This is a genomic window from Sphingomonas cavernae, from assembly GCF_003590775.1.
Lineage (GTDB): Bacteria > Pseudomonadota > Alphaproteobacteria > Sphingomonadales > Sphingomonadaceae > Sphingobium_A > Sphingobium_A cavernae.
This window is the reverse complement of record NZ_QYUM01000002.1, coordinates 1,193,492-1,250,318: the sequence shown is the minus strand read 5'-3', so window position 1 is coordinate 1,250,318 and position 56,827 is coordinate 1,193,492. Positions and strand designations below refer to the sequence as shown.

Annotated in this window: 52 protein-coding genes and 1 tRNA gene (2 of these 53 cut by a window edge); 25 read left to right on the top strand and 28 right to left on the bottom strand. The window is 64.8% G+C overall.

Features of this window, described 5'->3' with window-relative positions; genetic code table 11:
• A protein-coding gene (gene ppc / locus D3876_RS06130; RefSeq protein WP_119760360.1) for a phosphoenolpyruvate carboxylase crosses the window boundary here: on the top strand, window positions 1-2,504 show its 3' portion. 172 nt of this gene lie to the left of the window's left edge; the window shows 2,504 of its 2,676 coding nt (coding positions 173-2,676); its start codon lies off the left edge, out of view; it ends in the stop codon at window positions 2,502-2,504.
• 10 nt (window positions 2,505-2,514) lie between these two features.
• Here ppc and D3876_RS06125 read toward each other — a convergent pair whose 3' ends face one another.
• From D3876_RS06125 to D3876_RS06100, 6 genes are all read right to left on the bottom strand, one after another.
• Window positions 2,515-3,216, bottom strand: a complete 702-nt coding sequence (locus D3876_RS06125) for a GIN domain-containing protein (RefSeq protein WP_182911887.1) — start codon at window positions 3,214-3,216, stop codon at window positions 2,515-2,517.
• A gap of 63 nt (window positions 3,217-3,279) precedes the next feature.
• Window positions 3,280-4,029, bottom strand: a complete 750-nt coding sequence (locus tag D3876_RS06120; protein WP_119760357.1) for a head GIN domain-containing protein — start codon at window positions 4,027-4,029, stop codon at window positions 3,280-3,282.
• 128 nt (window positions 4,030-4,157) lie between these two features.
• Complete coding sequence (locus D3876_RS06115) at window positions 4,158-4,688, bottom strand: CarD family transcriptional regulator (protein ID WP_119760356.1); 531 nt, start codon at window positions 4,686-4,688, stop codon at window positions 4,158-4,160.
• 307 nt (window positions 4,689-4,995) lie between these two features.
• A complete protein-coding gene (gene fdxA / locus D3876_RS06110) occupies window positions 4,996-5,334 on the bottom strand; it encodes a ferredoxin FdxA (RefSeq protein WP_119760354.1) in 339 nt (112 codons plus the stop codon).
• Between the two features lie 50 nt (window positions 5,335-5,384).
• On the bottom strand, window positions 5,385-5,687 hold the full coding sequence (locus tag D3876_RS06105) for an RNA-binding S4 domain-containing protein (protein ID WP_119760353.1): 303 nt from the start codon (window positions 5,685-5,687) through the stop codon (window positions 5,385-5,387).
• Window positions 5,677-8,166, bottom strand: coding sequence for a helicase-related protein (locus tag D3876_RS06100; RefSeq protein ID WP_119760351.1), 2,490 nt, complete (start codon window positions 8,164-8,166; stop codon window positions 5,677-5,679). The genes D3876_RS06105 and D3876_RS06100 overlap by 11 nt, the downstream gene beginning before the upstream one ends.
• A 211-nt stretch (window positions 8,167-8,377) precedes the next feature.
• Between D3876_RS06100 and D3876_RS06095 the strand changes: the two genes are divergently transcribed.
• Window positions 8,378-9,922, top strand: a complete 1,545-nt coding sequence (locus tag D3876_RS06095; protein WP_119760350.1) for a M23 family metallopeptidase — start codon at window positions 8,378-8,380, stop codon at window positions 9,920-9,922.
• A gap of 46 nt (window positions 9,923-9,968) precedes the next feature.
• Window positions 9,969-10,784: a pyrroline-5-carboxylate reductase gene (proC, locus tag D3876_RS06090; RefSeq protein ID WP_119760348.1), complete on the top strand. Its 816-nt coding sequence runs from the start codon at window positions 9,969-9,971 to the stop codon at window positions 10,782-10,784.
• Here the strand turns inward: proC and D3876_RS06085 are convergent.
• Complete coding sequence (locus tag D3876_RS06085; protein WP_119760346.1) at window positions 10,781-11,278, bottom strand: MarR family winged helix-turn-helix transcriptional regulator; 498 nt, start codon at window positions 11,276-11,278, stop codon at window positions 10,781-10,783. The genes proC and D3876_RS06085 overlap by 4 nt on opposite strands.
• A 94-nt stretch (window positions 11,279-11,372) precedes the next feature.
• Between D3876_RS06085 and D3876_RS06080 the strand changes: the two genes are divergently transcribed.
• Window positions 11,373-12,470, top strand: a complete 1,098-nt coding sequence (locus D3876_RS06080) for a branched-chain amino acid aminotransferase (protein WP_119760345.1) — start codon at window positions 11,373-11,375, stop codon at window positions 12,468-12,470.
• Between the two features lie 80 nt (window positions 12,471-12,550).
• A tRNA-Gln gene (locus tag D3876_RS06075) sits at window positions 12,551-12,625 on the top strand.
• Window positions 12,626-12,767: 142 nt separating this feature from the next.
• Here D3876_RS06075 and D3876_RS06070 read toward each other — a convergent pair.
• From D3876_RS06070 to D3876_RS06060, 3 genes are read right to left on the bottom strand one after another with little or no spacing between them, the layout of a single operon-like run.
• Window positions 12,768-13,814, bottom strand: coding sequence for a DUF2955 domain-containing protein (locus D3876_RS06070; RefSeq protein WP_119760343.1), 1,047 nt, complete (start codon window positions 13,812-13,814; stop codon window positions 12,768-12,770).
• Window positions 13,815-13,816: 2 nt separating this feature from the next.
• Window positions 13,817-15,064: an HlyD family secretion protein gene (locus D3876_RS06065; protein WP_119760342.1), complete on the bottom strand. Its 1,248-nt coding sequence runs from the start codon at window positions 15,062-15,064 to the stop codon at window positions 13,817-13,819.
• Window positions 15,061-16,542: an efflux transporter outer membrane subunit gene (locus D3876_RS06060; protein WP_119760340.1), complete on the bottom strand. Its 1,482-nt coding sequence runs from the start codon at window positions 16,540-16,542 to the stop codon at window positions 15,061-15,063. The genes D3876_RS06065 and D3876_RS06060 overlap by 4 nt, the downstream gene beginning before the upstream one ends.
• 323 nt (window positions 16,543-16,865) lie before the next feature.
• Here D3876_RS06060 and sthA point away from each other — a divergent pair, with 323 nt between their 5' ends.
• On the top strand, window positions 16,866-18,263 hold the full coding sequence (gene sthA / locus D3876_RS06055; RefSeq protein ID WP_119760338.1) for a Si-specific NAD(P)(+) transhydrogenase: 1,398 nt from the start codon (window positions 16,866-16,868) through the stop codon (window positions 18,261-18,263).
• Between the two features lie 19 nt (window positions 18,264-18,282).
• On the opposite strand, the gene D3876_RS06050 is transcribed toward sthA, so the two are convergent.
• The gene (locus D3876_RS06050; RefSeq protein WP_147417594.1) at window positions 18,283-19,155 is read right to left on the bottom strand and encodes a bestrophin-like domain; all 873 of its coding nucleotides are present in this window, start codon (window positions 19,153-19,155) and stop codon (window positions 18,283-18,285) included.
• Window positions 19,156-19,432: 277 nt separating this feature from the next.
• On the opposite strand from D3876_RS06050, the gene D3876_RS06045 reads away from it, so the two are divergent.
• Window positions 19,433-20,647 (top strand): patatin-like phospholipase family protein, encoded by a 1,215-nt coding sequence (locus D3876_RS06045; protein ID WP_220475418.1) that lies wholly within the window; start codon window positions 19,433-19,435, stop codon window positions 20,645-20,647.
• On the opposite strand, the gene D3876_RS06040 is transcribed toward D3876_RS06045, so the two are convergent.
• Window positions 20,635-21,102: an ion channel gene (locus D3876_RS06040; RefSeq protein WP_119761098.1), complete on the bottom strand. Its 468-nt coding sequence runs from the start codon at window positions 21,100-21,102 to the stop codon at window positions 20,635-20,637. The two genes, D3876_RS06045 and D3876_RS06040, sit on opposite strands and share 13 nt — an antisense overlap.
• Before the next feature lie 350 nt (window positions 21,103-21,452).
• Between D3876_RS06040 and D3876_RS06035 the strand changes: the two genes are divergently transcribed.
• Window positions 21,453-22,556, top strand: coding sequence for an AI-2E family transporter (locus D3876_RS06035; protein ID WP_119760334.1), 1,104 nt, complete (start codon window positions 21,453-21,455; stop codon window positions 22,554-22,556).
• 41 nt (window positions 22,557-22,597) lie between these two features.
• On the opposite strand, the gene D3876_RS06030 is transcribed toward D3876_RS06035, so the two are convergent.
• The 7 genes from D3876_RS06030 to D3876_RS06000 form a co-directional block, all read right to left on the bottom strand.
• A complete protein-coding gene (locus D3876_RS06030; protein ID WP_119760332.1) occupies window positions 22,598-23,059 on the bottom strand; it encodes a hypothetical protein in 462 nt (153 codons plus the stop codon).
• 216 nt (window positions 23,060-23,275) lie between these two features.
• Window positions 23,276-24,418: a CaiB/BaiF CoA transferase family protein gene (locus D3876_RS06025; protein WP_119760330.1), complete on the bottom strand. Its 1,143-nt coding sequence runs from the start codon at window positions 24,416-24,418 to the stop codon at window positions 23,276-23,278.
• On the bottom strand, window positions 24,415-25,344 hold the full coding sequence (locus D3876_RS06020) for a hydroxymethylglutaryl-CoA lyase (protein ID WP_119760328.1): 930 nt from the start codon (window positions 25,342-25,344) through the stop codon (window positions 24,415-24,417). Before D3876_RS06020 ends, D3876_RS06025 begins: the two co-directional genes overlap by 4 nt.
• Window positions 25,341-25,961, bottom strand: coding sequence for a 3-isopropylmalate dehydratase small subunit (gene leuD / locus D3876_RS06015; RefSeq protein WP_119760327.1), 621 nt, complete (start codon window positions 25,959-25,961; stop codon window positions 25,341-25,343). Before leuD ends, D3876_RS06020 begins: the two co-directional genes overlap by 4 nt.
• A gap of 1 nt (window position 25,962) precedes the next feature.
• Window positions 25,963-27,516 (bottom strand): 3-isopropylmalate dehydratase large subunit, encoded by a 1,554-nt coding sequence (locus D3876_RS06010; RefSeq protein WP_119760325.1) that lies wholly within the window; start codon window positions 27,514-27,516, stop codon window positions 25,963-25,965.
• A complete protein-coding gene (locus tag D3876_RS06005) occupies window positions 27,422-27,922 on the bottom strand; it encodes a DUF3598 domain-containing protein (RefSeq protein ID WP_119760323.1) in 501 nt (166 codons plus the stop codon). The genes D3876_RS06010 and D3876_RS06005 overlap by 95 nt, the downstream gene beginning before the upstream one ends.
• 16 nt (window positions 27,923-27,938) lie before the next feature.
• Window positions 27,939-29,489, bottom strand: a complete 1,551-nt coding sequence (locus D3876_RS06000) for an alpha/beta hydrolase (RefSeq protein WP_119760322.1) — start codon at window positions 29,487-29,489, stop codon at window positions 27,939-27,941.
• Window positions 29,490-29,575: 86 nt separating this feature from the next.
• On the opposite strand from D3876_RS06000, the gene D3876_RS05995 reads away from it, so the two are divergent.
• Genes D3876_RS05995 through D3876_RS05980 form a run of 4 tightly spaced genes read left to right on the top strand, consistent with a single transcriptional unit; the run spans window position 29,576 to window position 33,492 of the window.
• Window positions 29,576-30,256 (top strand): isochorismatase family protein, encoded by a 681-nt coding sequence (locus D3876_RS05995; RefSeq protein ID WP_119760320.1) that lies wholly within the window; start codon window positions 29,576-29,578, stop codon window positions 30,254-30,256.
• Window positions 30,256-31,158 (top strand): polysaccharide deacetylase family protein, encoded by a 903-nt coding sequence (locus D3876_RS05990; protein ID WP_119760318.1) that lies wholly within the window; start codon window positions 30,256-30,258, stop codon window positions 31,156-31,158. The genes D3876_RS05995 and D3876_RS05990 overlap by 1 nt, the downstream gene beginning before the upstream one ends.
• Window positions 31,148-32,062 carry a polysaccharide deacetylase family protein gene (locus D3876_RS05985; RefSeq protein ID WP_119760317.1) on the top strand — a complete coding sequence of 305 codons (915 nt, stop codon included), beginning with the start codon at window positions 31,148-31,150 and terminating at the stop codon, window positions 32,060-32,062. The genes D3876_RS05990 and D3876_RS05985 overlap by 11 nt, the downstream gene beginning before the upstream one ends.
• Window positions 32,059-33,492, top strand: coding sequence for an aldehyde dehydrogenase family protein (locus D3876_RS05980; RefSeq protein ID WP_119760315.1), 1,434 nt, complete (start codon window positions 32,059-32,061; stop codon window positions 33,490-33,492). Before D3876_RS05985 ends, D3876_RS05980 begins: the two co-directional genes overlap by 4 nt.
• A 113-nt stretch (window positions 33,493-33,605) precedes the next feature.
• On the opposite strand, the gene D3876_RS05975 is transcribed toward D3876_RS05980, so the two are convergent.
• The 8 genes from D3876_RS05975 to D3876_RS05940 all read right to left on the bottom strand — a co-directional run bounded on the left by D3876_RS05975 (window position 33,606) and on the right by D3876_RS05940 (window position 43,408).
• Window positions 33,606-34,328: a DMP19 family protein gene (locus D3876_RS05975; protein WP_147417593.1), complete on the bottom strand. Its 723-nt coding sequence runs from the start codon at window positions 34,326-34,328 to the stop codon at window positions 33,606-33,608.
• Between the two features lie 316 nt (window positions 34,329-34,644).
• Entirely contained in the window at window positions 34,645-35,376 is a 732-nt protein-coding gene (locus D3876_RS05970; protein WP_119760312.1) for a DUF3108 domain-containing protein, read from the bottom strand.
• Window positions 35,376-35,741 (bottom strand): hypothetical protein, encoded by a 366-nt coding sequence (locus D3876_RS05965; protein ID WP_238475264.1) that lies wholly within the window; start codon window positions 35,739-35,741, stop codon window positions 35,376-35,378. Before D3876_RS05965 ends, D3876_RS05970 begins: the two co-directional genes overlap by 1 nt.
• Entirely contained in the window at window positions 35,738-36,937 is a 1,200-nt protein-coding gene (locus D3876_RS05960; RefSeq protein WP_119760309.1) for a class I SAM-dependent methyltransferase, read from the bottom strand. The genes D3876_RS05965 and D3876_RS05960 overlap by 4 nt, the downstream gene beginning before the upstream one ends.
• Window positions 36,934-37,989 carry a nitrilase-related carbon-nitrogen hydrolase gene (locus D3876_RS05955; protein WP_119760307.1) on the bottom strand — a complete coding sequence of 352 codons (1,056 nt, stop codon included), beginning with the start codon at window positions 37,987-37,989 and terminating at the stop codon, window positions 36,934-36,936. The genes D3876_RS05960 and D3876_RS05955 overlap by 4 nt, the downstream gene beginning before the upstream one ends.
• A 4-nt stretch (window positions 37,990-37,993) precedes the next feature.
• On the bottom strand, window positions 37,994-39,553 hold the full coding sequence (locus D3876_RS05950; RefSeq protein WP_119760305.1) for an FAD-binding oxidoreductase: 1,560 nt from the start codon (window positions 39,551-39,553) through the stop codon (window positions 37,994-37,996).
• Window position 39,554: 1 nt separating this feature from the next.
• Window positions 39,555-40,802, bottom strand: coding sequence for an MFS transporter (locus D3876_RS05945; protein WP_220475417.1), 1,248 nt, complete (start codon window positions 40,800-40,802; stop codon window positions 39,555-39,557).
• Window positions 40,803-40,906: 104 nt separating this feature from the next.
• Complete coding sequence (locus D3876_RS05940; RefSeq protein WP_119760304.1) at window positions 40,907-43,408, bottom strand: TonB-dependent receptor; 2,502 nt, start codon at window positions 43,406-43,408, stop codon at window positions 40,907-40,909.
• A gap of 127 nt (window positions 43,409-43,535) precedes the next feature.
• On the opposite strand from D3876_RS05940, the gene D3876_RS05935 reads away from it, so the two are divergent.
• The 6 genes from D3876_RS05935 (at window position 43,536) to D3876_RS05910 (ending at window position 49,101) form a co-directional block, all read left to right on the top strand.
• On the top strand, window positions 43,536-44,216 hold the full coding sequence (locus D3876_RS05935) for a hypothetical protein (protein ID WP_119760302.1): 681 nt from the start codon (window positions 43,536-43,538) through the stop codon (window positions 44,214-44,216).
• Between the two features lie 85 nt (window positions 44,217-44,301).
• Window positions 44,302-45,132, top strand: a complete 831-nt coding sequence (locus D3876_RS05930; RefSeq protein WP_238475263.1) for an HpcH/HpaI aldolase/citrate lyase family protein — start codon at window positions 44,302-44,304, stop codon at window positions 45,130-45,132.
• Window positions 45,125-45,634, top strand: coding sequence for a MaoC family dehydratase (locus D3876_RS05925; protein ID WP_119760300.1), 510 nt, complete (start codon window positions 45,125-45,127; stop codon window positions 45,632-45,634). The genes D3876_RS05930 and D3876_RS05925 overlap by 8 nt, the downstream gene beginning before the upstream one ends.
• 14 nt (window positions 45,635-45,648) lie before the next feature.
• A complete protein-coding gene (locus D3876_RS05920; RefSeq protein WP_119760298.1) occupies window positions 45,649-46,818 on the top strand; it encodes an acyl-CoA dehydrogenase family protein in 1,170 nt (389 codons plus the stop codon).
• A complete protein-coding gene (locus D3876_RS05915; protein ID WP_119760297.1) occupies window positions 46,815-48,008 on the top strand; it encodes a CaiB/BaiF CoA transferase family protein in 1,194 nt (397 codons plus the stop codon). Before D3876_RS05920 ends, D3876_RS05915 begins: the two co-directional genes overlap by 4 nt.
• 4 nt (window positions 48,009-48,012) lie before the next feature.
• Window positions 48,013-49,101 carry a CaiB/BaiF CoA transferase family protein gene (locus tag D3876_RS05910; protein WP_119760295.1) on the top strand — a complete coding sequence of 363 codons (1,089 nt, stop codon included), beginning with the start codon at window positions 48,013-48,015 and terminating at the stop codon, window positions 49,099-49,101.
• A 4-nt stretch (window positions 49,102-49,105) separates the two neighbouring features.
• Here the strand turns inward: D3876_RS05910 and D3876_RS05905 are convergent, their stop codons facing one another.
• A complete protein-coding gene (locus tag D3876_RS05905; RefSeq protein WP_119760294.1) occupies window positions 49,106-49,867 on the bottom strand; it encodes a GntR family transcriptional regulator in 762 nt (253 codons plus the stop codon).
• Window positions 49,868-50,070: 203 nt separating this feature from the next.
• Here D3876_RS05905 and D3876_RS05900 point away from each other — a divergent pair, with 203 nt between their 5' ends.
• The 7 genes from D3876_RS05900 to D3876_RS05870 all read left to right on the top strand — a co-directional run.
• Window positions 50,071-51,153, top strand: a complete 1,083-nt coding sequence (locus D3876_RS05900; RefSeq protein WP_182911886.1) for an MmgE/PrpD family protein — start codon at window positions 50,071-50,073, stop codon at window positions 51,151-51,153.
• The gene (locus D3876_RS05895) at window positions 51,150-52,457 is read left to right on the top strand and encodes an MmgE/PrpD family protein (RefSeq protein ID WP_119760291.1); all 1,308 of its coding nucleotides are present in this window, start codon (window positions 51,150-51,152) and stop codon (window positions 52,455-52,457) included. The genes D3876_RS05900 and D3876_RS05895 overlap by 4 nt, the downstream gene beginning before the upstream one ends.
• On the top strand, window positions 52,454-53,824 hold the full coding sequence (locus tag D3876_RS05890) for a phenylacetate--CoA ligase family protein (RefSeq protein ID WP_119760289.1): 1,371 nt from the start codon (window positions 52,454-52,456) through the stop codon (window positions 53,822-53,824). The genes D3876_RS05895 and D3876_RS05890 overlap by 4 nt, the downstream gene beginning before the upstream one ends.
• Window positions 53,821-55,137, top strand: coding sequence for an amidase (locus D3876_RS05885; RefSeq protein WP_119760287.1), 1,317 nt, complete (start codon window positions 53,821-53,823; stop codon window positions 55,135-55,137). The genes D3876_RS05890 and D3876_RS05885 overlap by 4 nt, the downstream gene beginning before the upstream one ends.
• A 20-nt stretch (window positions 55,138-55,157) precedes the next feature.
• Entirely contained in the window at window positions 55,158-55,463 is a 306-nt protein-coding gene (locus D3876_RS05880; RefSeq protein WP_119760285.1) for an REDY-like protein HapK, read from the top strand.
• Entirely contained in the window at window positions 55,463-56,296 is an 834-nt protein-coding gene (locus D3876_RS05875) for an SDR family NAD(P)-dependent oxidoreductase (protein WP_119760283.1), read from the top strand. Before D3876_RS05880 ends, D3876_RS05875 begins: the two co-directional genes overlap by 1 nt.
• Window positions 56,297-56,396: 100 nt before the next feature.
• Window positions 56,397-56,827, top strand: the start of a protein-coding gene (locus tag D3876_RS05870) for a polysaccharide deacetylase family protein (RefSeq protein WP_238475262.1). The gene runs 454 nt beyond the window's last position; the window shows 431 of its 885 coding nt (coding positions 1-431); it begins with the start codon at window positions 56,397-56,399; its stop codon lies off the right edge, out of view.

Below are 56,827 nucleotides of genomic sequence, written 5' to 3'. Positions count from 1 at the left end.
CGGGGCTGGGCGCGCTCAGCCTCGACGAGACGCTCCAGTTCGTTCGCGGATTCATGCTCTTTTCGATGCTCGCCAATCTCGCCGAGGATCGCCAGGGCGTCGCGACCGACCCCGGGGCCGACGTTGCGCACGCGCTCGACCGGCTGAAGGCTGAGGGGATCGACAGCGACAAAATTCTCGATCTGCTGGCGCACGCGCTCGTCGCGCCTGTACTGACCGCACATCCGACCGAAGTCCGCCGCAAGTCGATGATCGACCATCGCAACCGCATCGCTGAGCTGATGCAGTTCAAGGATGCAGGCGCGGCGGAGACCCCCGAGGGTGATCTGGTCGACGAAGCGATCTATCGCCAGATCGCGCTGCTCTGGCAGACGCGGACGCTACGCCGCGAACGCCTCTATGTCGCCGACGAGGTCGAGACCGCGCTCGCCTATCTGCGCGACACCTTCCTGCCCGTGCTCCCTGCGCTTTACGCGCGCTGGGAACGCGCGCTTGGCCAGCGGCCCAAGAGCTTCCTGCGCCCGGGGAGCTGGATCGGCGGCGACCGCGACGGCAATCCGTTTGTCACCGCGGACTCGCTCCGCCTCGCAATTGTGCGGTCATCGCAGACGGTGATCGCCTGGTATCTCGATTCGCTGCACACGCTGGGCGCCGAGCTTTCGATCTCGACCGAGCTTGCGGATGCCACGCCCGAAGTGACAGCGCTGGCAGACGCAAGTGGCGACGCTGCGCCCAGCCGCCAGGATGAACCCTATCGCCGCGCGATCACGGGCATTTATGCACGGCTTTCCGCGACATATGTCGCGCTGACGGACACGCAGCCGCCGCGCCCGGCCGCGCTCGCGGCCGAACCCTATGGCGGCCCCGACGCGCTGTGCGCCGATCTGAAGGACCTGGCGCACGGCCTTGCCGCCGGCGGGCGTGGCGCGCTGTCCTCGGGCGGTGCGCTTGGCCGGCTGATCCGCGCGGTGGGCACCTTCGGCTTTCATCTCGCCACGCTCGACATGCGCCAGAACAGCGCGGTGCATGAGCGCGTCGTCGCCGAACTGTTGCGGGTGGCCGGAGTCGAGGCGGACTATGCCGCGCTGGGCGAGGAGGCGCGGGTCGCACTGCTCCGCGGCGAACTGGCGACGCCGCGTCCGCTGTCGAGCCCGCACTTCACCTATACGGAGGAGACCGCGGGGGAACTTGCGATCGTGCGTGCCGCCGCCGAGGCACATCGCCGCTTCGGGCGCGACTGCATCCAGAACTATATCGTCTCGATGACGCAGGACGTGTCGGACCTGCTCGAGGTCCATATCCTGCTCAAGGAAGCGGGGCTGTACCGGCCGGGCGACGAGCCTGAAGCCGATATCATGGCGGTGCCGCTGTTCGAGACGATCGGCGACCTTGAGAACGCCCCCGGAGTCATGGCCAGGTGGTTCGCTGATCCCGATGCCGCCGCGATCGCGCGGACGCGCGGGCATCAGGAGGTGATGATCGGCTATTCCGATTCGAACAAGGACGGAGGCTATCTGACCTCGACCTGGAGCCTCGACCGCGCCAGCCGCGCGCTCGCGCCGGTCTTTGGGCAAGCGGGGGTCGCAATGCAGCTCTTCCACGGACGCGGCGGCGCGGTCGGGCGCGGCGGCGGTTCGTCCTTCGCCGCGATCCTCGCGCAGCCGCGCGGCACGGTGCGCGGACGTATCCGCATCACCGAGCAGGGCGAAGTGATCGCCGCCAAATATGGCACGCGCGAAAGCGCCGCTGCCAATCTGGAGGCTATGGCCTCGGCGACGCTGATCGCCTCGCTCGAGCCCGAGGCGATCGCGGAGAAGGACCGGCAGCGCTTCAGCGCGGCGATGGACGCGCTGTCGGCGGACGCGTTTCGCGCCTATCGCTCGCTCGTCTACGACACCGAGGGCTTCCGCGCCTTTTTCCGTCAGATGACGCCCATAGCGGAGATCGCGACACTGAAGATCGGCTCGCGCCCGTCGAGCCGCAAGAAGACCGACGCGATCGAGGATCTGCGCGCGATCCCCTGGGTCTTTTCCTGGGCACAGGCGCGCGTCATGCTGCCGGGCTGGTACGGCGTCGGCCAGGCGCTGACGAACTTTCCCGATCAGGGACTGCTCAGGGAAATGACGCAATGCTGGCCCTTCCTGCACGCGACGCTCGCCAATATGGAAATGGTGCTCGCCAAGTCGGATATGGGGATCGCCGCGCAATATGCGGGCCTGGTGGAGGACCGCGATGCAGCCGATGCGATTTTCGGGCGCATCCGCGAGGGCTGGCAGCTCGCGCATGACGGGCTGCTCGCCGCGACGGATCAGGCGCGACTGCTCGAGAAAAGCCCCGCGCTCGACCAGTCGATCCGGTTGCGACTGCCATATATAGAGCCGCTGAACATGCTCCAGATCGAGCTGCTCAAACGGCACCGCGCGGGCGAGGACGATCCGCGTGTCGCCGAGGGCATCCAGCTTTCGATCAACGCGATCGCAACAGCGCTCAGGAACAGCGGGTAGAAGTTGCCGTTTACCGCCCGCACTGAACGAGGCCCGCACCTGTCGCGGTCACGGTGCAGGCGGCCTTGCCGGTGATGCTGGTATTGCCCGCGCCCGTCGACTGGACCTTGGCGCTCGTCTTCGCGGCGAGGGTGACGTTGCTGGCGCTCTCGGTATTGAGGATGATGTCATTGGCAGTGAGCGCGGTGCCGTCGACCGACGCTGATCCGCGCACCACGGCGTTCAGTGCCTTGACGCTGCCCGCGAGCTTCGCTGCGCCCGATCCCGTCATGCCGAGGTCGAGCCGGTCGGTTTCCACACGACCCACCTCGACCCGGCCCGAGCCCTGAACGATGAGCTCGAGCCTCGGGCCACTTGCGCGGTCGATCTGCAGGCTGCCGCTGCCATAGAGCATCACGGTGCGAAGCTCGCGTGTCGATATGCTGATTGTGACGGGGCTCGTCGCGGCGGCGCCATTGGCCCCCCAGACGCTGCGATCGGGCCGGATCGTGAGCGTGCGTCCCTGGACCTGGAGCGAGACGCGTTCGATCGCTTCGCGCGCGCCGCTCGCCTTGGCCGTGGTACCCCGCCCCGTGGTGATCTGGACGGCATAGGGACCGTCGATACGGATGCGATCGAAATCGGTGATGGTGAAGCCGCGATCGGCTGCCTGCGCCGCGGGCGTCGCGGCCACCAGCACCCCCGCCATCACCCAATGCTGAAGCCCCGCCATGACCATCCTCCCCTCAGACCGGGTTATAGTGGCATCGCGGGTCGCCGGCGGCAATGCCGCGTGCTACTCCTTGGTCGTCGACGGCGCTGCGGGCGTGCAGCGTACGTTGCCCGATCCGACCTTCGAGACGCTGCATTTGGCGTTGCCGAAAAGCTCGACGTCGCCCGAGCCGATGATCGAGATGTCGGCAGCATCGGACACCGCCGCCTTCACGCCACCCGAACCCGCCACCGAGATGTCGGCAGTCCGTGCGGCGAGTGCGGGCGCGTCGAGATTGCCCGAACCCGCGATCGACACATCGAGCGAATCCGCCTTACCCGCGGCAATGTGCGCGTCACCCGAGCCTGCGATCGAGAAATCGACCGCGCTTGCAGCGAGCGATGCAATGCTGAGCGAGCCCGAGCCCGCGATCGAGCCGTCGAACCCGGGGCTATTGACCTTGTCGACCGACATGTCCCCCGAACCCGCGATATTTGCGCCCTTGAGCGCAGGCAGGGTGACGGTGACCGTTGCCGACCCCTTGTCGCCGCCCCAGTGGATGCCCGCCTGTTTCTTGCGGCCGACGCGCAGCGTGCCGTCGACTACCTCGATCTCGAGACGGTCGAGGATCGCCTGGTCCCCTGCGGCGCTCACCGACTCGGCACCACCGACCTTGACGACGACGTTGTCGGGGCCGCGCAACGATACCGTGTCGAAGCCCGAAGCGGCAAAGGCGCGGTCGCCCTTGACCCCGCTCAGCGGGGCTTCGTCATCGGCAGAGGCTGAGCAGGCGGTGACCAGCAGCAACGACGGAAGAAGGTAAAGCATGCGCATGACAAGGCTCCGTACTGTGTTGCCGCACTAATACACCAGTGTCCGGCCGCAGTCCAGCCCCCATGCAAAAAGGGCGGCCCCAAGCGGGACCGCCCTTTTCGGCGTTTGCAGTAGTCAGCGAATGCCGCTTACTCGGACTTGTCCCTCGCGTGGAGCGGGGCCGCCTTGTTGAGGATCTCAAGGATCTTCACCTGTGCGCCTGCCTCATCTGTTTCTTCCATCGCCGCGAGCTCGCGCGCGAGGCGGCTGGTGGCCGCTTCGAAGATCTGGCGTTCGGAATAGCTCTGCTCGGGCTGGTCGTCGGCGCGGAACAGGTCGCGCACCACCTCGGCAATCGAGACGAGATCGCCCGAATTGATCTTGGCTTCATATTCCTGGGCACGGCGCGACCACATGGTGCGCTTGACCTTGGGCTTGCCCTTGAGCGTGTCCATGGCCTCCTTGAGCGTCTTGTCCGAAGACAGCTTGCGCATGCCAACGCTCTCGGCCTTGTTAGTCGGAACGCGAAGCGTCATCCGCTCCTTTTCAAAACGCAGAACGTAAAGCTCTAGCTGCATGCCCGCGATATCGGTGCTCTGCAGCTCGATGACGCGACCCACGCCATGCTTGGGGTAAACGACATAATCGCCGACGTCGAAGGACAAAGCCTTGGATGCCATGTTGATACGGCCCTTTCCATGGGGAGATCACCGGATATGGGAATGCGACCCTGACCAACCAAGTCAGCACAGTCCCCCATAGCGGCGATCAGCGGGTGTGATTCTCCTATAGCAGCGTGCGGCGCACGCGCTTGCGACGAACGCTGTTTAACAGATTCGCAACAAAAATGCCAGCCCGCAGTCTTTTCTTGCGAGCAAGCGACGCTATGCCGCGCAACTGTTGGAATCCGGGGAAAAATACGTAGTCAGCGCGCCGCGGAGTCGAGGGAGCGCGACAGTCTTTTACATCAGGTCCGCGGGTTGAGCATCAGTCGCCCTGGCCGGGTTCGGGCGAAAAGAATTTCTCGTACTTGCCTTCCTCGCCCTTGTGCGCGTCGGCGTCGGCGGGGGCTTCGCGCTTGCGCGTGATATTGGGCCACTGCGCGGAGAAGGTGTTGTTGAGTTCGAGCCATTTCTCCAGCCCGCTCTCGGTATCGGGCAGGATCGCCTCCGCGGGGCATTCGGGTTCGCACACGCCGCAGTCGATGCACTCGCTCGGATTGATCACCAGCATGTTGTCGCCCTCGTAGAAACAGTCGACGGGGCACACCTCGACGCAATCCATGTACTTGCAACGGATGCAGGCATCGGTGACGACATAGGTCATTGGGATCAATCCTCCTGTAACGGCCCTGCTATTCCCGCGCCCCGCCGCCGTCAATCATCCGTTTCGGCCGGTGTCGCGAGAGTGAGCTCGCGGTACAGAGTCACCGCCTCGCTCGCCGGGCCGCGGCGTGCCGGCAGGGCTTCGATCCGCAGCGCGCGGACGCGGCCATGCGCCATCAGACTCAGCACATTGCCGGGCCGCACCAGCGTGTGTGCGCGTTCGATCCGCCGTCCGTCGAGGCGGATATGGCCCTGTTCGCACAGCGCCTGCGCGATGCTGCGCGACTTTGCCAGACGCGCGAACCACAGGAAGCGGTCGATCCGCTGGCCGCATATAGGGGCGTCACCGGCCATTCGCCGTCACGAGATCGGCAAGGCCGGCAAAATGGCCGTCGGCGCGCGCGGGCGGCCCCTCGCGCTGCCGCACGCGTCCGCGCCACGCCCAGGCATCGGCCTTTGGTTCAAAACCCAGCAGCCGCATCAGCCGCGCCAGCGCATCGGCGCTCAGCCCGAGCGAAACCGCAAGCGAGGGATCGGGAGTGAACGGACGGCGGCCGTCGCGTGCCTCATGTGCGGCGCGCGCGATCCGCTCGACCAGATCGATGCGCAGCGATTGCCGCCCGAGCGTGCGAAAATCGGGGAGCACAGATGCGTGCCCGAGTATCGCCGCGCCCGGTACGGGCAGCGCGGGCATCGTCTTGCCGTCGCGCACCGCGATCAGTGCGGCGCGCCAGCGCATCGCCTCGGGCTTGAGCAGTTGCGGATGGAAGATGTCGAGCGTGCCGATCACCATCCCGAGCCGCCGCGCCTGATAGCGCGCGGCCTTGTCGAGCGCGGCGAGCGGCGCATCGACCGCAGTCCGCGCCAGCGCGCCGCCGCCCTCGGCGAGCGGCACGAGCAACGCGCGCAACAGCGGCGGCGTATCGGGGCTGGAGGACGCCTCGGTGATCCGCGCGAGCGGCCTCAATAGCTGTGTGATCCGCACGTCGAGCCACGCCTGGACGCGCGCAGCGATCGCCCTGCGCGCAGCATCATCGAGCGCGTCGAGCCCGCGATCGGGCAGGAAGCGGGGCTGAAGCAGCGTCCGCCCGCCTGCGAGCACGCCCAGCGCCGCGCCCTGCCAGCACAGCCGCACCGGAGCGCCCGGCTCGGTCACGAGCATGAACGCCTTGTCGTCGGCCGCAAGCAGCGCGTCGGCGCGCCTTCCGAGCTCCTTGCCCAGCCGCCGTCCGGCGACTGCAAGCAGCTTCTTGCGATCGGCATGACGCGCATCGGCGGCGACCTCGAAGCGGAAGCCGTCGAGCCGGCCGATCGGCTCGTCATCAACCAGCACCGCACCGTCCTCGGCGATCGTCACGGGCATAGCGCCCGGATCCGCGCCGATCTCGCGCATCAGCACCGTCGTGCGCCGGTCGACGAAGCGCTGGGTGAGCGCGGCGTGAAGCGCGTCGGACAGCTTTTCCTCGATCGCGCGCGTGCGCTCGGCCCAATGCAACGGGTCGGCGAGCCAGTCGGCGCGGTGTGCGATATATGCCCAGGTCCGGATCGAGGCGATGCGCCCCGAAAGCGTCTCGACATCGCCCTGGACCGTGTCGAGCCGGGCGATCTCGTCGGCGAACCAGTGCACCGGAATGTGGCCGTCGCGTTCGCTAAGATACCGGAAGATGCGGCCGACCAGCCGCGCGTGGTGCTCGGCGCCCGTCTTGCGGAAATCGGGCAATCCGCACGCCGCCCAGAGGCGCGAAACCATCGCCGGGCGGATCGTGCGCTCGCGCACCCAGCCTTCCTCGGCGAGTCGCTTGAGCACCGCCAGATCGACCGCCTGCGGCGCGGCGCGGAGCACGGGCGACTGCGGGCGCGCCTCGAGCGCGGCGACGAGTCCGTCGAGGCTCGACAGATCGGGTGTGCCGTCGCGCCAGAAGAGATGGTCGAGCGGGGGGAAGTGATGATTCTCGATGCGCTCGATCTCCTCGGGCGTGAAGCTGATCCCGCCCTCCTCCGCGCCCAGCGTCCCGAAGGTGCCGTCGCGTTGGTGGCGGCCAGCGCGCCCTGCGATCTGCGCCATTTCGGCAAGCGTGAGCCGACGGCTGCGCCTTCCGTCGAACTTCCTGAGCCCTGCGAACGCGACGTGCGCGACGTCCATGTTCAGCCCCATGCCGATCGCGTCGGTCGCAACGAGATAATCGACCTCGCCCGCCTGGAACATCGCGACCTGCGCGTTGCGCGTGCGTGGGGACAACGCGCCCATCACCACCGCCGCACCGCCGCGCAACCGGCGCAGCATCTCGGCCACCGCATAAACCTCCTCCGCCGAAAAGGCGACGATCGCGGATCGCTTGGGAAGGCGCGAGAGCTTCTTCGCACCCGCATAGCTCAGCGTCGAAAAGCGCGGCCGCCCGATGATCTCGGCGTCAGGCACCAGCGCGCGCACCATCGGCTTCAGGCTTTCCGAGCCGAGGATCATCGTCTCCTCGCGCCCCCGCGCGCGCAGCAGCCGGTCGGTGAAGACATGGCCGCGCTCGGGCGTCGCGCCAAGCTGCGACTCGTCGATTGCGACGAAGGAAACCTCGCGATCGGTGGGCATGCTCTCTGCGGTGCAGAGGAACCAGCGCGCCTTGTCGGGCAGGATTTTCTCCTCGCCCGTGATCAGTGCGACCTCCTCCGGGCCTTTTATCGCGACGACGCGGTCATAGACCTCACGCGCGAGCAGACGCAGCGGAAAGCCGATCATCCCGCTCGAATGCGCGCACATCCGCTCGACGGCGAGATAGGTCTTGCCGGTGTTGGTGGGTCCCAGAATGGCGGTGACCGGCGAACGCGCGAAACGGCTCATGCCCCCTAGATCGGAAATGCAATGCGAGAACGCAAGCGGGCTTCGCACCGGGGAAGATGCGGAAGTGACCCGCGGAACCGCACGTTTCGCCGCAGAATGCGTGCTTTGTTAACCACCTTAATTTGACTTTAACCCTGTTGGTCCACAGACAGGCGCTCGGGTCGGTTCTAACGGGACCGCGGGGTAAACACGGCTTCGGGGGCACGCAGCCTTGTATCAGCGCAGCGATCATGGATTCGGCAATGGCAGCGGCACCGCCGCGCTGTCGCTTGATCAGGCGCTGCCCGCCGGCTTCGGCCGCAGGATCGTGCGTCCCAGCGCCTGGCAGCGGATCGAGGCGCGGCTTGCCGATGTCGAGCTGGTCCCCGACCTCGGCGCGCGCATCGGATCGCGCGAATGGTTTCGCGGGCTCGCGACCTGCGCGGTGCTCATTTCCGCGGCATGGGCGCTCGCGCCGGGTTTCGACCCGATCATCGCCGCCAGCCCACCCGCAATGGGTGAAGAGGCGCGGAGCGAGGCGCGCGTGCTCTCGATCGCGCCGCTCGCGCTCGGTGCCGATACGGGCCGCCGCATGGCCGCGACCGATGCGGTCGCGCCGCTCGCCGACACGCCCGAGCGCCCCTCGATCGATCTGGTGGCGACACTTGGCCGCGGCGATGGCTTTGCGCGGGTGCTGACGCGCGCGGGCGTCGCCGATAGCGAGGCCGCAAAGGTCGCGAGCCTTGTTGCGGGTGCGGTTTCGCTCGGCGACATCGCGCCCGGCACGCGCATGGACGTGACGCTTGGCCGCCGCCCCAATCGTAATGTAGCCCGCCCGCTCGATTTTCTTGCTTTTCGCGCGCGCTTCGACCTCCGTCTCCAGCTCGAGCGCGCGAACGGCGCACTCGTGCTCAAGCGGATTCCGATTGCGGTCGATGATACGCCGCTCCGCATACAGGGCCGGCGCGGCGCGAGCTTCGTCACCTCAGCGCGCGCCGCGGGCGTCCCTGCACATGCCATCGAGGCATATCTGAAAGCGATCGGCGGCAAGATCTCGATCAACGATCTCGGCCCCGACGATCGCTTCGACATCATCATCGAACATGCGCGCGCCGAGACCGGCGAAACCAAAACGGGTAAGCTGCTCTATGCCGGGCTCGATCAGGGGCGCCGCCAGGTGCGCCTGATCGAATGGACGATCGACGGTCGCACCGAATGGTTCGATGCCGCGGGCGTCGGCAAGAAACGCGGGGTTATGACCCAGCCCGTCAGCGGCCGGCTCACATCGGGCTTCGGAATGCGGCGTCACCCGCTGCTCGGCTATTCACGGCTTCACAAGGGGCTGGATTTCGGCGCGCCGCATGGCGCGCCCATCTACGCGGCCACCGACGGCGTCGTCGCCTTTGCCGGACGCAACCGTGGCTATGGCAATTATGTGCGGCTGAACCATGCCGGCGGCATCGGCACGGGCTACGCGCATATGAGCCGTATCGCGGTTCCGGGCGGCGCGCGTGTGCGTCAGGGCCAGGTGATCGGCTATGTCGGCTCGACCGGCCTGTCGACGGGGCCGCACCTCCATTACGAGGTCTATCGGAACGGCGTCGCGATCAACCCGAAGTCGATCTCCTTCGTCCAGACCTCGCAGCTCGCGGGTGCGGATCTCGGACGCTTCCGCGCCAAGCTTGCGCAGTTGCTGAACGTGAAGCTCGGCGCCAAGGCAGCGCCTCCGCCCGCCGCACAACCAATGGGCGGCGCGCTGGCCAAGGCCGTGCGCTGACCGACCGCCTTTTGCGCGGCCGCTCATTTTGGCCTAAGCGCCGGGCATGACCTATTCTTTCGACGTTTCACGACCGCTCTGGCTGATCGGCTGCGGCAATATGGCGGGCGCGATGCTGTCGCGCTGGCTTGAAACCGGGCTCGATCCCGCCGCGGTCACGATCGTCGATCCCAACCGCGCCGAAGCGCCCGGGGGCGTTCGCCTGCTTGCTGCCGCGCCGGAAGATGAAGCTCCCCCCGCAATGCTGCTGCTCGGCGTCAAGCCGCAGACCTTTCCCGCGATCGCGCAGCAGCTCGCGGCCGCGGTTGGCGCGAATACGACCGTTGTTTCGATCATGGCTGGCGTGGATGTCAAAACGCTCACGGGCGCCTTTGCGGGGGCGAAGGCAGTCGTGCGGCTGATGCCCAATCTTCCCGTCGCTCTCGGAAAGGGCGTGGCATTGCTGTGCGGCCCCGAATCCGCACGTCTGCAAGTCGAAGCGCTCGCTGCGCCGCTTGGGCTTGCGCTTTGGGTCAACGATGAAGCGCTGATCGACGCAGGAACCGCGGTTTCGGGTTCGGGACCCGCATTTGTCTACCGCTTCATCGATGCGATGGCTACGGGGGCCGAGAAGCTTGGCTTCGCCTCCGAAGACGCCGAGCGGCTGGCGCTGGCGACGGTCGAGGGCGCGGCGGCGCTCGCCGCGCGTGCGGACGAAAGCCCCGCGGTGCTTGCCGACCGCGTCGCGAGCCCGGGCGGCACCACGCGCGCGGGGCTCAACGTGCTCGACGCCGATGCCGCGATCTTCGACCTCGTCCATCGCACCTTGCAGGCTGCGGCGGACCGGGCCGCCGAGCTCGCCGCCGAGGCGCGAAAGGCCTAACCCTCGCGGTGGAGCGAGGCGACGCGTTCGCGCTCACGCGGGGGGATCAGTCCTTCGAGCACCTGCCAGAACCCCGCGACCGCGCCCTGCCCTGCTTGCGCATAGGCGGCGGACAGTTTCTCGCGCAGCGCCTCGAACAGCCTGGCTTCGAGCGCCGCGCCCTCTTCGGTCAGCCGCAGCAGCCGCTGGCGCCGGTCATTGACCCCCGGGCGTTGTTCGACCAGCCCGCGCGCGGTCAGTTCGTTGAGCACACGGCCCAGCGACTGTTTGGTGATCGCGAGAAAGCGGAGCAGTTCGCTGACGCTCAGGTCGGGCTGGCGCGCGATGAAATACAGTGCGCGGTGATGCGCGCGGCCGAGTCCCTGTTGCGCCAGCCGTTCATCGATCGAGCGCGTCAGGTGACTATAGCCGAAATAGAGCAGCTCGACGCCGCGGCGGATTTCGGGGCCACGCAGGAAAAGCGGCGAGGCGGCGCTTGCAGGTTGGACAGCCATATTGACGTATCTAGCCGCAGCCCCTAGTCCGACGCAAGCCGCTCCGCACCCCCTGACCGGCGGATCTACGCGGCGCTTTGACGAGAGGAAGCAGATGTCATCCGGTGCCACCCCGACTTTCGCATTTGAACCAAGCACCGCGATGGTCGCGGCGAACGAGCGGGCGCAACGCCTTGTAAACCCCGGTTTCGGCCGCGTGTTCACCGATCACATGGCGCTGATCCGTTACAGCGAGGACAAGGGCTGGCACGACGCGAAGATCACCGCGCGCCAGGCGGTCTCGATGGATCCAGCATCGTCGGTGCTCCACTATGCGCAGGAGATTTTCGAGGGACTGAAGGCCTATCACCGCCCGAACGGCGGCGCGGCGCTGTTCCGCCCCGAGGCCAATGCGCGCCGCTTCAACGATTCGGCGCGGCGCATGGCGATGCCCGCGCTCCCCGAGGAACTCTTCCTCGAATCGATCCGCGCGCTCGTCCGCACCGAAAAGGACTGGATTCCCGATAGCGAGGATGGCGCGCTCTATCTGCGCCCCTTCATGTTCGCGAGCGAGGTCTTCCTCGGCGTGAAGCCTTCGGCCGAATATCTCTACATGGTCATCGCGTCGTCGGTCGGCGCCTATTTCAAGGGCGGCGCGCCGAGCGTCTCGCTTTGGGTGACACGCGAATATACGCGCGCAGCACCCGGCGGCACCGGTGCCGCCAAGTGCGGTGGCAACTACGCCACCAGCCTGATCGCGCAGGCCGAAGCCACGCGCAACGGCTGCGATCAGGTCGTGTTTCTCGACGCCGTCGAGCGCCGCTGGGTCGAGGAGCTGGGCGGCATGAACATCTTCTTCGTGTTCGACGATGGCACGCTGGTGACGCCGCCGCTCACTGGCACGATCCTGCCCGGCATCACGCGCGATTCGCTGCTGACGCTGGCCCGCGATCAGGGCCTCACGGTGCGCGAGGAGCCCTATTCGATCGAGCAGTGGCGGGCCGACGCAGAGAGCGGTCGCCTGACGGAGGCTTTCGCCTGCGGCACCGCGGCCGTGGTGACCCCGATCGGCAGCGTTAAGAGCGCCGAGGGCAGCTTTAGCATCGGTGGCCAGTCGGCGGGTCCGCTGACTCAACGCTTGCGTGCTAACCTTGTCGACATCCAGCGCGGACAGGCGCCGGATCCGCACGGCTGGGTCGAAAAAATCCAGTGATTGCGCGGGGGCGGCGACAAATCACCGTCCCCCCTTTCCACGAGCGTTCGCGTCGCTATAAGGCGCGGCTCGCATCCTGCTGGGGCGTCGCCAAGTGGTAAGGCACCGGTTTTTGGTACCGGCATTCGCAGGTTCGAATCCTGCCGCCCCAGCCAGTATAGAACGAAGTATCTTATAAAGTGCTCGACCGTCTCGAGCACAGTATGCATCACGACTATCCGTTCGGGGGCGGCAATGCGCGTGAGCAGGCCGATGGGCCGAAGCTGATCCCAAGCTGCGCTACACCAGGGGGCCTGCTCAGGCCGGAGACTGGAGATCGCGCGCCCGTGCGCTGTTTCGCCAGAGGAGGCCCATCATGCCGATCGCAAAGGTGCAGGCGAGCGCGAACTGCGAAAGGCGCGCGATCCAGATTCCGGAGTTCGACGGACCGGACAGGATCGCAGAGCTGAGGATGATCAGGCACGAATTGCAGGTGATCAGGCCGACCGCCGCCTTCGGCCCGCCTTTTTCTATACGTGCGCCAAAGGCCATGGCGACGATGAAGGTGATGAGCGCGAGCGTAATCAGGGAGGGTGCGATCTGAAGCAGCGCATAGGCGAATACGCCAACCAGACCGCCGATCAGGTTGCCGAGCATCATCGCCAGCCCGTGCATCGCGCCGCGCTGCGGGTCCAGATTGGCGACCAGCAAAACGGTGGTGACCAGCACGGGTAATGCGTCGGTCAGGCCGAACATCAGATAAACCAGCATCAGCGGCATCACGATCGCCGTACCCATAAGCGCCGTCGCTACCGGGGATGCGATCGGCGCCGGGACGGGGGCCGCGGCGCGGGGCGCAACGTGGGGCCACAAAGCATAAGCGCCCCAGACGACGAGCACCGCGACGGCCGCGGCGCGGACTAGGGCAACCGGAAGGAACCCCGCCAACTGCGGCTGGACCATGGCGATGACCGGAACCGTCGCGACGCACATCAGCAGCAACAGCGCCGGCAATCGGGCGCGTCCCTGCGCCATGGCGGCAAAGGCGAGAAAAACGATGAGGGCAATCGCGCCGAACAGGATCTGCGGCGCCCCGCGCAGCAGAGATGGCAACAGGAAGGCCACCAACGCCGCCGCCGCCATCACCAAGACCAGCGAGAGTCCCGCTTTGAAGGGCGGTGAGCCGGGAAGGTTGGCGAGCAAAGTCGCCACCAGCACTGGCGCCAGAAACGTCGGATACCATCCCATGGCTTCGGAGAGGACAAAAGCCACCGCAATGCCCGCGCCGAAGCGAAGCACCCAGTGCAGCCGCCCCGGTGCGATCGGATCGCTTGTCGTGTGATGCGGCGCGTGGGCGTGGGCCATGACTATTGCAGATAGCTCATCAGCGCGACCAGCCGGATCCACAATCTGCCGATCGGATTGAGGACCGAACCGGAATCGGTGAACACGATGACATTGGCCTGAGCGCCACTGCGGCCAAAGGCGAGCGCGGCCTTGCCGTCATCCGTTGGCGTCAGCATGATCCGCACCGGAAAGCGCTGCGGCTCGCGCAACCAGCCCTTCGCGGGCTGAACATCGGGCAACTGTCCGGTCGGGGCCTCCCCGCCCTGCGCGATGCCCCAGCCGATGCTCTCCACGCGCCCCGGGAACACCCGCCCCGGATTGTCGTCGAGCGCGACGAGAACCTCGTTGCCCGGCGCCAGATTGCCAAGCTGGTTCTCGCGCATCGCCGCGGAGATCCACCGCGGCCCATATTGAATGAAGCTGAGCAAGGGCTGTCCGCGATTGACGAACTGCCCCGCCGACAATCTGAGGTTGGTGACCACACCGTCCGCAGGCGCGGTGACGGTCGTGTTGCTCAGATCGAGTTGCGCCTGTTGAAGCGCGGCCATCGCCTGCTGTACCTTCGGATTGCCGTTGCCCACCACGCCCAGATTTCGCCGCGCACGTTCGACTTCCGCCTCGGCGCGCACCACCTCGGCTTGCGTCTTCGCGATGTCGGCGCGCGCACGGATCGCGTTGGTCTGCGCCAGCGCGCGCTTGTCGACGAGATCGGTGACGATCTTACCGAGCTGCCGGCTTGCCGCCAGATCGACGCGTTGCTTGTGAAGCTGGGCCTGTGCGACGCCGATCTCGACCGAGGAGACATCGGCCGCCTGCAGGACAGCGGCGAGGTTGGCTTCTGCCGAGCGCAGCGCGATCTCGAACGGCCGCGGATCGACCCGGAACAGCACTTGACCCTTTTTGACTGCGCCGTTGTCGGTGACGCCGACATCCATCACCTGCCCGGCGACCTGCGGGGCGATCTGGACGAGCAATGTGTCGACCGTCGCCTGTGACGTGTATGGCGTGATCCTGTCGGAGACCACGTGATAGACGAACATCACCAGCAGCGTGGCCAGCGCGATCAACATGATTTTGCGTACGGGGTTGGCCGGTTTCTCTGCCGGGACATCGTCGTCCGGCGCAGAGGAGGCGGCACTGTCCTCGGGGGTTATGGGGGTGGGGCTTTTGCCGATTCCGCGCGCGCCTGACGATGGCAGCGAAGGCGCGGCCGGGTCATCCGTCGCGGCGGGCGACTCCTCTCGCGGCACGTCCTGAGACGCCGTCATGGATGTTGCTCCGCGACGCCTTCGGAGCTGCGCGCCGACGTCGCCTGGTCGATCCAGTCGCCGCCCAGCACGCGGTACAGGTTCACCAGTGCGCGGTAACTGTCGCCGCGCGCGGCGGCGAGCGAGAGCTCCGCGGAAAAGAGACTCCGTTCGGTGTCGAGCACGTCCAGATAGTCGGAATAACCGTTGTCGTAGCGCTCATGGGCCAGTGCAACGCCCCGCCTCAGCGTCTCGACGCGGCGCGCGATCGATGCCTCTGTCTTGCGCGAAGACCGCACTGCAGTCAGCGAGTCCTCGACCTCGCGAAACGCATTCTGGACGGTGAGTTCATAGGCTGCCAGCGCCTGCTCGCGCCGGGCCTCGGCCTGATGCGTCACCGCTGTGACACCGCCGCCCGTAAACAAGGGGCCCGCAACATCGCCCGCAAAGGACCAGGTGCGCGCGGGGCCAGCAAACAGACTCTCCAGCGCCGCGCTGGCGAAGCCTCCGAGGCCGGTGAGTGAAATTCGGGGGAAATACAGCGCTCGCGCAGCACCGATAAGCGCGTTGCTCGCCACAAGCTGCTGCTCGGCCTGAAGGATGTCGGGCCTCCGCGTCAGCAGCTCTGCGGGGAGCCCCACGGGGACCACTGGTGCCTGCAGTGCCCGCAGATCCTGCCCACGCGCGATCGGGCCCGGATTGCGTCCCAGCAGGGTCGATAAGGCATGCTCCTGTTGCGCGATCGACTTCTCGAGTTCGGGGATTGCCGCCACCGCAGATTCGTACTCGGCAAGTACCTGCGACATCTCGAAGTCCGATACCCAACCGCCTTCGAGCCGCATCTGGAAGATCGACACCGATTGTTTTCGGCCGGCAACGGTCGCCTCAGCGATCTGCAGGCGGCTGTCGAGATCGAGCAGCGTGACATAGCCCGCGACCACTGACGCCACCAACGTCAGTACGACGCCGCGTCTGGCCTCCTCGGTGGACAGCAGGTTGGCACGCGCCGCTTCGGTTTCGCGCCGGATGCGCCCCCAGAGATCGATTTCCCAACTGGCAGACAGCACCGTGCTGTAGCTCGAACTGACCGGATCAACGCCGGTCGGGAAGGACACCGAGCCTCGCTCGCTGGCGCGCTGGCGGCTGGCGCTGACGCCATATCCGACCTGCGGAAAGCCTTGCGATCGCGTGCCGGCGAGTATCGCTGTGAATTCATCCACGCGCGCGGTGGCGATGCGCAGATCTCGGTTGTTGGCGATGCATTCGCGCACGAGACTGTCGAGGACCTCGTCGCCAAAGGCGTGCCACCAGGTCGACGTGTCGGACGCCGACGAAGAAGGGATCGTATCGTCGGACCGGTAAGCGGCTGGCACTGCCACGGTTGGTCGCTGATAATCGGGACCCTGCGTACAGCCCGCGACGGCACATATGCAGAAAGCTGCGACGGCAGTATGTGCCGTCGACCTTTGGTGATCGGACCTCCTGCCCAAATCTCGCATTCTGACCGCCTTTGGAGCCCCAGAGCCCATGACGCCGCCATTCCGCCTCGCGCGTGTGCGACGACGTATCACGGCTTTGGTATTCGCCCCCGGTTGGCCGTTGTCAATTATGCTTAAGTACGAGCTAGTTGTAAGCACATGTAGACTTGCAAGATTCTGCGGCGGCCGAGGCTCTTGCGTAGTATTACGCATATAGAGCCAGGTGCATCGTCTATACCATCGACGTATGACCTATTGCTTTCATGCTTCGAAGGTGCGTTACATCCCTTCGCCTGAAAAAGAAGCCGCTCCGTTTAAGTACGTCCCCTACCACCTGAAAATCTATGGCTGATGCATTCGACCTCATCGTTCTCGGAGGAGGTCCGGCGGGTGCAAGTGGCGCGGCGGCGGCGGGCGCTCTCGGCAAGCGCGTTGCGCTGGTCGAGAAGGCCGGGATGCTGGGAGGCGCAGGCATCAACACGGGCACCATCCCGAGCAAGACTCTGAGGGAGACGTCACTGGTACTTTCGGGCTGGCGTTCGCGGGAGCTGTTCGGCGTGGATCTCTCGCTTCGACGCGAGGCAACGATCAGCGATTTCATGCGGCACGAGAAGAATGTGACGGCGGCGGTACGTGAACGCATGCGGAGGAACCTCGATGCGCGCGGTGTGACACGGTTTCGCGGCGTTGGCCGCTTCATCGACCCGCACACCGTGGAAATCCTTGAAAATGAAAAGAAGATTGTGTTGCGCGGCGAGAAAATCCTGATCGCCACCGGATCCGCTCCGTTTCGCCCCACCGAATTCCCCTTCGACGATAATCGCGTGCATGATTCCGACGAAGTCCTCGAGATCACCACCATGCCGAAGAAGCTCGTCGTCATTGGCGGCGGGGTAATCGGGAGCGAATATGCCGGCACCTTCGCCGCGCTTGGCGTCGAGGTGCATCTGGTCGATGGCCGGGATTCGCTGATGCCCTTTCTCGACGCAGAAATCTCGCATGGCCTGGCGAAGGCAATGGCATCCAACGGCGTGCAGTTCCACTGGAAAGAACGCGTCACTGCCTGCGATGCATCGCAGGCCGAGGATGTCGTCCTCTCGCTTTCATCGGGTGCAAAGCTGACCTGCGACGGCGTGCTCGTCTGTGCCGGACGGCAGAGCAACACTGCCGATCTCGATCTTGATGCGGCGGGCATTATCCCTGGCAAGCGCGGCCTCGTCCCGGTGAACGAGCATTATCAAAGCGCGGCGCCACACATATATGCCGCTGGCGACGTCATCGGCGCACCGGCTCTTGCTGCCACGGGCATCGAGCAGGCACGTGTCGCTGTCCATCATGCGTTCGAATCCACGCGCAAGAGCGATCTCGCCACGATCCTCCCGACAGGGATCTACACGATTCCCGAGGCGAGTATGGCCGGGGAAACAGAAGCGGCACTGCGCGAAAAAGGCGTGGAGGTCATCGTCGGTCGCGCGCGCTATGCCGACGTCGCGCGCGGCGACATTATCGGCGACGAGGCAGGCTTCCTGAAACTGATCTTCCGGCGCGAGGACCTGAGGTTGCTCGGCGTCCACGTCATGGGCGAGCAGGCGACGGAGCTGGTTCATATCGGCCTTATCGCGCTGCTCGCCGAAGGCGATGCGGATCTCTTCAACCGCGCCTGCTTCAATTACCCGACGCTGGGCGATCTGTACAAATACGCCACCTATGACGCGATCATGCAGCGCGAGGCCGGTGCGTGAGCCCTGACATCCGGTCGTGCTATGGCGCAGTTCCGGGCTCTTGCCGTGATGGCGCGGGCGAACCGAAGCGATCGAACGAGCCCGGCGGCTGCGCCCTTATAAAGGCCTGAAGCTGCCGCATCGGTTCCTGGGATTCAGTGATGCCCCCCGATGTCGGTCGGTCGATGTCGATGATGAGCAGCAGCGATATTCCGAAGAGCAGGAACAGGAACAAGGCCGTCTGCCGGCTCCCCCTTCCAACCAGAACATAGCTGATCACCCCGGCGGTGATGAACTGATAGAGGAAGAGAACAAGGAAGACCTCCGCGGGGACATGGGACTGGCGCGCCGCCTTGCGCGCGGCGTCCATGTCGATGAGATTGTTCATCGTTTCGAGAAATGAACTCGAAAAATCATAGGGGCGTATCGTGGGGAACGCGGCGACGGTCGCGCTCCACATATCGACGACCAGCCGATCGCTGGTTTCGAGCAGTGGCTTTTGCGCTGGCCCCGGGCGCGTGGTGGCCAGTTCGAACCGCGTGTCTGTATAGTCGGACAGAAATTTGCTGATGCGCGCACGATGGGGTTCCTGCAGCAACTGTGCGCGCAGATAGGTCGTACCGATCGCATTGGCTTCGTTGAGCACATTGCTCCGGCGCGTGTCAAAGCGCTCAATCGCAAGCGAGAAGGTGAAGCCGACAAGCAACGCGAGCAATCCCATCACGGCGGACACCATGAAGCCTTGCTGGCTACTCTCCTTGTCCTCGGCAACGACCTCGGCCACCATTCCGCGGTCATGCCGCCATCGCAACGCCCAGCCAATCACAGATGCAGCCAGCATGCCGCCGAATATCGCGAGGCCAACCACCCATAACGGTGCTTGCACGAGCCAGTTACCGAACGCTGCCAGCATCGCCTATCTCCCCTTTTTCACCGGTCTGGTCGTTGTGATAGCGGTGGTAAAGACTCCTGCATTTCCGCACCGTGCACCGCGAAAATTCGGCCCAGTTCCGGGCCATAGTGAACAGGTCGCAGAAATTTCGCCAGCCCTCTGATAGCAGGGGCATTGCGCGCGTTGCGACATCCCGCCTGGTCACGGCTCCCAGAATATCCCGCGCCCGACACAGGGTATTTCCTGATATACTGCATCCGTCGCCCTCGGTAGCAAGGACGTTCGAGGGAGACCGCGCTTGAGCCCGACCCTGCTGCCCGCCCGCGTTGCGCCTTGGCTGCAAGCGCTGATCGCGATCATCCTGCTGCAAGTGATGGTAACCGGGTGCGCGACACCCGAGCGCCTTCCGGCAGTACCGACAGCGGCGACGGTCCAGGCCGAAACGGGGCTTGGGCCAGTTCGCTTTTTCGTTCGGCGCGACGTTTCCGGCTTCGAGACCGAAGCGAAGGCGTCGCTCGCCAGGGAACTGGCCTATCGCGCCAGCGTCGGCCAGCACGGCCCGCTGCCGCCCGCGTATTTCCTCGCGATTTCGGGCGGAGGCGACAACGGCGCCTTCGGGGCCGGCCTGCTCAATGGCTGGACAGCGTCGGGCACGCGGCCCGAATTCAAGGCTGTGACGGGGATCAGCACGGGCGCGCTGATCGCACCCTTCGCCTTTCTGGGCCCCAAATACGACCATGTCCTCGAGGAGGTCTACACCCGGACGTCGCAGCGCGACATCTTCAGGCTTCGCGGCATGATCAGGGGCTTTTTCAGCGATGCGATGGCCGACACCACGCCGCTCTATGAACTGGTCACGCGCTATGCCGATCAGGCGCTGCTCGACGCCATCGCGGCGGAATATGCAAAAGGGCGACTGCTGCTCGTCGGCACCACCGCACTCGACTCGCTTGAACCGGTCATCTGGAACATGACAGCGATCGCCGCGAGCAAGGATCCGCGCGCGCCCGAACTGTTCCGGCGAATCCTCGTCGCCTCCGCCTCGATCCCGGGCGTCTTTCCCCCGGTGATGCTGGATGTCACCGTTGGCGGCCAGCGATATCAGGAAATGCACGTCGACGGCGGCACGATCGCGCAGGTCTTCCTTTATCCGCCGTCGCTTCACATGGATCAATCGGGGCCAGCCGCGGGCCGCAAGCGCTTGCTCTATATCATCCGCAACGCACGGCTCGATCCGGATTGGGCAAGCGTCGATCGACGCACTCTGCCCGTCGCGGCGCGCGCGATCTCGTCGCTCACCCAGACGCAGGGAATTGGCGATCTCTACCGCATCTTCACAACAACCCGGCGCGACGGCATCGACTATAATCTCGCCTTCATTCCACCGACCTTCAACGTGCCCCATCGCGAAGAATTCGATACCAACTACATGCAGCACCTCTTCGCCACTGGCCGGCAGATGGCCGTCGCTGGCTATCGCTGGCAAAAATTTCCGCCGGGCTATTCGGAATAGCCGCCCGCGGGTGGCTCGCTCCCCTTCAGTCGGGCGTTGCTGTATTTTACCACGTCCATCACGCCGGCCGTCATCACCGCGGTGGACAGGCCGAACATCATGATGCCGTTGGCGGCTTCCAGCGGTCCGAACAGACGCCATCGTTCGGACATGACGATGTCGCCATATCCCAGACCGGCATAGTTGACCCCCGAATGATAGAGCGCGGTAGTAAATTCATCGAACTCGCCAAGGAGCATGAACAGGCCCGCCCAGATGGCAATCTGAACGAAGTTGCCAAGCAGCATCAGCAACATCACCATCGACAGCAGCATGAAATCCAGCCGTCGCGATCCCGGGCTTGGGTACGCGATCCTGAAACGTGCGTATCGACGGAGACACACGGTGACGAAAACGGCCTGCAATGACAGACAAAGCACCAACATCACGAGCCCGATCAGGAGATGAAGCAGCATGGTCGACCTCTTTCGCGGCACCCGCCGCCAGTGACGGAACCAGGCCAAGATACCGGCAAGAGCGAGCGCAGCTTCGATGACTGCGAACAGCTCCGTTCCTGGCGCTGGCCTCACGCTAACGACAGATTTCCTCTTACCATATGACGCGCTGGCGGAAACGGGAATGCCAACGACAACCTATGAATCCCGGCGACTTACCTCCGACGAGCGTGATGGAGATTGACGCGCGGATAGTGTACGACCGAGGGTGGCCTCGGCGGTCTTTGGGGAGCGATGCAACCGGGGCCGTTTGTGTAAGGTGGTGGCGGGCCGATTTCATACCCTGGCAGTGAACTGCAAGGAGATAGTGGATGGCACCTACGCCCACGCCCGCTTCGGAAAAGCCACTGTCGCAGGGGCTGCTCGATGTCCTGATCCGTGCCGGTCTGATCGCCATTCTGCTGCTCATCTGCTACCGGGTCCTCCACCCCTTCATCAACCTAATGCTTTGGTCGCTGACCCTGGCGGTGACACTTTACCCCCTGCAAGGCAGGCTGAAGCGCCGCCTGGGCGACAAGGAAGGCCGCTCTGCAACGCTGATCGTGCTGATCGCCATCGCCATTCTCCTGGTACCGATCTATCTTCTGGGCGCCTCGATGGTAGCCTCGGTGGAGGATGCCGTGACCCTGGTCAGAAGCGGTAGTTTCCATATTCCGCCGCCAGCCGATTCGGTCGCCGGCTGGCCGCTGGTGGGCAAGCCGCTGCACGGTTTCTGGCAACAAGCCGCCGTAGACCTGACCCCCGTGACGCAGAAGTTCGCACCGCAGCTCAAGGTTATCGGTCTCACCGTGCTCGGTACGCTCGCGGGTCTTGGCGCGGGCCTTTTGATGTTTGTCCTCGCCCTGATCCTGGCCGGCATTTTCATGGCCTATGGCGAGAGTGGCAGCCGCAGCGCGGTGCAGATCGCATCGCGCATCTTCGGCCCCGGCAAGGGGCCGCAAATCACCGCACTGTGTACCGCCACCATTCGCGCAGTGGCTCAGGGCGTGGTCGGTATCGCCTTCATCCAGATGCTGCTGATCGGCGTCGGCTTTGCGTTGATGGGAGTTCCGGGCGCTGGCTTGCTCGCGCTGGCGGTGCTTTTCCTGGGCATCATTCAGCTACCGGCCACGCTAATCACGATCCCGGTGATCGTCTTTGTTTTCGTCACCGAGGGCGCCAGCGTAGCGACCATCATCTTCGCCATCTACGTCTTCATCGCCGGTCTGGTCGACAACGTGCTCAAACCGCTGCTGCTGGGGCGCGGTGTTGACGTGCCGATGCCCGTGGTGCTGCTCGGGGCGCTGGGTGGCATGGCAACCAGCGGAATCATCGGCCTGTTCATCGGTCCGGTGATCCTTGCGGTGGGATATGAGCTATTCTGGCAATGGGTCAGAAACCCGCCACAGGCGCTCGAACCCGGCGACCGGAAATGACCCGATGTGGACCAGTGTCCCGCACGCGTCGGCCGTAAGGCCTAGGCGAGCTTTCGAAACAGCCGCACCACTGCCTCTTCGGCGATAAGCATCGTTATGATTACGATGATCAGCGCCACAAGTCCGTGGAAGGCGCCTTCGAAGCGCACCTTATCCTGGAACGCCAGTGATAATGCCTCGAGGATCACAAATTTTGACCCGAACAGCACGAGCCATGCGCAGAAGAACCGCAAAAAGGTCATCAAACCACCGGACTTGTTCTTGAAGAACTCGCCGACCTGATGTTCGACTGCAATGGTTAGCTTGAGGAGGGCCTGTAACAGCACGGCTGCGAATAGAGACAGCGTGAATGAATCTATCGAAACTCTATCCGAATATTCATCAAAGAGGTTCAACACAACCAGGTCTATCAACACTCCCACAAAGTATCGCGCGAATAATCGTTGCCTTGTGGAGGGCAATTCCGCTGAAGCTGGCAGGAAACCGTGAATTTTTTCTGCCATTGGTTTGTCCTGATCAGGATGTTGATCCGCGTGGGCGAATTCGAGGTTTCACGGCGCTGAGGCAGCGTGAGCCGTTAGCGTGCGATTGGAAATCAGGGTTCACCCTGACTCCTGGCGGAGGATTGTCCCGATGGGCTGCGCCGTCGCGATGTTTTGCGGATGTAGGGCACGGCTTTCTTATGGGGCAAGGCGATTTTCGTCCTGCCGGGAAAGGCTCTAGCCCCCCATGCCGTGCCTCAGACCTGCCAGAATCGCATCGGTGTCGGCCCCGGGCTGCGGCAGCACCGATGCCGCGGCCGCCAACTGCCCATCGAACGCGATCGGGAGCGCGGGGAGGCGCGTTTCGCGGCCGTCGGGGAGCGTGACGGGTTCGAGCGCACCGGAGGCGTTAAGGTGCGGATCGTCGAACATGTCCTCGGGTTTACCGATCGGCGCGAAAGGCAGGCCGGTACCTTCGAGGCGGTCGATCACCTCGGCGCGCGTGAAATTGGCGATCAGCGCGCGGATCTGCGGCAGGATGCGGTCGCGCTGGAGGACGCGTTCGTTGTTCTTGCGCAGGCCCTCGTCGGCCCAGAGATCGTCGAGACTGAAGAGCTTGCAGAACTTCTCCCATAGCGCATCGGTGACGACGCCGATGAAGACGGGATCGTCCCTGGTCTCGAACACGTCGTAGATCGCCCAGGCCGAGATGCGAGCGGGCATGGGGCTGGCGGGCTTTCCGGTCACCGCGAGCTGCGCCATGTGCTGGCCGACGAGATAGACCGTGGTTTCGAACAACGACGCCTGGACGAGCTTGCCCTTGCCCGTGCGGTGACGCTCCTCGAGCGCGGCGAGTACGCCGATCACGCCGAACATGCCGCCCGTCACGTCGATCACGCTCGATCCCGCCCGCAAGGGGCGACCCGGAGGACCGGTCATATAGGCAAGCCCGCCCATCATCTGTGCGACCTCATCGAGCGCGGTGCGCTTCTCATAGGGGCCGGGGAGGAAGCCCTTAGCCGAGCAATAGATCAGCCGCGGGTTCGATTCGGACAGCGCGGCATAGCCGAGTCCGAGCGTGTCGAGCGCGCCGGGGCGGAAATTCTCGATCAGGATATCGGCGTCCGTCGCGAGCGCCTTGGCGGTCGCAAGGCCGTCGTCCGATTTGAGGTCGAGGCTGACGCTCTTCTTGTGGCGGTTGTACATCGGGAAATAGCCCGCACCCGATCCGAGCAACGTGCGGGTCTTGTCACCCTCTACAGGCTCGACGCGGACGACTTCGGCGCCCAGCGCGGCGAGGATCGCGCCCGCAGCGGGGCCCATCACCATATGCGTGAACTCGACGACCTTGAGGCCGGCGAGCGGCTGCGGCGCGCTCATGCCGCCACCTGCGCGAAACCGAGCGGCAGGCCCGCATCGGGTGTAAAGCCATAGAGCGGCTCGCCTGGCAGCGCCTCGGCGATGATGCTGCGGACCTTCAGCAGCTTTTCGAGGTCGATCCCCGTTTCATACCCCATGGCTTCGAGCATGAAGACCAGATCCTCCGTGACGATATTGCCCGATGCGCCCGGCGCGAAGGGGCAGCCACCAAGGCCGCCCAGCGAGGAGTCGAGCGTGGTGATACCTTCCTCAAGCCCCGCAAGCGCATTCGCGAGGCCGACCCCGCGCGTGTTGTGGAGGTGGAGCGTGTTGAGCTTGTCCGCGCCGATCTCCGCCTTCACGCGGCGGACGAGACGCTTGACCTGCGCGGGATTGGCATAGCCCGTGGTGTCGGACAGGCCGACCTCGACCGCGCCCGCCTCGATCGCGGCGGCGGCAAGGCGGACGACATTGTCCTCGTTCACCGGTCCCTCGATAGTACAGCCGAATGCGGTCGCGAGGCCGACTTCGAAATGCGGGCGCGTTTCGGCGGGCTGCGCCGCGACCAGCTCGGCGATTGCGCGGATTTCCGCCACCATCGCTGCATGATCCTTGCGGACATTCTTCAGGCTGTGCGTTTCGGACATCGAAAAGGGGATCGACATTTTTTCGGCGCCCGCCGCGATCGCGCGCTCGGCGCCCTTCAGATTGGGGATGAGCACGGCAACCGAAAGCCCCTCGATCCCTTTCGCAAAGGCAATCAGCTCGGCGGTGTCGGCCATCTGGGGGAGGAGCGAGGGAGGCACGAAGCTGCCCACCTCGATCTCGGGCACGCCCGCTGCGGCTTCGGCTGCGATCCACGCCTTCTTGGCTTCGAGCGGCATCACCCGGTCGATGCTCTGCAACCCGTCGCGCGGGCCGACCTCGCTGATATGGATACGCGTCATGCGGTCAATTCTCCGAGATAGATCCACGGCCGCGCCTTGCGGTCGGCGGCCTGAAAGGCGGTGATTTCCGCCCTGTGCTTGAAGGTGAGGTCGATCGCGTCGAGCCCTTCGAGGAGCATCGCGCGCGCTTCGGCGCCGATCTCGAACGACCAGCGGCGTCCGTCGGCGAGGCTCACGCGCTGCTGCTCGAGGTCGACCGTCACGGGTCGGCTATCCGCCGCAATCTCGGCAATGACATCGGCGGGCAGGACGACGGGGACGATGCCGTTGCGCGTGCAATTGCCCGCGAAGATCGGCGCGAAGATCGGCGCGATCACCGCGCGGATGCCATATTCGGCAAGCGCCCAAACCGCATGCTCGCGGCTCGATCCGCATCCGAAATTGCTGCCGCCGAGGATCATCTGTGCGTTCGCATAGGCTGGCTGGTTGAGCACGAATGCTGGGTCTGGATCGCGCGCACCCGGCTTCAGATAGCGCCATGGCGCGAACAACCCGTCGGCAAGCCCGGTCTTGCCCGTGCTCTTCATCTCGCGCGAGGGGATGATCGCGTCAGTGTCGATATTGTCACGGATCAGCGGCGCCGCGATCGCGGTGAGCGTGGTGAAGGGATGGGCCATCTCAGGCCTCCCCGTTTGTGTCGAGCGAAGTCGAGACACGTTCGGCGCTGGTGCCAGCGTCCCTCGACTGCGCTCGGGACGGACGGACTTCGTTGATCTCCCTCGGATCGGCGATGCATCCCGCGATGGCGCTGGCGACCACCGTCTCGGGGCTCGCGATATGCGTGCGGATCCCCGGCCCCTGCCGCCCCTCGAAATTGCGATTGGTGGACGAAATGACGCGCGAGCCCGCGGGAAAACTCTCGCCGCCCGCATAGAAGCACATCGAGCAGCCGCTCATCCGCCATTCGAAGCCCGCCTCGACAAAGATCCTGTCGAGCCCCTCGGCCTCCGCGGCGCGGCGCACCGCCATCGAGCCTGGGACGACCAGCGCCTTTACGCCTTCGGCGACATGATGCCCCTTGAGCAACGCGGCGGCTCGGCGCAGGTCGGAAAGGCGACCATTAGTGCAGCTTCCGATAAAGGCAGCGTCGATTGGTATGCCGGCAAGCCTTTGGCCCGGTTCGACGCCCATATAGGCGACGGGGCGCTCGGGCGGATCGACGGGAACCTGTCCCGAAATGCCCGTGCTGTGCTCGGGCGAGGTGCCCCAGCTCACCATCGGTTCGATCGAGGAAGCGTCGATCGTGATTTCGACGTCGAATTGGGCGCCCTCGTCAGAGGCGAGTGTCTGCCATTCGGCGATGGCACGCTCAAGCGTCTCACCCATGGGGGCATAACGACGCCCGCGGATCCAGTCGAAAGTTTTCGGGTCTGGCGCGATCATTCCCGTCATCGCGGCGAATTCGGTCGCCATGTTGCAGAGCGTCATCCGCCCTTCCATGTCGAGCGCGGTGACCGCCTCGCCCGTGAATTCGACCGCATATCCCTTGCCGCCGCCTGCGCCGTGGCGCGCGATCAGCGTCAGGATCATGTCCTTGGGGGTCACGCCCTTCGCCAGCATGCCCGTGAAGGTGACGCGCATCGTCTTCGGACGGGTGAGGCGCAGCGTGCCCGTCGCCATCGCATGTTCTGCCTCGGACGAACCGATGCCCCAGGCGAACGCACCGAACGCGCCCTGCGTGCAGGTATGGCTGTCGGGCGCGATCAGCGTGCAGCCGGGCAGCACGATGCCGAGTTCGGGGGAGACGACATGGACGATGCCCTGATCGGGATCGGTCACGTCGAACAGCGTGATGCCGGCCTCGGTCGCGGCGGCGCGCGTTTCGGTGATGAAGGCCTGCCCGCCGGGCATCAATGTCTGGTCGCCACGCCCGGGGCGCGTGTCGACGATATGGTCCATCACGCAGAATACGCGCGAGGGATCGGCGACCGCGCGGTCCGCTGCCTTCAGGCTGTTGAGGGCAGCGGCGCCCGTACGCTCGTGCAGGAAGATCCGGTCGATGGCGATCAGCTCTGCGCCGCCGCCAAGACCGGCAACGACGTGCCGGTCCCAGATCTTTCCGAACAGGGTCTGCGGATCAGACAGCCTGCGCCTCCATTTCCTTCTCGATCGCCGCCCAGTCGCGGCTGACCAGCTTTTCCTGGATCGCGGTACGCGTTTCCAGATTGCCATTGCGGATCCAGTGCCAGGTGCGGCAGCGCGACTGGCCGTCGTCCGAAAGCTGGATCATCTCGTAGAGATAGAGGCTCGGATCGCCTTGGCGCTGCCAATAGAGCATGACGGTGCGATTATACTCGTCGAGGCCCACTTCGGCAGCCCAGCCTTTGATCAGCTCATTGTCCCACCAGACGCGCTTGTCGGCATAGGTTGCCGGGAACTCTCGGATGTCAGTGCGGCCGTCATCCCAGGTGTAATGGTTGGTCTGGTGATAGGGATGCTCGCTGCCTTCCTTGAAGCGGCAGAACAGGCGCGATTTGTGCTCGTCGATCTTTTCACCCGCGGCGTTGTAATAGGTGTAGACGCCGTCCCACACGCCTTCATGGCGCGCCAGCAGCGGCATGTCCTCGCGAATACCCATTTTGACTCTCTCCTTCTCAGAAACCTTGTGGTGACCAGATATCGACGCGCGCCTTGGCCCAGTCCGCTGTTTCCCATGTGAGCACGGCGGGGGCGGCGGCGACCAGCGCATTGCGATCGGCGGCAGCGAGCGCACCGAGAAGAGCGCGACCTGCGCGCGCGCGGATCAGGCTGCGATGTTCCGTGGCGAGCGCTTCGGGCACGATGTCGGCGGCATTGAAGGGAATGGCGTTGGCCGCCCTTGCCTCGAACCATGGCCAGAAGAAATGGCCCGCGCGCACCGCGCTCCATGCCGCGTTGAGATAGGCACCGTGGCGGTCGGGCGTCTGATCGGGAACGGCGCGCTCGGTCCAGTCTTCGGCGTGCTCCGCGACGGGGATATGCGCATCGACCGCGCCCCAGCCGCGTGCGCCGATCTGCCGCGCCACCGCTGCGGCGAGCAGCGCCGAAAAGCCTTCGCCGATGATGACGGGAGTCTTCGCCTTGCTGACGCCCGCGATCGCCGCGGCCGCGATCGCGCTCCAGCCGTCGAGATCGGGGGTGTAGCCTTGCTGCCAGTTGTCCGACAGGCCATGACCCGGCAGGTCGATAGCAAGCGCGTCGCTGGTGTCGAACAGTCCTGCGGCGCGGCCGGGGGCGTGGATCAGCACGGTCTCGGCCTCGGGATTGCCCTGCCAGTGGATCAGCCCGTCAAAGCCGGCGCCGGCAACGCGGATGAAGCCGCCATCCTTGCTCTCGGCGATCTGAGGGCAGGAGCGCGCGGGCGCGGCGCGCAGATGCGCAAGGCACGCGTCCTCGAGATCGGCGGGTGTGGCGACGGCCTCGGCACGCCAGCTCGGCGGCATATCGCCAAGCCGTGCGATATGCGCCTGCAGCGGATCGCCATTATAGGCCGCGATCAGCACGGGGACGGTCTCGGCATCGGTCGCCGGAATGTCACGCGGCGCGCGGAGCACTGCGCCATAGCCCGCGCGATAGGCGTCGCCGCTATCGAGCATGTCGCGGATGACGGCGTCGGTTTTGACCGGATCGTCATGCGCCACGCTGATCCGCGCACCATCGCGCACGTCGAACCAGGGGAAGAACCAGGTCTGCTCGATGATGCGGTTCCACAGCCAGGTCAGGTGCTCGCCATAGGCGCTGGGCTGGAAGGGCGGCAGGTAATCCTTGTCGAAGATCGCCATTTCTTCAGGCGTCCAGACGGCATAGCCGCCCGTCGCGAGCGCGGTGAAGCGCTCGGGGTGGCGCTTGACCGCGCCCACGAGGATGATGCCGCCCGAATGAAAACCGTAAGCAGCGGTCTTGGCGATGCCGAGCGCGTCGAGCAGTTCGACCAGCGCGCTCGAGAAATCGCCGATGTCGGGATTGCCGCACAGGGCATCGGACTGGCCGAATCCGGGGGTGTCGGGCGCGATGCAGGTGAAGTGCTGCGCCCATTTTTCCATGAGCGGTTCATATTCGGCGGAGCTGCGCGGGCTCTGGTGGACCATGAGCAGCGTCGGGCCCGAGCCAGCCTTGCGATAATGGACGCGGCGGCTGCCGACTTGGATGAAATGGCGGGTGATCATGGTGCCTAATTTGTCCGGACAAATTCCTCTCGACAAGTCCTTTTCGCAAACTACTGTACGAATCACGATTTTGCAGGAGTTTTGTGATGACGTTGATCGGTACGCGGATGGTCTGCGATGGGCGGACTGCGCGCCAGATTTTCGAAGAAATCATCGCGAATCCGGCGCGTAACAAGTTCGGATTCGGCGAAAAGCTGGCGATCGTGAACGTCGATTTCCAGCAGGCCTATACGCGCACCGACATGTTCAAAACCGCTTACGAGACCGATCCGCTGCAGATCGAACATGCCAACACCATTTCGCGGCTGGCGCGGGAAAAAGGCATGCCGGTGATCTGGAGTCGGGTGGGGTATAAGGACGATGCGGGCGACGCGGGCGTCTGGGGCACGCGCACCGACACCCCCGATTCGCTGCAGAACATCAAATATGGCAGCGAGCGTCACGAATTCGACCCGCGCTGCGAGATCGACGCGAACGACCTGCAATACACCAAACGCATGCCCTCAGCCTTTTTCGAGACGCCGCTTGCGAGCTATCTGCGCTGGCACAAGGTCGACACGGTGGTGGTGACGGGCGGCAGCACCTCGGGCTGCGTTCGCGCGACCGCGGTGGATTCGCTGTCCTATGGCTTTCGCACGATCGTCCCCATCGAGACCTGCGCGGACAAGCATGAGAGCTATCACTTCGCCAACCTCACCGACCTGCAGCTCAAATATGCCGATGTCGAGCCGGTTCAGGCGGTGATCGACTGGCTGGAGGCCCGCTGATGCGCGAAGGTGAAGCCGATCCCGGGCTATACGATTTCGTGCCCTGGCGCGGTCGGCCGAAGATCACGTGGCCAGGCGGCAAGAAGGTCGCGGTGTGGGTCGCGCCCAATCTCGAATATTACGAGATCGATCCGCCCGCGAACCCCAATCGCAAAAGCTGGACGAAACCGCATCCCGATGTCGTGGGCTTCGCGCATCGCGATCACAGCAACCGCGTGTCGCACTGGCGCATGGCCGAGGCGATGTCGAAATACGGCTTTCCGGGCTCGGTTTCGCTCTCGGTCGCGCTGTGCCAGCATCACCCGGAAATAGTGAAGGACGCCAATGAGCGCGGCTGGGAGTTCTTCAGCCACGGCATCTACAACACGCGCTACACCTACGGCATGGACGAGGCCCAGGAACGCGCGATCATCGAGGATTCGATCCGCACGGTGCGCGAGGCGACGGGGCAGACGATCCGCGGCTGGCTGGCGCCCGCGCTGACGCACACGCCGCGCACGCTCGATCTGATCGCCGAATATGGGCTGGATTACACCTGCGACCTCTATCACGACGACCAGCCCCAGCCAGTGAAGGTGAAGCAGGGGCGCCTAGTCTCGATCCCCTACAGCCTCGAAGTCAACGACCATTACGGCTTCTTCGTCTACAACATGTCCCCGCGCGATTATGCCGACACGCTAATCCGCCAATATGAGCGCCTTGCCGAGGAAGGCGAGGAATCGGGCACCGTGATGTGCATCCCCTTGCACGCCTATCTGATCGGCCAGCCGCACCGCATCGGCCCCTTTGCCGAGGTACTGCGCCACATCGCCGAGGATGGCCGCGCCTGGATCGCGTGCGCGGGCGAGATCGCCGACCATTATTACGAACATCATTATGCGGAGGCCGCCCATGGCGCTTGATCCCGCCTATCTCGAATATCCGAAGCGCCGCGAAGGCTATGACCACGACCTCTATCCATGGTCGTCGATCTTCGATCGCAAACCCGTGCCGTGGCCCGCGGGCAAATTGGTCGCGGTCTGGGTGTGCGTCAGTCTCGAATGGTTTCCGATGACGCCTTCCGACACGCCCTTCCGCGCGCCGGGGCACATGCAGACGAGCTATCCCGATTATCGCCACTATACCGCGCGCGAATATGGTACGCGGATCGGCTTCTACCGCCTGCTCGACGCATTCAAAAAGGCGGGGGTAAAGGCCTCGGTCGCGACCAATGGCGCGATCGCTGACCGCTATCCGCAGATCATCGCGGACATCGTCGCCGACGGGCATGAGATTATCGCGCATTCGACCGATATGAACGGCACGATCGCGAGCACCTTGCCCGAGGACGACGAACGCGCGCTGATCGCACAGTCAATCGCGTCGCTCGAGGCAGCGTCGGGCAAGCGCCCCACGGGCTGGCTGTCGATCGCGCGCTCGGAAAGCTGGCGCACGCCCGATCTGCTCAAGGAAGCGGGGCTGAAATACACATGCGACTGGGTGAATGATGAACTGCCCTGGCGCTTCACCAACGGGCTGATCAACCTGCCGCTCAACCATGAACTGTCCGACCGCCAGATCGTCACGGTGCAGCAGCAATCGGCCGACAGCTATGCGCAGCAGATGGAAGATGCGTTCGACTGGCTGGCGAGCGAGGCGAAAACCCATGGCGGCCGCGTGCTGCCGCTCCACATCACGCCTTACATAATGGCGCTGCCCTATCGCATCGCGGCCTTTGAAGCATTGCTCCGGAAGCTTGCCGAACGTCCCGAAGCATGGTTCGCAACGGGCGAGGAGATCGTTTCAAGCTGGGAGTCGCAGCAATGAGCCTTGCCGTCATCAATCCGCGTACGGGCGAGGCGGATTACAGCATAGAGCCGGTCGACGGCGCTGCAATCGCGGCGCTGACCGCGAACTTGCGGAAGGCGCAACCCGGCTGGGCGGCGCGGACGCCCGCGGCGCGAGGCGCCGCGCTGCGCAAGCTTGCCGAAGCGATGGGCCGGCACCGCGACGCGCTGATCGCCGCGCTGACCGCCGATACCGGGCGCGCGGCGATCTCGGTGATCGAGGTCGATGCGATGACCAAAACCTTCATCCGCTGGGCGGAGAGTGCGCCCACGATCATCGCGGCGGCCGAGGTGCGGGACCGGCAGACGGGCATTCCCACGATTACCACCACGACGCGGCTGGTGCCCTATCAACTCATCGGCGTGATCAGCCCGTGGAACTTCCCGCTGACGCTGGCGCTGATCGATGCGATCCCTGCGCTTGCGGCTGGCTGCGCGGTCATCATCAAGCCCTCCGAAATCACCCCCCGCTTCATCCGCCCGCTGATGGCGGCGATCGCCGAGGTGCCTGAGGTCGCGTCGGTACTGACCCTGATCGAGGGCGACGGCGCGACGGGCGCAGCGCTGGTCGAACATGTCGATTTCATCGCCTTTACAGGCTCGGTCGCGACCGGCCGCAAGGTAGGCGAGGCGGCGGCACGCGCCTTCATCCCCGCAAGCCTCGAGCTTGGCGGCAAGGATCCGATGCTGGTGCTCGCCAGCGCCGATCCGGTGAAGGCTGCGGAAACCGCGCTGCGCGCCTCGGTGCTCAACACGGGGCAGGCGTGCCAGTCGATCGAGCGCGTCTATGTCGCGCGCGACATCGCCGGGCCCTTCCTCGCGGCGCTCGTTGAAAAGGCGCAGGCGACGCGACTCAATTATCCCGACGTCCATCAGGGCGACATCGGCCCCTTCATCTTCGCGCGGCAGGCGGAGATCGTGCAGTCCCAGATCGACGACGCCGTGGCGAAAGGGGCGCGGGTGCTTGCGGGCGGCCAGGTCGAGACGCTCGGCGGCGGGAAATATCTGCGCCCGACGGTTGTGGTCGACGTGACCCCAGACATGGCGATCATGGAGGAGGAGACCTTCGGCCCCGTCATTCCCGTGACGGTGTTCGATACGGTCGACGAGGCGGTGGCGCATGCCAATAGCGGCATCTTCGGGCTTTCTGCGGCGGTGCTCGCGGGCAGCACCGAAGAGGCCGAGGCGGTCGCGGTGCGCCTCAACGCGGGCGGCGTCTCGATCAACGACGGATCGCTGACCGGGCTCGTCTGGGAGGCCGAGAAATCGAGCTTCGGCAAGAGCGGGCTCGGCCCGTCGCGCATGGGTGAGAGCGGCCTGCTGCGCTTCTTCCGCCGGCAGGCGATCATCCGGCAATCGGGGATCGCGCTGCCGCTCGCGGCCTATTCGGAGGAAACGATGAGGGTCTGATGGCGCCTGTCGAAAATCGAATGTCTGGCAGATTCGTAGAGAGCGGCCAAGAAGCTATCCACTTAGATAATCGGATTGGCATCCATCAGTTCGCGCGCACAGACCCTTTCTTGTCAAATCGGTTGGTAAAGCTGGTCGCGATGCCGCATGATAAAGTTTTGGACATAATGCGCGGATGCCGCCTTGGTTTCAGAGGTGTAAAACCAGTCGTCGAACGCATTCGCTTCGTCGCTAGGCGGCTCGACAAAATCGAACAGGCGCTCGCCACCCGACGAGAGTTCACCGGACAGGACGGCCGTTTGATAATGTAGTTCCAACTGCCACTCCTCATGCCGCGCCTCGACATAGGCGAGGTCGCGGGCGGTGGTCGGCTGCCACCAACGTTTACCGCGGCGGGCAAGGTGCCGGATCAGTCGCTTGCGGCTCGCGACCCATTTCTCGGGATCGTCGGTTAGGGGGACCGGCTGCAGCCGTCGAGGCTCAGCCGCATCGCTGGCCTGTTCTGTCATTGCCCGCTTGAAACGCTCGCTCAGTTCGGGCCATCCCAGTGCGTCGACCGCGGCGATGCTCAAGGCAAGGTCGCTAGCATAGTTGTCGCAGAACTGCGTGAAGCCGCCATTGCTCACCTGCCCAACGATATCGGACCACATCATCAGCATGCGTTGCGCCGGCGTCAGCAGCATGTGGCCGGAATGACCGTAGCGGTTCCAGCCTTCGATGTTCATCACTGACGGGATGTGGATCAGGCCTTCGCCCGTCATCCACCATCCATTATCCACATAGGCTGCCGATTGCTCGAATTCGGCATCGGTCATAGCGGGGCGGGTGTCGGTCACATTTGCTCCCATACGGCGGGATCGCTCAACTAGCAGATAAACAGACGTTATTGGAATTCGCAACTTTAGGCGAGGAGGTCCAAGTTGTCGTCGTTTTCTACAGTTCAGTTCCTCCCCGGTACGGGGAGGGGGACCACGCGAAGCGTGGTGGAGGGGCTGGCGCGAAACCTGATAATTTAGCGCAGCCCCTCCGTCAGCCCTATGGGCTGCCACCTCCCCGTACCGGGGAGGAACTGGCGTCCGTAATGGGCCGTCTTCGGCAAATGCGCCATGACCGGATCGGCGCCGCTCGCGCAAGGCACGCGACAAGCGCGCCTCAGCGCGTCAGTTCCACCAGCTCGTACCAAGTCTGCATATAGCCGCCGACGCCGCCCTGGACGAAGATCGCGTCGTCGTCCGCGGTGACCCAGACGTCGTAATGCGGGTGCTGCACGCCGCCCATGCCGGGGCCCTCGTCGTCGACGAAGCGGAAATGACGGCAGTGGAAGGTGCCCGCAGCGACGGTGACGGTCTCATCGCCCACATATTCGAGGCCGATCTCGACCTCGGCGATCACGGGCGGAGTAGCGCCGCGGTGGTCGGGCGAAGGGAGGAAGACGCGGATCTTGCGGCGGTGCGGGCCTTTGGACAGATCCATGCAACGCGTCGTATAGCCGTCGCCCGCAATCGGGTGCGTGCCGAAGCCGTCGATCGTGCCCGCATAGGGCATTTTCTGCGAAAGGCGGCCGATCGAGGGGCCGAAGCTTTCGCATTCGATCAGCCCGCCATTGTCGCCCGGCGTGTGGTGCAGCCAGCCCGAGCCCATATAGGCGTCGCCCACGGTCAGGTGAACGTGCAGGTCCTGCGGCCGCCCCTTGCCGTCGAGCACATAGACGATGTCGCGCAGCACCGTGGGCGCGGGCTCCTCGATCTCGCAGCGCGCGCGGAAGATCGTGCTGCCGTCGCCATGATGCGTGAAGCTGAACCATTCGCGACCGCGCTCCTGATCGAGCATTTCGGGCTTTTTGGAGGTGTAGCGGATGCGGCCGCTGATCGTGCGGTGCTGCATCAGCTATCCCTCAATTCGGCGCTGAGTTCGGACATGGGGCGCTCGGGCGCGGCCTGCATCGCTTCCATTTCCTGCTGCATGCCACGCATGATCCGCGCGACATATTCCTTGGTCATCAGCGCGCGCTCATAGGCCGCCTCGCCCGTCGCCTGCCAGGCGTCGATATCGGCGCGGCTGATCGTGCCCTTCTCGTCGAGCAGCCGCTCTACGGTGTCGAGCCGTTCCTTCACCACCGCGACCTCGGCGGCGAGCGCCATCACGATCGAAAGCGTGCGCTCGGCATTGAAATCATGGAGCGTGTTCGGCCGCTTGCCCTTGGCCCGTGCGCCCGCGCGGGCGATCCAGTCTACGCTATCGTCACTCATGCTTCGGGTTTCCACGCTCCATAGGCATTCCACGCGGCCGCGCGGCCGTGATCTTCCTCTGCGCCCTCGGCCGCCTGCGGGAAGATGCTGCGATCGACGACGGCGAGCACGCGCGCGGTAAACTGGCGGTCGCGCGGCAGGCCCGCTTCTTCCATCACCTGCTTGAGGTCGAGCGCGTGCATCGCCGACCAATAGGGCTCGTTGTTGTTGAACGCGTCCCAGTCGCGGATGAACTGCTCGTAGAGCGGCATGTCGTCGCTATATTGCGGCTGTTCGAGGTGGAACATCAGGCCGCCGGGCGCGAGGACACGCTCGCTTTCCCGGATGATCCGCGGCAGCGCCTTGCCCGACAGCTCGTGCAGGTACATCGTCGTCTGCACCCAGTCGAAATGGCCGTCGGGGAAACGGCTCATATCCTCGGCATTCATCTGGATGAAGGTGATGTTCCTGGCGCCAAGCGCCTGCGCGCGGGCATGCGCATAGCGCAGCACAGCCGCGGCGGTGTCGATCGCGATGACCTCGGCTTCGGGGAAGGCGAGCGCGAGCGGCACGATATTGTGGCCGACGGTGCAGCCCAGATCGAGGATGCGCCGCGGCTTCCAGTCGGGGCGTTCCTTGCGGATCCACTCGACCAGCGCCTGACCACCGCCGTCCGAGAGCGCGCCGAGTCCGCCGCCCGTGGTGGCGAAAAGGCCGCTGTCATAATTGGCGCCCGCTGACATGTCGCCGGGGCGCTCCTCGCCATGATAGCTGCCGGGCATGCAGTGGATGTCGGCGGCGTTCATGTAGTGCGGGAGCGGCAGATCGGGATCGAGCTGGAGCGTGTCGCGGCCCTCGTTGAACTGGCGCACCTTCGCCGAAAGCTCGTCGAGTTGGCGCAGTGTGATCGAGCGGCCGTTCTGCTGGCGCATCTCCATCGAGTTGCGCTTGAGCGCGGACCAGTAGCGGTGCCAGGGATCCTGGTTCATCGCGTCGCGAATCTCGAAACGGTCCCTGGGATCGCGGCCATGTTCGGCCTGAAAGGCGGGAAGGACGCGCGTGTCGTACGCGATCTTGTTGCCCGCGCCGATCGAGCCCGACAGATATTTGTTGAGCGCAGTCAGGAAGTTGTAGCGCGCGGCCTCGTCATGGGTCGGCGTCGGGAAGACCGCGTGGCGCGCGACGGCGGTATAGGGCGGGGGCACATCCTGCTTCATATCAGTCCCTCCTTGGAAAGACGGTCTATCACCTGTTCCTGCACTCTCAGGAAATGGTCACGGTCGGGGATCTTTACCACCCCGTCCTCGATCAGGCTGTTCGCCGGCTGGGGCGCTTCGCCGCCATAGACGGGCGCGAAAAGCTCGAGCCGCTGACGCGCGAGGAAGTTGGTCATGCCCGGCTTGCGGCGCTGGGTGCGCAGCGCATTGAGGTCGAGATCGGCAAAGGCGGTGAAGGTCTCTCCGGGGCTCGATTCCGCGAGCGGATTGCCCTTGTAGTCGATGACGATCGAGTTGCCGTCGGCCGAAGCCATCGGCATCGCGGTGCCCTCGATCCCGGCAGTGTTGGCGGAGACAACATAGGCGATGTTCTCGAAGGCGCGCGCGCGCTTGGCGATCTGCTTGGGGGTAGCGAGCGGCGAGCCGATCTCGGACGATGAATGCACGAAGATCTCGGCGCCGCGCAGCGCGTGCGCGCGTGCGATCTCGGGATAGAGGATTTCCTCGGACGCGATCGCGGCGAGGTTGCCGATTTCAGTCTTTGCCACGGGGAACACGCCGTCGAGGCCGTAAATGTCGAGATATTTGGACCAGACGTCGTGCGGCGTAGGCGCGAACATCGAATTGAGACGGCGGTAACGCAGCACAACCTCACCCGAGGGTGCGACGACGAAGCTCGTCTGGAAATAGATGCCCGGGAAATGCGGATCGCGCTCATAGGCGTTGCCCGCAAGGAAGAGGTTCTGCGCCGAGGCAACCTTGCCTAGCGCCGCATATTCGGGCCCGTCAATGTCGAGCGCCGCCTTTTCCGCGAAGTCGGGGATCGAGATGCGGCCCGGATAGCTCGTCAGGAAATATTCGGGCAGCACCGCAAGGCGCACGGGGCTGCCGCCATATTGCTGGATGAAGATCGCGGACGCGCGGAGCTTGACGCCGATCTCCTCGATCATCGCGATCATCTGCGCGCTCGCGGCGGCGCGATCGGGCAGGCGCTCGACCGAGCGTGCAGCGATCTGGAGCGCGAGCGCGGCGTAGGGCTTGATTGCGGTCATCGCCTCAAAGCCCCAAGCTGCCGGGGTTCATCAGCCCCCGGGGATCGACGGTCTGCTTCACGGCCTTCAGCATCGCCCAGGCGTGCGGATTGCTCGCTTCTTCGAGGGGGTAGGTGCGCGCGACCTGGAGATGCGTCGCCTCCAGTTCGCGGAAGATGCGGACGATTTCGGCGCGGAGGCGATCGACCACCGCGCGCGATTCCGCGTTGGGCGGGAAGCGGTTGAGTTTGGCGAGGTGGTCCGCCTCGAGCGAGCGGCAGTGAATACCCTCAAGCGCGTCGGGCCAGAAGAAGACCGGCTCGATCAGGCAGGTCGAACGGCTGACCGCGGCGAGCATCGCGCCCGCGGCGACGCCATGCGCCTCCATTTCTGCCTTGTTGCCGTCGAACAGCGCCTGGATGCGGTTCCAGCCTTCGACCAGCCGGCTGTGCGGCAGAAAGCCGTGGACGGGCACCCAGCGCTCGCCTTCGGGACCGACCATCGAGTTGACCGGCGGAAAGGGATTGGCGCGCAGGATTTTGGGGATGGTGTTCTCGATCGCCTTGCCGCCATGCTTCAGCGCGATCGACTCGATCGCTTTCATGTCGGCGTCGACCGCGCTCTGGTAGCGCCCTTCGGCGATCAGATGGAGCGAGAAGGGGACGTCGTCGAGGAACGAGCGGCCGGCGGCCACCACCTTCGCGCCCTCCTTCAGCGCCTTCAGCACCGAGCCCTGCGCCTTCATCATGTTGACGAGCGATTTGGCGTCCTTGGTCAGGCTGTCGCGCTTCATGCGCTGCGACTGGAGGTAGGGGTCGAAGCCGAAGCTTTCCGAGGCGAGCCCTTCGCGCGCGACTTCGCTCATCGCGCCAAAAAAGGCGGCGGGGTCGGGGAAGGAGAAGGAGCCATAGGCAAAGGCGGTGCCTTCGCGCACGAGCTTGAGCGTGATCGTCGCCTTGACGCCGAGCGCGCCGCAATCGGCCGCGAACAGCCCGGTGATGTCGGGGCCGAAGGGACGGAAGAAATTGCTGCCCGTCGAGACGATGCTGCCGTCCGCCAGAACAACCTCGAAGCTCAATGCAGCGTCAACCACGGTGCCGCCAGAAGCGCCCCAGAATACGCCGTTCTGGCTCATGCCGCCGCCGACGGTGGCGTTGATCCCCGAAAGCGTGCCCCAGGCAAGCGCGCGCAGCCCCTTGGGCTTGAGCGTCTTCTGGAGCTTGTCCCAGGTGCAGCCGGACTCGACGGTGACCGTCATGTCCTCTTCATTGATGTCGAGGATGCGGTTCATCGAACCCGTATCGACCAGTAGCGCGCCCGCTTCGTCGGGAAGATAGCCGCTGGTATAGCTCATGCCGCCGCCGCGCGGGACGATGGCGATACCCTGCGCGGTCGCAGCCGCGACGCCGCGTGCGAGCATTTGCGTATCGGTCGGGCGGAAGACTGCGAGCGCGACGGGGCCGTTGCTGAACACGTCCTGCGAGTAATAACGTAGTTCAGCGGCGTCGGTGATCAGCGCCTCAGCGCCGACCGCGGCGCCTATCACGGCAAGCGCGGTGTCGTTGGTGGGGGCAAGCGTTGCCATGTCAATGTCCTGAAGGAAGTGCCTTGGGATCGGGATAACGGCCCAGCGCGAGCAGCAGCGCGCCGCCGACCGCGAACATGCCCATCGCGACGACCAGGATAAGATCATAGCTGCCGGTGCGATCGCGCACGATGCCGTACATGATGGGCGAGATGGCCGAGCCGATCGCGAAGGGCATGTAGAGCACGCCGTAGATGCGGCCATAATGCGCCATGCCGAAATATTTGGCGGCGAGATAGGCGATGACGTCGGACTCGGTGCCCGCGGCGAAGCCGAGCAGGAAGCCGCCGATGATGACATGGCTGAGCGTGGCGTCGGTGCCCATCAGCAGCCAGCACGCGATGGCAGGTAGCAGCAGCGCGGGGAAGGCGACGCCGGGCGCCCAGAAGCGATCGAACAGGAAGCCGACGAGCAGGCGTCCGGTTAGGATACCGATCGCGACGACGCCGAGTACGCTGGCAGCGACCTCGGCCGAGAAGCCGTGCAGGCCGACGATCTGCGCGATATGGATATGCGCGCCGCCATAGGCGAAGGCGGTCAGCAGGATCGAGGTGAGAAGTACCCAGAAACGATAGCCTCTGACCGCTTCCCTGAGCGTAATGCCGAAGATCGCACCGCTGGCGTCGGCGACGCCTTCGGGACATTCCTCGGGCCGCGGCTCGCGGAACCAGAGAAAAGCGAGCGGAATGGCGACAATGAGCGGGAGCAGCGCGACGACGGGGAAGGCCATTCGCCAGCCGCCCGCGGAGATCGCCTTTTGCGCGATCTGCGGCACGACCATCGCGGCGAGGCTGGTGCCGAGCAGCATGATGCCGAGCGCAAGCCCGCGATGCTTGTTGAACCACATGCTGATCGCGCGGCTCCAGGTGACCGGGGTCGAACCGATGCCGATCGCGCCAAGCACCGCCCAGAAGAACAGATAGCCCGTCTTGGAGGTGGGGAGGAAATAGAAGGACCCGAAGACGAGCCCGAAAAGGAAGAGCGACCAGAGCACGACGGGGCGGACACCGAAGCGATCCGACAGCGCGCCATAAACGGGCGCGAGCAGTGCGGCGATGATGCCGAAAACGGTAACGCCCGCGCTGACCGCAGCGAAATCCCAACCGAATTCGGAACTGATGGGTCCCATGACGAGCGGCAGCACATTAAAGGGCAGCGGCGATGCGCCGCACGCCACACCGATCAACGCCGCCGCCAGCGGCTTCGCGCCCAGCTTGAATTCAGAGCGCGCGCCCGTTGCCATCGTCATGCGCAGGGGGTTTCCTTGTGATACGGTGCCAGTACGCGACATAATATGATCCTGATGGTCAGAGGGGGTTGCGGCACCCTGCCACAACCCCTGTGATCAGGTTTCTAGAAGCTGTACCGCGCGCGCGCCATCCACGTCATGGGCTGGTCGATATAGCGCGTGTTCACCAGCGAGGTGTTGGCGGCGGTCTCGTTGAAGCAGTTGGTGCAGGCAATCGAGAGCTGCCATTTCTTGTCTGCCCCGTTCAGCGCCAGGTTGGCGTTGACGAACCAGGCGGCCGGCGAGAACGAACCCGTGATGATGTCACCATCAAAGGGGTTCGCGGGAAAAGTGCCGTTGGTGCCCGTGATCGAACCCGAATAGATGGTGTAGTTGGCCGCGTTGGTTTCCTGCTTGCTACGATAGCTCGCGTTGATCGACGGCACCAGCGACATGCCGCTGCTGCCCAGTTCGAGCTCGTAGCTGCCACCGAACGCGATGGTCCATTTGGGCGTACGCGTCGGATCAGCGATCTCTCCCTCAGGCGTCACGATGCCCGCGCCGCAGGACGCGGTTGTGCCGGTGCCGCCGGGGATATTGCCCACAGCGAGCAGCGCCTGGCACGCGCGCTGCTGTGCCGCGACAGACATGATGCCATATTCATCGAGATCGGGCGCGTCGCGGTCGATCTTGAACTTGGCGTCCTGATAGCCCGCATTGACATAGAGATTGAGCCCATCGACGGGCACGAAGGTAAGTTCGGCCTCGACGCCCTTGTTGGTCATGTCGGCGAAGTTGCGCGTGATGAAGGTGGCCGCGCCACTGGGCGAAACCAGCGCCGACGGAGTCTGGACATCGCTGACATCGGTGTAGAAGAAGGTCAGGTTGGCGCGCACGCGGCGGTCCAACCAGTCCGACTTGATCCCCGTCTCGTAGCTCCAGACCTTTTCGGGACCGAAGGGCAGGAAGGCATTGGCCGCGGTGGCGCGCGCGTTCCAGCCGCCCGACTTGAAGCCGCGCGTCGCCGAGGCGAAGAGCAGAATGTCGTCGGTCGCCTTGTAGTTGACCGCGAAACGCGGCGTCCACAGCTTGGCCTTGAGCTTGTCGGGCACCCTGAGACCCGAAGGTCCGATCAGATTGACGGTGTCCATGCAGGTGGGCTCGAGCGTGCCGTCGTTGCAGCTCGCGCGGTTGTCGTTGACGCTCACCGTCTTGGTTTCGTCGGTGTAGCGCACGCCGGCGGTCAGCTTGAGCTGCTCGGTGACATTGACGTCGACCTGCGCATAGCCGGCCAGCGCCTCGGTCTTGTTGCGCAGGATGCGGTCGGCGAGGACCAGCGTCGTCGCGGGCGAGAGCGTGAAGGTATCCGCGAAGTCGGTGCGGTTTTCCTCGACCAGATAATAGGCGCCCGCGACATAATCGATCAGGCCGTCGCCCAGGCTGCCGTTGACTTTGATTTCCTGGCTGAACTGCTCATGCTGGCTGTCGTTGAGGATCGAGAAGCCGCCGCGCGCAAAGCCCCGGACGGGCGGCGTCGGGTTGGCGAGCGAGGGGCCGCTGCGGCCGTCAAAGAAGTCGATCGCATATTGCTGATCCTGGCTGATGAAGCCGGTGATCAGGCTGACCGAGGTGTTCTCGGCGACGTCGAGTTCGAGGTTCGAGGTGACCAGATCGGTGGTCGTATAGTTGCCCATCAGGAAGGTCTTCTTGCGACCGCTGATCGGGAGTGTTGCGAAGGGCGAATCCGCCGCGCTTTTGCCCGAGGGAATGCCGGTGGTGGCAAAACGGCCCTTGCAATCGGTGGGATCCGCCGGGTTGCACTGGAAGTTCAGGATGTTCTCGCCATTGGCGACAATGTGCGCATAGGAGCCGTTCCAGCGGACCGAGGGGCTCAACTCGCCGCGAATGCCGAGGCGCGCGCCCCAGCCGTCATCGTCGTTGAGGCGCTGGCCGGTGGTGACGTTCTTCACATAGCCGTCGTCATCCTGCCAATAGCCGCTGACTTTGATCGCGAAGCTCTCCGCGAGCGGAATGTCGACCGAGCCGCGCGCGATCTTCTTGTCGTAGCGGCCATAGCCGATTTCGGCGAAGCCGCCGAATTCCTTGCCGGGTTCCTTCAGGATGACGTTGACTGCGCCGCCCGTGGTGTTGCGGCCGAACAACGTGCCCTGCGGACCGCGCAGCACCTCGACGCGCTCGACGTCGAACAGGTTGATGTTGTTGGCGTTCTGGCGGCTGAGATAGATGTCGTCGACATAGGTGCCGACGGGCGGGTCGAAGGTCGGGATCGTCTCGGTATTGCCGAGGCCGCGCAGGTAGAAGGCGTTTGCCGAACCGATGCCCGTGTTGTTCATCGAGACGAGGTTGGGGACGAAGCGGCCGAGCTCGAGCGTGTTGGACACGCCCTGGCTGCGGAGCTGATCCGCCGAGAACGCCGAAACCGCGATCGGCACGTCCTGAAGGCTTTCCGAGCGCCGCTGCGCCGTGACGACGATATCCTCGATGCCGCCCGTCGATTCTTCCGCTTCCGCGGCGGGCGTTTCGGCGTCGGCAGTCTGGGCGTGGAGCGGTGCAACCGCAAGGCTCGCCGACAGCGCGGTGGTCGCGACAAGCAGAAGGCGTTTCATGTAATTCTCCCTCGGGGTTCCGGATTTGGCTGTTCTGCCTGCGGACGTTTTTTGTGATTTGTCCGGACAAATTTTCATGTAACTGTCACACTGTCAAGCGGCCTCGGGCCCACGGGAGAAATTTGCGATGACATTGAGCGATCTGGCCTATCCAAGCCTCGTCTATTTTCACTTGTTTCTGTTTGTGTTGTGGCTGGGCGGCGATGTTGGCGTATTCCTTGCCGGGCAACATTTCCGCAAGCGCCATCTCTATACGCTTGACCAGCGAATCGCGCTGCTGAAGCTGCTCGTGCTGATCGACATGACGCCGCGGACGGCTTGGGCGCTGATGGTTCCCGTGTCGCTTTCGGTGGTGACGCTGGGCGGTTTCTGGGCGGTGCCGGGACTCGTGCTTGCGGGCGCCTGGGCGGCAGGGTTGATCTGGCTCTGGCTGGTCTGGGATGCGCATTTTCACGACATGACGCCGCGCGCCGCGCGCAACCGGCGAATCGAGTTCTGGCTGAAGAACGCGATCACGCTCGGCTATCTCGGGCTGGGCGCAGTTTCGCTCGCCACCGGCGCGCCGCTCGCCGAGAAGTGGCTCGCCGCCAAGGCGCTGCTGTTCGGCCTGATCTTCGTAGCCGCGATCATGATCGACGTCGCCTTCAAGCCCGTGGGCCCGCAGCTCGCACGGCTGCTCAAGGAAGGGTCGAGCGACGAGACCGAGGTGCCACTTCGCCGGACCATGGACCGCACCCGCATCTGGGTTTTCATCGTTTATGGCCTGCTGATTGTCACCTCCTACCTCGGCGCGGTGAAGCCTTTCTGACGGAAAAACACGGATCAGCGCTTTTGCGCTTGACTTATAAGTTGTCCGGACAAATTCTTTAGGGCGTAAACAGGGAGGTTTGCAAGTGAACGCGGCCATTGGCCTTTCATCGATGTTGTTTGTGCCGGGCTCTAAGCCCGAACGCTACGGCAAGGCGCTCGCCACGAGCGCCGATATGGTGTGCATCGACCTTGAGGATTCGGTTCCCGAATCGGGCAAGGCCGATGCGCGCACCGCGGCGATCGCAGCGATCGCAGAAGGCGATCCGCGGCTCATCCTCCGCATCAACGGCATGACGACGCGCGCGGGCCTCGAGGATCTGCTCGCGCTCGCCGATGCCGCGGTGCTCCCCGCGCTGATCTTCGTTCCGATGGTCGAGAGTGCGGCGCAGATCGCGATCATCGCATCGGTGCTTGGCGAACGAACGCCGGGCGTCGTGCCACTGATCGAAACGGTGAAGGGGCTCAGGGCCGCACACGAGATCGCGGGGGCGCCCTGCGTTGCTGCGATGATGTTCGGCGGTGGCGATTTTGCCGCCGAACTCGGCGTGGCGCTGGCCTGGGAGCCGTTGCGATCGGCGCGCGGCGCCTTCGTGATGGCATGTGCAGGCGCGGGGATTCCCGCGATCGACGTGCCCTTCATCGCGCTCGACGATGCCGAAGGGCTGCGTTCCGAAACGGAGGCCGCCAAGGCGCTGGGATTCACGGGCAAGGCGGCGATCCACCCCGCGCAGGTGGACACGATCAACGCGACATTCCGTCCGACGGCCGAGCAGATCGCCGAGGCGGAAGAGGCACAAAGGGTTTTCGACGCGGCCGGTGGGGCCGCGGTTCGTTTCAATGGCCGCATGCTCGAAGCACCGATCATGCGGCGTTATCAAAGGATATTGGCAATGCGGAGCAAGCAAGATGCGTGACGGTGTGATCGAAGTCAGCCCCGGACGCTTCCGTGAATCTTTCGGGCGCTATTACGAGGATTTCGTGGTGGGCCACATCTATGAGCATCGCCCCGGCCGCACCATCACCGACACCGACAATGTGTGGTTCACGCTGCTGACGATGAACACGCACCCGGCGCATTTCGACTATGAATTCGCCAAGAAGACCGAGTTTGAAAAGCCGCTGATCTGCTCGCCGCTCACGGTGGCGCTGATGGTAGGCATGAGCGTGTCCGACCTCAGCCAGAAGGCGGTCGCCAATCTCGGCTGGGACAACATCAAGATGACCAAGCCGATGTTCCCCGGCGACACGCTCTATGCCGAAAGCGAGGTGCTCGAAAAGCGCGAGTCGAGCTCGCGGCCCGAACAGGGCATCGTCACCGTCAAGACGATCGGCAAGAACCAGCACGGCGATATCGTGTGCACCTTCAACCGAACCATGCTCATCTGGAAGCGTGGCTTCGGTCCCGCGGACGATTAAGGAAAAGAACCGACATGTCCGAACACGTTCAACGGCACATCGAGCCCGATGACGAGGCCGCGCTGCTCGACTCGATCGATCGCTGGATCGATCGCGACGTGCGCCCCGTCGTCATGCACCACGACCATAACGACATCTGGCCCGCCGAACTCGTCGAGCAGATGAAGGAAATGGGGCTCTTCGGCGCCACCATCGGCCAGGAATATGGCGGGCTGGGATTGCCTGCCACGACCTATGCCAAGATCATCACGCGCGTCTCGTCCTACTGGATGGCGATCACGGGCATCGTCAATTCGCACCTGATCATGGCGGCCGCGGTCGAGCGTTTCGGCACCGAGGCGCAGAAGCAGACATGGCTGCCCAAGTTCGCCAGCGGCGAGATCCGCGGCGGGCTTGCGCTGACCGAACCCGATGCGGGCACCGACCTTCAGGCGGTCCGGACGACGGCCGTGCGCGATGGTGACGACTATGTCATCAACGGCACCAAGACCTGGATCTCCAACGGCATCCAGGGGAGCTGCTTCGCGCTGCTGGTGAAGACCGACACCAAGGCCGAGCCGCGCTACAAGGGCATGAGCTTCTTCATCGCGCCCAAGGGTCCCGGCTTCACCGTCGGCAAGAAGTTCGACAAGCTCGGTTACAAGGGCATCGACAGCGCTGAGCTGATCTTCGACAATTACCGCATCCCCGCCGAAAACCTGATCGGCGAGGTCGAGGGTGAGGGCTTTTTCCAGGCGACCGGCGGGCTCGAGCTCGGCCGCATCAACGTCGCCGCGCGCGGTGTCGGCCTGGCCGAAGGTTCGCTGCGCCTCGCGACCGAATATGCGCAGATTCGCAAGACGATGGGCAAGCCCATTGCGCAGCATCAGGCGATCCAGCTCAAGCTGGGCGAGATGGTGACGCGCGCGGAAGCATCGCGGCTGCTCGTCTCGCAGGCGGCGCAGGCCTATGACCGCGGCGAACGCTGCGACATGGAAGCGGGCATGGCCAAGTTCTTCGCGTCCGAGGCGGCGGTCCGCAATTCCGAAGAGGCGATGCGCATCTTCGGCGGCTACAGCTACTCCAAGGAATATGAGATCGAACGCTATTATCGCGACGCATTGCTGATGTGCATCGGTGAGGGCACCAACGAGATGCAGCGGATGATCATCGCCAAGCAGTGGCTCAAGAGGAACCCGGTGTGACGGCACAGCTCCCACTGGCCGGTTTCCGGATACTCTCTGCGGAACAATATGGTGCCGGCCCGTACGGCACCATGTTTCTTGCGCAGATGGGCGCCGAGGTCATCAAGATCGAGCCGCCCAAGACGGGCGACACCGCGCGCGCGGTCGGCCCGCACTATCTGCGCAAGGGCGAAAGCCTGTATTTCCAGAGCTTCAACCTCAACAAGCGATCGCTGACGCTCGATCTCAACACGCCCGCGGGTAAGGAGATCCTGCACCGGCTGGCGGCGTCGAGCCATGCGATGGTCAACAACCTGCGCGGCGACCTGCCCGACCGGATCGGGCTGACCTATTCGCAATTGAAGGGCGTCAATCCCGCGATCATCTGCGCGCATCTGTCCGCCTATGGCCGCGATAATGAGCGCGCGCGCTGGCCGGGCTATGACTATCTGATGCAGGCCGAGGCCGGCTGGCTGGCACTGACGGGCGAGCCCGATGCGCCGCCGACGCGGGCGGGGCTGTCGCTGGTCGACTTCATGACGGGCACGATCATGACGATCGGGCTGCTCGGCGCACTTGTCGATGCGCAGCGTTCGGGCATCGGCCGCGACATCGACGTCGACCTGCTTTCGGCGGCGGTACACCAGATGAGCTATCCCGCGATCTGGTACATGAACGAGGGGGACGTCACCGCCCGTGTGCCGCGATCCGCGCATCCCTCGGTCACGCCGAGCCAGATGTTCCGCGCGGCCGATGGTTGGGTGTTCGTGATGGCGCAGCTCCCCAAATTCTGGGACGTGCTCGTCAGCCGGATCGGCCATCCCGAGCTGGCGGGCGATCCTCGCTTCGTGACGCCCGCCGACAGGCTGTCCAATCGGGGCGCGCTGACCGACGTGCTCGACGGCATCTTCAGCCAGCAGCCCGTTGCGCACTGGATCGAACTGCTTGCCGGACACATGCCCGTCTCGCCGGTCTATGGGCTCGATCAGGCGCTCGACAATCCGTATCTGCAGACGACGGGCATGATCGACACCGTATCGCATCCCGATCGCGAGCAGTTGCGCGTGCTCGCCAATCCGATCCGGCTGGACGGCGAGCGGCTGCCCAACCGTGCGGCGCCGCTGCTTGGCGCTGACACCGACGCGGTGCTCGCCGAGGCCGGTTTCGGTGCGGACGAAATCGCCGCATTCAGGGAAAAGGGCGTCGTCTGATCCGATGGGGAAGCTTTCGGGCATAAAGGTCGTCGACCTCTCGCAGTTCCTGCCGGGACCGATGCTCTCGGTCATGATGGCCGATCAGGGCGCCGCGGTGATCAAGGTGGAACCTGCCGCGGGCGATCCCGCGCGCGATCAGGCGCCCTTCGAGGCGGGCCAGTCGATCTGGTTCCGCAATCTCAATCGCGGCAAGAAAAGCGTCGTGCTCGATCTCAAAAGCGATCCCGGGCGAGAGGCGCTCTGGGCGCTGATCGACGAGGCCGATGTCTTCGTCGAGGGCTTTCGACCCGGCGTCACCGCGCGACTCGGCTTCGGCTATGAGGCCGTCGCTGCGCGCAACCCGCGCATCATCTATTGCTCGATCTCCGCCTTCGGGCAGACCGGCGCGCTGGCGCATCATCCCGCCCACGACATGGCGGTGCAGGCGGTGGCGGGCTTTCTGTCGGTCAATGACGGTGTCGACGGCATGCCCGTGGTTCCGGGCGCGCCCTCAGCCGACATGGCTGCTGGGCTGACTGCTCTGTCGGCGGTGCTGATGGCGCTGATCGGCCGGGAAAAAAGCGGCAAGGGCGATTATGTCGATATCGCCATGTTCGATTCGATGCTCCCCTGGTGCGCGCACATCGCGGGTGCAGCGATCGGCGGTGGTGAGCCACCGCGCTCGGCCAGCCAGCGTTCGCTGGGTGGTGCCGCCTTCTACAATGTCTATGAAACCGCCGACGCGCGGCATGTCGTGCTCGGCGGGCGCGAGCTGAAGTTCGTCGCCAACCTGCTGGGCGCGCTCGAACGGCCCGACCTTATCCCGCTGGGCAGCGAAGCGCCGGGCGAAGCCCAGGCGCCGCTGATCGCGTTCCTGCGCGAAACCTTCGCCGGGCGGACGCGCGATCAATGGGTTGAATGGTTCGCCGACAAGGATGTCGCCTTTTCGCCGGTTCTCGATTTTCGCGAGGCATTTTCCGAGCCGCATATTGCCGAGCGGGGGCTCGTGGTTGAGGTCGGCGGCGCGCACCATATCGCGCCGCCGATCCGCTTTGCGAGCGATAGGCAATGGGAGCCCAAAGCGGCGCCGGAGCTCGGCGCCGATGGCTGACGCCTCAGTTATCGACCTCGATATGCATGGTGTAGGCGAAGCGGTCGCCGGGGTGATGGCTCGCCGAAATCTCGATGATGCGCCCGGTGGCGTCGAGATAGCAGCGCAGGATCCGGAGGCACGGGCTGCGGCGCGGAACGCCCAGCTCGGCGGCGACGGGGCCGCTGGCGGGAACGGCCTGTATGTCCTGCGTCACACGCGCGATCTTGACGCCGGAGAGGCGTTCGAGCTGACGGAAGATCGTGTCCTCATTGGGACGAATCTCGCGCGCAGCGGTTTCGAGATCGGGGTGGATATAGGCATCGGTCAGCGCGATCGGCTCGGCCTGGCCCTGACGCGTTCTGAGGCCGCGGAAATGGTACCAGCGACCACTCACAGGTTCGGCTATGTGCGCCGCCATCTTCCTGGGCAGCAGCGTCGTGCCCTGCGCGGTGAACAGATATTTCGTGTCGCGCGCATATTGAAGGATCTCGCCGACGTTGGACAGCGGCTGGTGCAGCGCGCCGCCGCGCGCCGAGGCAGGCTGGATCACGGTGCCCGAGCCGCGTTTGCGCTGGATCAGGCCTTCGGTCTGCAGCGAGCGCAGCGCCTCGCGGACGGTGAAGCGGCTGACGCCGTAGCGTGCGCACAACACGCTTTCGGTGGGGAAGTGCGCGGGATCGGGATAGTCGCCGCGCAATATTCCCGCGCGCAAATCTTCGGCAAGTTCCTGATAGCGCGGCTTCTTGCCGCCATTTCTCGTGGCCTTCTGAACTGCAGCCGACAAAATTACGCTCCCCTGTCAAGTCGTTACGCTTCGGAGTTCTTCCGATGAGCGCGGTCAATCATAGCGTAACCGAACGGCTTGCACAGCATCTGCAACGTCCGATAGAAAATATTGTACGGACAAGATCGCGGTTGCATCTGCTTGACTGGCTTGGCTGTGTCGCGGGCGCAAGACGTTCGGAAATTGCCCGAATTCAGGGGCGATTGAGCGGGGACGCGGCAGGCAAGGCCGCGTGGCTTGGCAACGTGCTTGAAATGGACGATGTCCACCGTGCCGCCATCCTGCACCCCGGGCCGGTCATCTGGCCTACCGTACTCGGCGTCGGAACAGACTCGCTCGACGAAGCGCTCGATGCGGGCGTGCGTGGTTATGACGCAATGATCGCGATCGGTTCGATGCTCGACGGCCGGCACTATGCCTATTGGCACAACACGGCGACGGCCGGCGGCTTTGGCGCTGCGACTGCGGCGGCATTCAGGCTCGGCGCGAGCGAGACGCAACTCGTCTCGGCGCTTGGGCTGGCCGGGTCGGTAACGGGCGGCTTCTGGCAGATGCGACATGAGCCGGTGATGGCCAAACAATGGCATCTGGCGCATGCGATGACGACAGGCAGCGCGGCAGCGCGGCAGGCGGTGGCGGGCGTCACCGGACCGCGGCTCATCTTCGAGGGACCGCAGGGGCTATTCGCCGCAACCTGCGACGCGCCCAAACCACTGGACCTGCCCGAAGAATGGCGGATCGGCGAGGTGAGCTTCAAGCCCTGGGGCGCATGCCGCCATGCGCATCCGGCGATCGACGCCGCGCTTGAACTGAAGGCGAAGGGCGCGCTTGAGGGGCCGGTTACGGTTTCGACCTACCGTGACGCACTGGTCTTTTGCGACCGGGCCGATCCGGCGAACGTGATCGAGGCGAAATTCTCTCTCCAGCATGCGATCGCGATCGTGATGGAGCGCGGCGTGCCGCAACTCGCCGACTTCGAGCCCGAAGCGATTGCGGCGTTGGCCGAGACGCGCGCGCTGGTGAGCGTCATCGAGGACGAGCAATTCACGAACGTCTATCCCGTGCATTTCGGAGCGGGCGTCTCGACCGATCTGGGCGCGGTCGTGCTTGCTGATGCGCTTGGCGATCCTGAGCGCCCCCTTTCCGAACAAGGCGTGATCGAAAAGGCGCGCGCGCTCATGGCATGGGGCGGAGTCGACGCTGCCGCGATGGAGGACGCGATCCGGATCACGCTCGAAGGCGATCGTGTGTCCGACATCACCGCGCTTTTGGAGGACTGGCTGTGAGCGCGACAGGGCGTATCCTCGACTTCGCGCGCGCGGAACACCGACTTCTGCCCGAGGTGCGCGATGCAGCGATCCATCTGCTTGGCGATACACTGGCCACGGGCGCTGCGGGATCAACCGCGCCGGGTGCCGATGCTGTCCTGACCGCCGCGCAGGGGTGGGGGCAGGGGAATGATGCGCGCATAATCGCGCGCGATGTCCGCCTGCCCGCAGCGGGCGCGGCCTTCGTCAACGCCTTCCAGATCCATTGTCTCGAATGGGACGCGGTGCACGAGCCCGCGGTGGTGCATGCGCTCTCGACCGTCACCGCGTCGGTGATGGCGGCGATCGACCGGCGCGGCGGCTGCGATCCTGACGAGGCGCTCGCAGCGCTGGCGGTGGGCGTCGATATCGCAAGCGGCCTCGGCATTTCGGCGACGACGCCGCTTAGCTTCTTCCGCCCCGCAACCGCCGGCTGCATCGGATCGGCGCTCGCGGTGGCGCGGATCGACCGGGTCGAGAATTTCGAGGACGTGCTGGGGCTCGCTTATTCGCAATGCGCGGGGACGATGCAGGCGCATGTCGAGGGCTCGATCGCACTGCCGTTGCAGATCGCGGGCGCTGCGCGTGCGGCGATCGCGGCGGTCGACCTCGTGAAGGCGGGGCTGACCGGCCCGCACGATGCGCTCGAAGGGCCTTTCGGCTATTTCAGCCTGTTCGACGAGGGCGATCCTGCGGTCTATGCCGACGCGCTCGGCAGCGTGTGGCGGATCGCCGAGGTTAGTATCAAGCCCTTCCCGTCGGGCCGTGCGAGCCATGCGGTGCTGGCGACGCTCGACACGCTGCTGCGCGAAGGCGCGGTCGATGCCACGTCGGTTTCGAAGATCGAGGCTTTCGTGCCCCCGCTGATCCAGCGGCTCGTGGGGCGACCGCTCAAACCGGACATGACGCCCGCCTATGCGCGGCTGTGCCTGCCGCTGCTCGTCGCGCTGATGCTCACTGACCGCCGCATCGATCCGCGCCGCTTCACGCCCGCCACCTTCGCCGATCCCGCGATCGGCGCGTTGGCGGCGAAGCTATCGATCACGCTCGACGGCAATGGCGACCTCAACGCGCTGTCGCCGCAGAGGCTGGTGGTGACGCGCACTGACGGTTCGGTCGTCGAACGCGTCATCCCCAATACGCTCGGCCATCCGCAGGCGGCGATGAGCCCCGCACAGACCGACACCAAACGCAGCCTCGCGCGCGAACTTGCCGCGAGCGAGCCCGATCCGCGCCTGTTTTCAGATCCGCTTTCCTATTTCACACGTCCGGAGCCAGCATGACCTTCCCGACCTATTTCGAAGCCTTTGACGCCAAGCAGATGCTCCAGGACTATCCGGTGGGCGATGCGTTCACCGCGCGCTACACCGCGATGAGCCGCGACGAACTCCACGCGCTCCAGAACGAACGCTTCCTGAAGCTGATGAAGCGCGGCTGGGAGATCCCCTTCTACCAGCGGCTCTGGGGTGCGAAGGGCATCGAGGCGGGCGATATTCGCGGGCTTGAGGACATCACAAAACTCCCCGTCTACGACAAGACCGACCTGATGGCCTCGATCGCCGATCATCCGCCCTATGGCGATTTCGGCGGACTGGGCGGCGCGGACCGCGCGCCGACGATCTTCCACACCACATCGGGCACCACCGGTCGCCCGCAGGCGTTGCTGTTCGGCCCCAGGGGGCGCGAGATCACCAATTTGCTCGTCGGGCGCATGTATCGCTGGCAGGGCGTCAGCCCGTCGGATGTGGTGCAGTCGGTCTATGGCCACGGCATGATCAATGGCGGCCACTATATCCGCGAGGCGGTGACGCACTTCACCAACTCGATCTTCCTGTCGGCGGGCACGGGGATCGAGACGCGCTCGATCAACCAGGTCGGGCTGATGGCGGATTTCAACGTCTCGGTGCTGGTCGGTTTCATCGACTATATCCGCAAGCTCGCCGAGGTCGCCGAGGCCGAAGGGCTGCTGGAAAAGATCAACATCAAGATGATCTGCGGCCATCTGGGCACCGAGGATCGCGCCAGCGTCGAAAAAGCATGGGGCGGGGCCAGGGCCTATGACTGGTACGGCGTGGGCGATACCGGATCGATCGCGGGCGAAGGCCCTGAACGCGACGGCCTCTATGTCTGGGAAGACGCGCAGTATCTCGAATTGCTTGACGTCGATACCGGCGCTGCGGTTGGCGCGGGCGAGACGGGCGACATGGTCGTCACCTGCCTGTTCAAGGACGATATCGCGCCCTGCATCCGCTTCAACACGCACGACATCACGCATGAACTGACCGGCGCCAACCAGACGGGCATGGTCTTCAAGCGCATCGCGGGCTTCAAGGGCCGCAGCGACAATATGGTCAAGCTGCGCGGCATCAACGTCTTCCCGCACGCGATCGGCGCGCTGATCGAGAACCGCGCGGACCTGACGGGCGAATATGTCTGCCACCTGTCGCGCGACGCGGCGGGGCGTGACGATATGCGCGTCACGCTGGAAAGCCGTGGCGGCACCGACGAGGCACAGGTCGCGGCGATGCTGCGTCAGGGGCTGGGCGTGGAAGTCTCGATCGCGATCGTGGGCGTGGGCGAGACCGCGTCGGCGACGCAGATCGACGTGCGCCAGAAGCCGATCCGGCTGATCGACGAGCGCAAGCTGTGATCCCATTGCACCGGCTCGACATATCCGGGCTGCGTGCAGCCTATGCGGCGGGCGAGACGACGCCCGCTGCGGTGGTCGAACATTATCTGGCGCGGATCGACGCGCATGACGCCGCGATCCATGCCTATGTCGAGGTCGATCGCGACGGCGCGCGCGCGGCCGCCGAGGAAAGCGGCCGGCGGATAGCCGACGGCACTGCACGGCCGCTCGAAGGCGTGCCCGTTGCGGTGAAGGCGAACATCGCGGTTAGCGGGCTCGACTGGAATGCGGGCATGGAAGCGCGGCGCGGGATCACCGCGGCCGAAGATGCGGAGGCGGTAAGGCGGCTGCGCGCAGCGGGCGCAATCATCCTCGGCACGCTCAACATGCATGAGGCCGCGCTGGGCGCGACCACCGACAATGCCTGGTTCGGGCGCACGATCAATCCGCATCGCGAGGGCTATACGCCCGGCGGTTCTTCGGGTGGCAGCGGGGCTGCGGTGTCCGCGGGGCTGTGCGTCGCGTCGCTCGGCACCGACACGATGGGCTCGGTCCGCATTCCTGCGGCCTATAACGGCGTCTACGGCATCAAGCCGACGCATGGCACGATCCCCGATGCGGGTCTGGTACCCTTGAGCGAATGGCTCGACAGCATCGGTCCGATCGCAAGGTCGATCGACGATCTGGAAGTCGTGCTCGCGGTTCTGGCGGAGCCCGCCCCGGCGACATCGATGCTGACCCGGCTGGTGTTGCTCGACAGCTTCGACGATCTCGACTGCGAACCCGCCGTGCTCGATGCGTATCGGCGTGCGCTGGCGTTGCTCGAGGACATGCCCAGGACGGCGCTCACGCTACATGACACTGCTGCGGACGTACGCTTTGCAGGCTTCGTCGTCGCGGCGCGCGAACTGATCACCCATCTCGGTGCCACGCGCACGGAAACAGCCGATCGCCTGTCAGACGAACTTCGATTCATGCTCGACTATGCAGACAGCCGTTCCGACGCGGACGTTGCGCGTGCCGAGACGATCATTGATCGGACGCGGACGCGCGTACGCGATGCCATGGGCAGCGACGGCGTGCTGCTGATGCCGACTGCGCCGCAAGCGGCATTCCGGCACAGCACGCGACCGCCCGCCAACCAGTCGGCCTTCACGGCCTTCGCCAATATCGCCGGCCTGCCCGCGATCAGCATTCCGGCGGGGCTCGACGACGACGATTTGCCCGTCGCGGTGCAGCTTGTCGGCGCACCCCATAGCGAGGCCGCGCTGATTGCGCTGGCCAAGAAGCTCGACGCCGGCCTTGCCGGTTTCGTGCCGTCCCCCTTGATGTGAATGAAGATAAGGAGAGCCCAATGCGGATCATCGTCCTGTTCAACCTGAAGCCCGACGCCGATCCCGCGGCCTATGAAAACTGGGCGCGGACGACCGACATTCCCGGCGTCAACGCGCTTTCCTCGGTCAAGGATTTCCAGGTCCACCGCGCAACCGGTGTGCTCGGCAGCGACGCGGCGTCGCCCTATGCCTATTTCGAGGTGATCGACATCATCGACATGGCGGCCTTCGGAGCCGACGCGTCGAGCGAAGCGGTGCAGAAGGTTGCCGCCGAATTCCAGCAGTTCGCGGACAATCCGCAGTTCATCCTGACCGAGACGCTGTGATGCGCCGCTTCCAAGGCAAGACGATCGTCGTCACCGGATCGGGCCGCGACAAGGGGTTGGGGCAGGCGATCCTGCAACGCTTTGCCGACGAGGGCGCGAATTGCGTCGTCTCCGATCTCGGCAAGCCTGCAGAGCATATGGGCGCGAGCGACATCGGCACCACCGACGAGATGGAGGCGGTGGCCGCGGAGCTGCGCCAGCGCGGCGCGAAGGTGGCGGTGATCCCGTGCGACGTGCGTTCGGAGGAAAGCTGCGAAGCCTTGGTCGCCAGGACGATAGAGGCATTCGGATCGCTCGATATCTGGGTCAACAATGCGGGCATCGGCTATATCATGAAGCCGCTGCTGGAGACGACGTCGAGCGAATGGGAAGCGGTGATCGGCGTCAACCTGTCGGGCGCCTTTTACGGCACCAAGGCGGCCGCGAAGGCGATGATCGCCGCCGGCAAGGGGGGACGCATCATCAATATCGCGAGCCAGGCGGCCAAGTCGGGCTTTCCGCACATGGCACCCTATACCAGCTCCAAGCACGGCATGGTCGGCCTCACGCGCTCCAACGCGATCGAGCTGGGGCAATATGGCATCACCGTCAACGCGGTCTGCCCCAACCATGTCACCACCGGGCTCGGCGCGAAGCAGAACGAATATTTCTCGAAGCTGCTCGGGTTCGACAGTGTCGAGGCATACATCGAAAACTTGAAGCGCAAGAACCCGATGGGGCGCCCGGGTCTTGGCAGCGACACCGCGGCCGCCTGCGCATGGCTGGCGTCCGACGACGCAGTTTACGTGACCGGCGAGGCGCTGAACGTCTCGGGCGGTGAGGAGATGCACTGAGCCCCTTCCATGTCATCCCCACGAAAGCGGGGATCCATGGACACGGAATTTTCGGGCGACAGCGGCGCAACTGGATTCCCGCTTTCGCGGGAATGACAGAATGAGGAATTTGGCGAACATGCAGGAAGAACGGATCGACTGGCCCAACGACGCGAAGCTCGCGCTGTCGGTCGTCGTCAATGTCGAGGAAGGGTCGGAAATGACCGTGGCGCGAGGCGACCGCGGCATGGAACCCGTTGACGAGCTCGGCATCCATATCAAGTCGCCGATCCGCAATTACGGCAATGAGTCCAACTATCTCTATGGCATCAAGGCGGGCGCGCCGCGCGTTGTGAAGCTGCTCCGTGATTACAACATCATGGCGAGCTGGACCGTTGCCGCGCTGAGCCTCGAAAACCATCCCGAAATCGCCGCCGCCATCGCCGAGCTGGGGCATGAGCCCGTCAGCCATGGCTGGCGCTGGGTGCACCAGTTCAAGATGGACGAGGCGCAGGAGCGCGAATTCATCCGCAAGGCGGTGACCTCGATCGA

Excerpts from the sequence above, each read along its gene's own strand:
- leuD (WP_119760327.1), bottom strand. The coding sequence starts at position 25,961 with ATGGCCCATCCCTTCACCACGCTCACCGCGATCGCGGCGCCGCTGATC.
- D3876_RS05970 (WP_119760312.1), bottom strand. The coding sequence starts at position 35,376 with ATGCAGCACCGCACGATCAGCGGCCGCATCCGCTACACCTCCAAAAAG.
- D3876_RS05880 (WP_119760285.1), top strand. The coding sequence starts at position 55,158 with ATGCGGATCATCGTCCTGTTCAACCTGAAGCCCGACGCCGATCCCGCG.
- D3876_RS05890 (WP_119760289.1), top strand. The coding sequence starts at position 52,454 with ATGACCTTCCCGACCTATTTCGAAGCCTTTGACGCCAAGCAGATGCTC.
- D3876_RS05875 (WP_119760283.1), top strand. The coding sequence starts at position 55,463 with ATGCGCCGCTTCCAAGGCAAGACGATCGTCGTCACCGGATCGGGCCGC.
- D3876_RS06105 (WP_119760353.1), bottom strand. The coding sequence starts at position 5,687 with ATGGCCGGTGACGCCCCTATATGCGGCCAGCGGATCGACCGCTTCCTG.
- D3876_RS06060 (WP_119760340.1), bottom strand. The coding sequence starts at position 16,542 with ATGCGAGATTTGGGCAGGAGGTCCGATCACCAAAGGTCGACGGCACAT.
- D3876_RS06125 (WP_182911887.1), bottom strand. The coding sequence starts at position 3,216 with ATGGCGGGGCTTCAGCATTGGGTGATGGCGGGGGTGCTGGTGGCCGCG.
- D3876_RS06030 (WP_119760332.1), bottom strand. The coding sequence starts at position 23,059 with ATGGCAGAAAAAATTCACGGTTTCCTGCCAGCTTCAGCGGAATTGCCC.
- D3876_RS06120 (WP_119760357.1), bottom strand. The coding sequence starts at position 4,029 with ATGCGCATGCTTTACCTTCTTCCGTCGTTGCTGCTGGTCACCGCCTGC.
- D3876_RS06050 (WP_147417594.1), bottom strand. The coding sequence starts at position 19,155 with ATGCTGGCAGCGTTCGGTAACTGGCTCGTGCAAGCACCGTTATGGGTG.
- D3876_RS06020 (WP_119760328.1), bottom strand. The coding sequence starts at position 25,344 with ATGACGCGTATCCATATCAGCGAGGTCGGCCCGCGCGACGGGTTGCAG.
- D3876_RS05945 (WP_220475417.1), bottom strand. The coding sequence starts at position 40,802 with ATGACGATGGCAACGGGCGCGCGCTCTGAATTCAAGCTGGGCGCGAAG.
- D3876_RS05925 (WP_119760300.1), top strand. The coding sequence starts at position 45,125 with ATGCGTGACGGTGTGATCGAAGTCAGCCCCGGACGCTTCCGTGAATCT.
- D3876_RS06010 (WP_119760325.1), bottom strand. The coding sequence starts at position 27,516 with ATGGCAATCTGGAAACGCGTACCGCGATCCAGGAAAAGCTGGTCAGCC.
- D3876_RS05920 (WP_119760298.1), top strand. The coding sequence starts at position 45,649 with ATGTCCGAACACGTTCAACGGCACATCGAGCCCGATGACGAGGCCGCG.
- D3876_RS06070 (WP_119760343.1), bottom strand. The coding sequence starts at position 13,814 with ATGGCCCACGCCCACGCGCCGCATCACACGACAAGCGATCCGATCGCA.
- D3876_RS05940 (WP_119760304.1), bottom strand. The coding sequence starts at position 43,408 with ATGAAACGCCTTCTGCTTGTCGCGACCACCGCGCTGTCGGCGAGCCTT.
- D3876_RS05910 (WP_119760295.1), top strand. The coding sequence starts at position 48,013 with ATGGGGAAGCTTTCGGGCATAAAGGTCGTCGACCTCTCGCAGTTCCTG.
- D3876_RS05965 (WP_238475264.1), bottom strand. The coding sequence starts at position 35,741 with ATGAGTGACGATAGCGTAGACTGGATCGCCCGCGCGGGCGCACGGGCC.
- D3876_RS06005 (WP_119760323.1), bottom strand. The coding sequence starts at position 27,922 with ATGGGTATTCGCGAGGACATGCCGCTGCTGGCGCGCCATGAAGGCGTG.
- D3876_RS05985 (WP_119760317.1), top strand. The coding sequence starts at position 31,148 with ATGGCGCTTGATCCCGCCTATCTCGAATATCCGAAGCGCCGCGAAGGC.
- D3876_RS05990 (WP_119760318.1), top strand. The coding sequence starts at position 30,256 with ATGCGCGAAGGTGAAGCCGATCCCGGGCTATACGATTTCGTGCCCTGG.
- D3876_RS06080 (WP_119760345.1), top strand. The coding sequence starts at position 11,373 with ATGTCATCCGGTGCCACCCCGACTTTCGCATTTGAACCAAGCACCGCG.
- D3876_RS05955 (WP_119760307.1), bottom strand. The coding sequence starts at position 37,989 with ATGACCGCAATCAAGCCCTACGCCGCGCTCGCGCTCCAGATCGCTGCA.
- D3876_RS06025 (WP_119760330.1), bottom strand. The coding sequence starts at position 24,418 with ATGAGCGCGCCGCAGCCGCTCGCCGGCCTCAAGGTCGTCGAGTTCACG.
- D3876_RS06115 (WP_119760356.1), bottom strand. The coding sequence starts at position 4,688 with ATGGCATCCAAGGCTTTGTCCTTCGACGTCGGCGATTATGTCGTTTAC.
- D3876_RS06040 (WP_119761098.1), bottom strand. The coding sequence starts at position 21,102 with ATGCTGCTTCATCTCCTGATCGGGCTCGTGATGTTGGTGCTTTGTCTG.
- D3876_RS06035 (WP_119760334.1), top strand. The coding sequence starts at position 21,453 with ATGGCACCTACGCCCACGCCCGCTTCGGAAAAGCCACTGTCGCAGGGG.
- D3876_RS06100 (WP_119760351.1), bottom strand. The coding sequence starts at position 8,166 with ATGAGCCGTTTCGCGCGTTCGCCGGTCACCGCCATTCTGGGACCCACC.
- D3876_RS05960 (WP_119760309.1), bottom strand. The coding sequence starts at position 36,937 with ATGAAGCAGGATGTGCCCCCGCCCTATACCGCCGTCGCGCGCCACGCG.
- D3876_RS05980 (WP_119760315.1), top strand. The coding sequence starts at position 32,059 with ATGAGCCTTGCCGTCATCAATCCGCGTACGGGCGAGGCGGATTACAGC.
- D3876_RS05995 (WP_119760320.1), top strand. The coding sequence starts at position 29,576 with ATGACGTTGATCGGTACGCGGATGGTCTGCGATGGGCGGACTGCGCGC.
- D3876_RS05935 (WP_119760302.1), top strand. The coding sequence starts at position 43,536 with ATGACATTGAGCGATCTGGCCTATCCAAGCCTCGTCTATTTTCACTTG.
- proC (WP_119760348.1), top strand. The coding sequence starts at position 9,969 with ATGACCTATTCTTTCGACGTTTCACGACCGCTCTGGCTGATCGGCTGC.
- fdxA (WP_119760354.1), bottom strand. The coding sequence starts at position 5,334 with ATGACCTATGTCGTCACCGATGCCTGCATCCGTTGCAAGTACATGGAT.
- D3876_RS05950 (WP_119760305.1), bottom strand. The coding sequence starts at position 39,553 with ATGGCAACGCTTGCCCCCACCAACGACACCGCGCTTGCCGTGATAGGC.
- D3876_RS06065 (WP_119760342.1), bottom strand. The coding sequence starts at position 15,064 with ATGACGGCGTCTCAGGACGTGCCGCGAGAGGAGTCGCCCGCCGCGACG.
- D3876_RS06085 (WP_119760346.1), bottom strand. The coding sequence starts at position 11,278 with ATGGCTGTCCAACCTGCAAGCGCCGCCTCGCCGCTTTTCCTGCGTGGC.
- D3876_RS06000 (WP_119760322.1), bottom strand. The coding sequence starts at position 29,489 with ATGATCACCCGCCATTTCATCCAAGTCGGCAGCCGCCGCGTCCATTAT.
- sthA (WP_119760338.1), top strand. The coding sequence starts at position 16,866 with ATGGCTGATGCATTCGACCTCATCGTTCTCGGAGGAGGTCCGGCGGGT.